We start from the raw sequence: 55,832 nt of genomic DNA, 5'->3' as shown, positions 1-55,832 counted from the left end.
CCCCGCACCAGGCGGGGCTTCGGTTACCACAGAGAGTCTTACTTGATCTCGACCGCCAGACTTTCGGCAATTTTCTTCTGCCAGATCTGCGGGCCGGTGATGTGCGCGGATTCGCCGGTGCTGTCGACCGCAACGGTGACCGGCATATCCTGCACGTCGAACTCGTAGATCGCTTCCATGCCCAGCTCGGGGAAGGCGATAACCTCGGCTTTCTTGATCGCCTGGGCAACCAGATACGCCGCACCGCCCACCGCCATCAGATAGACCGCCTTGTGGTCCTTGATCGCTTCAATGGCAATCGGGCCGCGCTCGGACTTGCCGATCATGCCCAGCAGGCCAGTCGCCTCAAGGATCTGACGAGTGAACTTGTCCATGCGGGTCGCGGTGGTCGGGCCAGCCGGTCCAACAACCTCGTCACGCACCGGGTCAACCGGGCCAACGTAGTAAATGAAGCGGCCTTTGAGATCAACCGGCAGCTCTTCGCCCTTGTTCAGCATGTCGACCATGCGCTTGTGCGCAGCGTCACGGCCAGTCAGCATCTTGCCGGACAGCAGCACGGTCTCGCCGCTCTTCCAGCTCAGCACGTCTTCCGGGGTAACGGTGTCGAGATTAACGCGGCGCACGCCCTCGCCCACTTCCCAGGTGATTTCCGGGTAGGCGTCCATCGGCGGCGCTTTCAGCTCAGCCGGACCACTGCCGTCGAGCACGAAGTGCGCGTGTCGGGTCGCGGCGCAGTTGGGGATCATGCATACCGGCAGACTGGCTGCGTGGGTCGGGTAATCCTTGATCTTGATATCCAGCACGGTGGTCAGACCGCCCAGACCCTGCGCACCGATACCCAGTGCGTTGACCTTGTCCATGATTTCCAGACGCAGCTCTTCAGCGCGGTTCTGCGGGCCACGGGCGCGCAGTTCATGGATGTCGATCGGATCCATCAACGCTTCCTTGGCCATCACCGCAGCCTTCTCTGCGGTACCACCGATACCAATGCCGAGCATGCCCGGCGGGCACCAGCCAGCGCCCATGGTCGGGACGGTCTTGACGACCCAGTCAACGATCGAGTCGGACGGGTTGAGCATGACCATCTTGGACTTGTTCTCGGATCCGCCGCCCTTGGCAGCCACATCGACTTCTACCTTGTCGCCCGGGACGATCTGGTAGTGGATAACCGCCGGCGTGTTGTCCTTGGTGTTGGTGCGCTTGCCGGCCGGGTCGGCCAGGATAGAGGCACGCAGAACGTTGTCCGGGTTGTTGTAGGCGCGGCGCACGCCTTCGTTGATCATGTCGTCCAGGCTCATGGTGGCGCCGTCCCAGCTGACGTTCATGCCGACCTTGACGAACACAGTCACGATACCGGTGTCCTGGCAGATCGGACGGTGGCCGGTAGCACACATGCGGGAGTTGATCAGAATCTGCGCAATGGCATCCTTCGCCGCCTTGGACTCTTCACGCTCGTAGGCTTCGTGCACAGCCTGGATGAAGTCCACGGGGTGGTAGTAGGAAATGTATTGCAGCGCATCGGCTACGCTCTGGATCAGATCGTCTTGCTTGATAACGGCCATGCTCGGACAGGCTCCTCTATTTGACCGCCGGACCTCGACATACGCCGGGTCAGGCTCACGGAATCAGGCAGGCGCCGACAGAACGGCCGGCTGGCCTGAAAAAATGCGCTGGCAAGTATACCTGAGCTTGGGAAGCGCGAAACAACCTCTTACGTTGTCCCCTGTCGGCGGGAACGACAAGTACCGCGCGTCCGGGCGGCGAGCGGGAAAAGCGTCACAGTTACCGCAGGAAAAATGAAAAGGACTTGCAATACAGCCATCAATCGATAAATTGACGTCATAATGCCATCATTGGAAAGAGAGGCACCGGGCGTGACCGATCTGCAGGATGCACAGAACAAAAAATTCCAACACCTGAGGCTGCAGCGTTTCTACCTGGCGCAGCTCAACTATCTGATCACCTATGTGGTGATCAGCGTGGCCTGGTTTGTCGGGCAGTATCAGGGGTCAATCTGGCTGATGCTGAGCCACATCGGCTTGGGTGTAGGCACCCAGGCGGTATTCCTCGCCTTGATTCGCAGCGACTGGAATCTGCGTTTCAAAGACCCGAGCATGACCAACGCCCAGATTGCCGTGGCGATCCTGCTGATCACCTACCTGCTCGCCTTCGCCGGGCCGCTGCGCGGCAGCCTGATCATGATCTACGCCAATATCCTAGTCTTCGGCATCTTCCAGCTATCGCGCCGGGACTTCCTGATTCACGCGGGGCTGGCACTGGCCTGCTTTGGTGCAGTCATCACCATCGAGCACTACTACCAGCCAGACACCCAAAACTTCACACTTAACCTGGTCGAGTGGTTCATCCTCGCCTGCTTTCTGGTCGGACTGAGCATGACCGCCAGCTATATCCGCGAACTGCGGGAACGCCTGCAGCAACGCCACAATACGTTGCAGGCACACCAGGAAACCCTGCGCGGCATGATGGGCCAACTGCAAAACCTCGCCACTACCGATTCGCTGACCGGACTGGCCAACCGCCGACACTTTATTCAGGAAGCCCAACGCAGAATGACGCTGATGCGTCCAACCCAGCAGATGGGCGTTGCGCTGATCGATCTTGATCACTTCAAACGCATCAATGACCTGTACGGCCATGCTGCCGGAGATGACGTTCTCCAAGGCTTTGCCGAGCTGGCCAGGTCCAGTTTGCGCGATGACGACCTGATTGCGCGCTTTGGCGGAGAAGAGTTCGTATTGCTGCTGGGCAATACCAACGCTGACGCCCTGTATCAATGCGTTGAGCGCCTGCGTCTGAGGTTTGCCGAGCAGGTGTTTGACGCCCTGCCCGAAGGCGTACACTGCACCTTCTCCGCTGGCCTGGCCCTGCTGCAGCCGGAGGATGATTTCGAGGTGTGCCTGAACGATGCCGATCAGGCGCTTTATCTGGCCAAGAACAGCGGGCGCAACCGCAGCGAGATGTACCAGCCAAGCTATGCCTGAGATTCAGATCAAGGACCGTCACCTGCAGGTTGCCGTCGGCAGCAACCTGCTCGACGTCCTGCGTCAGGCCGACCTGCCAATCAATTGGTCGTGCCGTGCCGGCCACTGCCACAGCTGTCTGGTACAAAGCCTGAAACCGGCCGACCTCGGCGGCGCCCAGCTAGGGCTGTCTGCTCAGCAGCAGGCCGACGGCTGGCTGCTCGCCTGCCAGTGCCGAGTAGAACAGGACCTGCAGCTACACCTGCACGACCCTGCAAGCGATGGTCTGCCGGCAACCCTTGAGCGGTTTGAACAACTGCCAGGCAATGTTATTCGCCTGCTGCTGCGGCCGGCCCGCGCCATCCGATATCAGGCTGGCCAACACGCGGTCATCTGGCTTACACGCCAGCTGGCACGCACGTTCTCACTGGCTAGCCTGCCCGGCGAACCGCTACTCGAATTTCACCTGCAAGACCGCGAGAACAGCGCCTTTTGCAGCGCCCTGCGCGACCTGCCACTCGGCAGCACCTGCCACCTGGGCGCTCCCAGTGGGCATCTGACCTACGATCCAGCGTGGCACGATCAACCGTTACTGTTGCTGGCATCCGGCACCGGCCTCGCGCCCCTGCAAGCGATCGCCCGCAGCGCCCTCGCCGCTCAGCACAATGCGCCCATTCAACTCTGGCACTGGCAGGCCGACGGCACTCCCTGCTACCTGCAATCCGCGCTGGAGCAGTTGGCGGATCAGCATCCTCAGCTGCGCCTGCAGCTGCGACCGCGCAGCGAGCTGGACGCAGATTTGCGCCGTCTGCGCTCTCCCGGGCGTGGCGCGCAGGCGCTGATCTGCGGCTCTCCCGCGTTCGTCGAGCGGCTGCGCAAGCCGCTATTCATGGCCGGGCTGCCCGGCCGTCAGGTCCTCGACGAAGCCTTCCTCAGCCGCAACACCTGAGTACACCGCATAATCTCGCGTTTATGCAGGTGCATTCGTCAGACGCAGGGTTCTGGGTTGGGCGTAAAAAGCATGCGACCATGCATGCCACCTCAAGAACCGAACAACAACTGGAGTACACCGTGAGCGAACACCTGCTGATCGACCGCAGCGAGGGCGTACTGACCCTGACCCTGAACCGCGCCGACAAGAAAAATGCCCTGACCCGTGAGATGTACGGCACCATGGGCGAGGCCATCAATGCCGCGCAGGACGACGCCAGTATCCGCGCCGTAGTCATCCAGGGCAGCACCGAATGCTTCACCAGCGGAAATGACGTTGCCGATTTCATCAAGAACGAACGCAGCGGCACTGACAGCCCGGTGTACATCTTCCTCAAAGCGATCTGCCACGCCAGCAAGCCGCTGATCGCGGCGGTCAATGGCCCCGCTGTCGGCATCGGTACCACCATGCTGCTGCACTGCGACCTGATCTATGCAGCCGAAAACGCTCGCCTGAAGATGCCATTCGTTAACCTGGGGCTATGCCCGGAAGCAGGCTCCAGCTTCCTGCTGCCGCGCCTGCTGGGTCACCCACGCGCCGCCGAACTGCTGCTGCTGGGCGAGGAGATCAGTGGCACCCGCGCAGCCGAAATTGGCCTGGTCAATCAGGCGCTGCCAGCCGGTGAAGCGGTACTACAGGCTGCCCGCAAGGCTGCGCTGCGTATCGCCGAACAGCCACCGAGCTCGGTTCGCCTGACCAAACAACTGATCCGCGCTGGCATCAGCCAAACCGCGGACGAGGTAATGGAAACCGAAGGCCAGCACTTCGCCCAGCTGCTGGGCGGTGCAGAGGCCAAGGAAGCACTGACCGCCTTTATGGAAAAGCGCAAGCCAGTATTTGCCTGATCGACCCCGCTACCGGCCCCAACCGGGGCCGGTACAGGCTGTTCGCTCAACGCGGAATGCCGAACAGCCACATCACCGATCGATTGATCTGCCCCCAGAAACGAATCTTGAACCGATGCCACAACGCCAGTTGGCGCCAGCCAGCCAGCGTCCACAGGTAGCTTTCGGCAAAGTCCTGCTCGAAGCTGTCAGCGACCGCCTGCGCCAAATCCGGGTCAACCGCTTGCTGGTTGGCCTCCAGATTCCAGTGCAGCGTCCAGTGATCGAAGTTGCAGGAGCCGAGCGACACCCAGTCGTCTACCAACGCCGTTTTCAGGTGAGTAAAACGCGGCTGGTATTCATAGATTTTGACCCCGGCCTTGAGCAGCCGGGTGTAGAAACGCTGGCCCGCATAGCGAACCGGCGGGTGGTCGATGGTCATACCGCATAGCAGCAGGCGCACATCAACTCCGCGTTTGGCTGCCCGCGCCAGTGCCCGACGAATGCGCCATGAGGGAAGAAAGTACGGCGTTGCCAGCCAGACCCGCTGTTCAGACCGGCGCAATGCCGCAAGCAGCGACACCACCACTTCCTTCTGCTCACGCGCACCGATGTAGGAGACGCGACCATGCCCCTGCCCGCCTGCCGGTACCCGCGGTATATGCGCCCGCCGCACCACTGACAGGCCGCGCTTCTCGCGGCGTCCGCCCTGCTGCCACATACGCTCGAATAGATCGACCCAGTCTTCGACCACCGGCCCTTCGACTTCCAGCATCTGCTCGTGCCAGGGCGTCTTGCCGGTTTTCGGGTCAATTTGGCAGAAGGGATCAGTGATACCGGTACCACCGACGTAGGCGTAACGTCGGTCAACGATGAACAGTTTACGGTGGTCGCGATGAAACAGACGGCGGCCGCTGAACAGACTGGTGGGGTTGTAGAACTGCAGCTCGACACCCATCTCCTCCAGCTCGCGCTGCTCGCTGCGACTCAACCCGTCAGTACCAATCGCATCGAGCAGGCAGCGCACCTGCACCCCGCGCTGCCGCGCGCGCTGCAGCACATCCAGCCACTGCCGTGTGCTGCGCCCGGAGTCCACCAGATAGAGTTCAATGTCGATACGCTCAACCGCCTGATCGAGCGCCGCCAGGATACGTGGAAAGAAGTTGTCACCGTCGATCATCAGGTCGAACCGGTTACCGGTTCGCCACTGGTACACCCGCGCAGTCATGTCACTCCCTGTCTTACGAGGGAATGCGGTAGTCCTCCTGCGTTAACAGATCGAGGCCGCATTCCAGGTTACTGATCCAGTCGAGGAACGCCGAGATGGTATCCGGGTCAGCGAACGGCCGTCCATGCTGTGGCACGATCATCTTCGGCTTCAGCTGGCGGACCATGTTGGCCCACAGACGGCAGGCCTTGTTGCCAGCCATGTAGCGTCGATGAAACCCTTCCATCGTGCTCTTGTGGGCAGCAAAGTCGGTGACAGGTTCCGCATCGTCGACCATGGATGCCCCCATATCGCCGGAAAACAGGATGCCACTGATCGGATCATAGAAGTGCAGATTACCTACCGAATGCAAAAAATGCGCTGGCAGCACCTTGAGCACGGTCTGCCCCAGCGGCACATCCATGCCACGATCCGGCACGGCGATCATCCGCTCGGTGGTGGTCATGCCGGTGTGCTTGGTCAGAAAGCCCGCACTCAGGTGCGGCAGAAAACGCGCCCACAACTTGGAGCAGACCACCCGACAATTGGTATGCAGGAACCATTTATCCAGCGACGCGATGATGTCCGGGTCCTGATGCGAGGCGAACACGTAGGTCAGCTCCCGCAGCGGGATGTAGCGACTGACCGCCATGGACAACGGCGTATAGGTGAGATCTCCGCCCGGGTCCAGCAAGGCATGCTGGTCATGATCGATGATCAGAAACTGGTTTGACTGCACGCCGTCGCCGGTGACCAATTGATCGAAACACAATACCTGATGCGAACCATTGTCGAACAACACTCGGGGCGGGCTTGCCATAGTCGATCACCTTAACCTGCATGTAGGGAGAGAGTGCCGCGAGTGTATCTGCGCCAGCCCCGACCACCAGTGACCTGCATCAAGAGAAGCGACCGTCACACGAACGTCACCACTTGTTCACAAGCCTGACACTGCAACGCCATAGCCTCAGCCTGAACATCACTGAAGATGCCCGGACGGAGGTGTCCATGACAAATGCAGCCCTTGCTTTTGAAGAATCCGCCAACCGCTGCCTGACGGTAGAGCTGGCCGCAGACCCATCCAGCCTGCGGGCCGCCCAGGCCCTGCGCTACCGCGTGTTTGGCGAAGAGTGTGGTGCCAACCTGCACGGCGCCGAACAAGGACTCGACCAGGATCACTACGACCTGCACTGTGAACACCTGATCGTCCGCGACCAGCGCACCGGCGAGGTGGTCGCCACCACGCGCATCCTCGACAGCGAGCGTGCCCGCGGTGCCGGCGGTTTCTACAGCGAAAGTGAATTCCAGCTGGTCGGTCTGACCGACCTGCGCGGCGACGTCATGGAAATCGGCCGCACCTGCGTCCACGCCGACTACCGCAACGGAGCAACCATCTCGGTACTCTGGTCTGGTCTCGCGCAACTTATGAACGAGCGCAACTACAGCTACCTGATGGGCTGCGCCAGCATCGAGATGCACGATGGCGGTATCCAGGCCCACGCGATCATGCAGCGCCTGCGCAGTCGCTACCTGTGCCGCGAATTTCTCAACGCCATTCCCCGCCTGCCGCTGCCAGAGCGCAGCCTGCCAGACAACGTCACTGCGCAGCTGCCGCCGCTACTCAAAGCCTACATGCGCCTGGGCGCCAAAATCTGCGGCGAACCCTGCTGGGACCCTGAATTCAACTGTGCAGATGTATTCATCCTGCTGCGCCGCGAACAGCTGTGCCCGCGCTACGCGCGCCACTTCAAGGCGAGCTGAGCATGACTGGCCGCTCGGTAAACACGCCCCGCCGGGGCGTGCGCCTGATCGCTGTGATCGGCTGGATCAGCTGTGGCCTGTTGCTGGTGTGCTGGGCGCAATTGATGCAATGGCTGCGCCCGGCCAGTGTCGACCAGCAGCGGCAGAAGCTGACCCGCTGGTGGATGCGCAATCTGATTCGCATCCTGCCGCTGCAGGTCAAGGTCAGCGGTAAACCCACTGCCGCCACGGCACTCTGGGTCAGCAACCACGTATCCTGGCTGGACATCGTCGTGCTCGGCGCGCAGGCGCCGGTGCACTTTCTGTCCAAGGCCGAAGTCCGTAGCTGGCCGGTGATCGGCTGGCTGGCCAGCGCTGCCGGCACCTGTTTCATCCAGCGCGGTCAAGGCACCTCAGCCAGCGTGCAGGAGCAACTCACCAGCGTACTCAACGCCAATCGCAGTCTGGTGATCTTCGCCGAAGGCACCACCACAGCCGGGGATCGGGTACGAACCTTCCACGGCCGCTTGCTGTCAGCAGCGATTGATGCGCAGGTGCCGACCCAACCGGTCGCCGTTGCCTACCGCTACGCCGACGAGCGCGACGATATCGCCCCGTTCATCGATGACGACGAGTTCTCGCAGCACCTGTGGCGCCTGCTTGGTTCGAAGGATATCGAGGTTGAAGTGCAGTTCCTGCCGCTGCAGGACAGCACCAGCCAGAACCGCAACCAACTGGCGCGCAACGCCCATACGGCAGTCAGTCAGGCGCTGGGGTTGGATGACGGCAAGATCACCAGCGAACCGGCTGAGGTCAAGGCGGCGGCCTGAGCTTCAGCGTAGCGCTGCAGCTCAGGCATAAAGGCAAGAAAGTCGGCCTCAAAGCCGTCGTAGGCGGCCTCCAGTTCGGCGACCCCGCCCGGGAGGGCGTTTTCCCGGCGCAGGCGCCGCGCCATGTTGTCGACGGCCCGATGCAGGTGCGCCAGTTCGGCATAGCTGCTGAGCCAGTCCTGCTCGCTCATGTAATGCACTACCGTCCAGGCACGCTCGGGCATCCATTCACGTTGTGCCCGCAATTGCTGGTACACGTCCCGGGTGAAGTCCTCTAGCTGTCGATCCGCAAAGCGCGACCAGTGCCGCGCCAGCAGGTGGTCATAGAACATGTCGACCAGAATGCCGGCGAAGCGCCTGCGCTCGGCGCTCACCCTGGCCTTGCTCTGCAGCACCAGCGGATGGGCATCGGTATAGCTGTCGATGCGCCGATGCAACACGATCCCTTCTCGCACCGACTCCGGCAGATCCAGTTGGTGCACCGGCCCTTTGACGAAATCACCCAACATGCTGCCCAGCGCCTGTTCCGGGGACTGCGACCCGAGCAGCAAGTGGGCGAGGAAGTTCATCAGTTACCTTCGACCTGCGCGTGCAGCGCGGCTACCTGGCTCTGCAGGGTATTCAGACTGCGGTTGGTCTGCAGGCGGAAGCTGTCAATCGCCTGCAAGGCCTGATCGTTCGCCGCCATACGGCGATCCAGTTCAGCACGCATGGCCTGCAGCGCCTCATCGTTGCCCTTGTTCTGCAACGCGGTCAGCGCCCGCTTCTGCTCGTCCAACTGCTCAGCGTGCTGACCCAGCTGCAACTGGATGACTGCCAGAGCACTCACCTGTTCTTTGATTTGCTGCACAGTCTGCTCAGATTGCGTGAGCTGCTGTTGCAAGGCGGTCACACTCTCGGCGCGCTGCTTGCTCTCGGCCAGCATACTGGCAGTACTCTCCTGCAGCGCCACAATGGCAGTCTGCTGCGCACTGACTCGCTCACTGCTGCGCTGATCAGCCTGCTGCAAGGCGCTCAATTGCTGTTTGTGCTCGCCCTGCTCTTTACGCAGGGTCTGCAGCAACTCCTCGATCCGCACCAACTGGGCCTTGCGATCCTGCTCGGCAGCACCCAAGGAGTCCTCGGTGGCCGAGACCTTGCCGGTGATATCCTGGATTCGCCCGGAGGCTTCTTCACTGATCCGGGCAAAACTGTTCTGAGTTGCCACCAGCTGCTGACGCAACAAGCTTTGCTGCTGATGGGTCCAGTACCCCAGCCCCAGCAATGCCAGGGTCAACGCAGCGCACAGCGCCCACAAAGGCCCGTTTCCAGACGCAGCCGTTTTCGCGACGGGATCGGCTCGCAGCGCTTCGGCGCTCGACGCACCGGCGCCCACCCCATCGGCGCGGGTCGCGTAGGTGCCAGTCGCCGCCTTGGAAAAACGCTCATTGTCATGGCTGTCACGCGTCGCACTGAGGCTTGGCAGCTCACCCAACTCCGGTTCCTTCATCTCACCCTCTCAGCATTAATACCCTGAAACCCTTGCGCCAGAGCGGTGCAGCGATGCACCACCAGGCCGCACAACATGACATAAAAACACCTGCCAACGGCCTTTGACCGCAGCAAAACAGCATTTATCCGCCCCTGCGCAGACATTGGTACACATTCTGCTTGCGGAAAATAGACTTGGCTATAACACCTTTTGCAGCCAACGACCTACGGGGGGTATGAGCATGATTGCAGAAGCACAGTTCAACCGCGCCACACTGGATTGCATGACGGCACTGCGCCGGCAGATCAAGCGCACCTTGGGCGTGACCATTCGCCTGGGTGACCCGGACGCGGTAGAGAGCATGATAGGTCTGAGCCGAGACTGCACTTCAGCAGAAATCCGCGAGCTCGGTTCGCGCCTGGCCGACATGGTGAAACCCGGCACCGAAGATCACGGCCCATCGCCGCTAGCGCAGGGGGCGATTGCCTCCCGCCAATTCCAGCACCGCGAAGAAAATATTGCCCGGCTCGAAGCCGAGGCCGAGCGCGGTGAAGCTCCCAGCGGCAGCGTTCGCATCTATCGCGGCCAGGTCATTCGCGGCTGAGCACACAGACCGGCGGTCAGCCGCTGGCAGAAGTCAGCCCGAGCCATTACTCTGATTGCTCCCGGTGATTCAGGAGCAAGTGCATGCAGCAATGGATGATCTACGGCGCCAACGGCTACACGGGCCGATTGCTGGCCAAGGCGGCCGTCAAGCGAGGCCTGAAACCGGTACTTGCCGGGCGGGATAAACACGCCATCAAAGCGCTCGCAGATGAGCTGCAACTGCCATTTCGCTGCTTTGACCTGCGCCAGCCAGACGAAGTACGCAACGGCCTGAAAGATATCCGGGTCACACTGCACTGCGCCGGCCCCTTTTCCGCCACCAGCCAGCCGATGATCGATGCGTGCTTAGCCAGCGGTTGTCACTACCTGGACATCACCGGCGAGATTGATGTTTTCGTCGCAGCGCAAAGCCGCCAGGCCGAGGCCGAACAGGCTGGCATCGTAATTTGTCCCGGCGTTGGCTTTGATGTCATCCCGACCGACTGTATAGCGGCGCAGCTGAAGCTGGCCCTGCACGACGCCGACCGCCTGGCGCTCGGTTTCGACACGGTCAGCTCCCTGTCTCCGGGCACCGCAAGAACCTCGGTTGAGGGCCTCAAATACGGCGGACGTATTCGCAAGGACGATCGCATTCAGACGGTGCCGCTGGCCTACCAGAGTCGCGAGATCGACTTTGGCAACGGCACCAAGCACGCCGTCACCATTCCTTGGGGCGATATCGCCACTGCCTGGTTTACCACTGGCATCGACGACATCGAAGTGTTTATCCCCATGGCACCGAGTGCGGCCGCGCGCCTGCGCGGGCTTGATCGTTTTCGCCCGCTACTCGGGCTTCCCCCAGTCCAGGCACTGCTCAAATATCTCGTTGCCCGACGCATCCACGGCCCTGATCACCACCAGCGGGAAGCGGCCCGCTGCTACGTCTGGGGAGAGGCGCAGAACCGGGCAGGCAAGAAGGTGGTAGCCCGTATCGAGACCGCGAACGCCTACGACGTTACCGTTGAAGGGGCGCTGCATGCGGTAACTTTTCTGTTGAAAAACCAAGCAGCGCCCGGCTATTACACGCCATCGCGACTGCTGGGCCCGGACTGCATCGAGAAGCTGCCGGGCTCAGGCCCCATGCACATCGAGTAGCATCGGCCGTCTCACGCGCCGGAGGCCAGCAGGGCCGGTGCCCGGCGCGCGAGCTCCGCAGTCAGCCCCTCCAGCAACTGCCCACCCGTGCGCCAGTAGTGCCAATACAGCGGCACGGGCTGCGACCACCCAGGCAGCAACTCCTGCAAACGACCATTACCCAAGGCGTCAGTGATTTGCAGCGCGGGCACCATTCCCCAACCCACTCCGGCCTCCAGCATCCGCACAAACCCCTCAGACGACGGACACAGGTGATATTCAAAATCGCCGTCCACACCCAGTTGCCGGACAAACCGATGCTGCAACTGATCATCCGGGCCATAGACAACAGCGGGGACACTGCGCACATCCGCCTGTGCCAACCCATTGGGGAAGTGACGCTGGATAAACGCCGGACTGGCCACCGCGAGATAATGCATCTCGCCCAGCAACAGGCTCCGAGCCCCTGCAACCGGCTGCTCTACGGCGCACACGCATGCCGCGACCTCACCACTGCGCATGCGCCTGAGGCCCACATCCTGATCCTCCAGCTGCTGGTCCAGCAGTACCCGCTCGCGCTCACACCATGGCGCAACCGCCGCCGCCCACCAGGTCGCCAGACTGTCCGCGTTGAGCGCCACCCTCAGCCGAGTACGGCCTGCGTCGCTGGCGATCTGCGGAAGGTCATGACGCAGGTCTCGCTCCAGCAGTCGTACCTGCTGAACATGGTTAAGCAACCGCTGCCCTGCAGCGGTTGCCTGAGGCGGTGTCGCACGGACCAGCACCGGTGCGCCCAACCGCGCCTCCAGCAGCTTGATGCGCTGCGAAATTGCTGACTGGGAAAGCCCCAGCACGCTGGCCGCCCGTTCGAAGCCACCCTGTTCGACCACCGCAGCCAACGCGGCCAGAAGCTTGTAATCCAGCATGATCATTTTTCCTAATGCGATATCAGCATTATTGTTTTTTCTAATCTCACAATCTACTGCACACTGGCGCCGTTTTCAGTCGGAGCCCACCATGCCCTCGCTTTTCTACAGTTATTTCAGCGGACTAATCGCCGCCGCCGGCCTGATCATGGCCATCGGTGCGCAGAACGCCTTTGTGCTCGCCCAAGGCCTGCGCCGGGAACATCACATCAGCGTCGCACTGATCTGCATGACCTGCGATGCCATCCTGATTCTCGCAGGAACCTTCGGCCTCGCTGCACTGTTGCAGGCCCACCCGCTGGCAATGGAAATCACTCGCTGGGGCGGAGTAGCCTTCCTCACCGTCTACGCACTGCAGGCGTTGATGCGCGCCCTTTCTCCGCGTGGCCTGGAGGCCATGCACGCACCATCGCGTTCACGCCGCACCGTGCTGATGTCGACCCTGGCCGTCACCCTCCTCAACCCCCATGTCTATCTCGACACCATGGTCCTGATCGGCAGCCTCGCCGCGCAACATAGCCTGCCGCTGGTGTTCGCCCTCGGCGCAGCCAGCGCATCGATTCTTTGGTTCACGCTGCTGGCACTCGGCTCGGCGCGCCTTGCTCCGGTACTGCACCGCCCCATTACCTGGCGCTGTATCGACATCGCAGTCGCGGCGATGATGCTGGCGATTGCCTGGTCGCTGGCAAAACCCGCGCTGCAGACCGTCTGGACGTCCTAAAACCACATGGAAGGTGCGTGGATAGCGACACATTCAGGTGCTATGATCGGGGCTTCCCGATCGCAAGACGGGCAGCGCCCGGCGGAGCGAGTACCAGCTGCCGACAAGAAGGCGTAGACGGTTCGCCCAGGGGCCCTTGCGGCCCAGGCCAGCCGTCGAGACGAACGATACGATCGTTTCCGGAACGTGATACCTGACGATGGAGATAAACCATGGCTTTTGAATTACCCGCACTCCCCTACGAAAAGAATGCACTGGAACCGCACATCTCTGCAGAGACCCTGGACTTCCACCACGGCAAGCATCACAACACCTACGTTGTGAACCTGAACAACATGGTTCCGGGCACCGAGTACGAAGGCAAGAGCCTGGAAGAAATCATCAAGACTTCCAGCGGCGGCGTGTTCAACAACGCGGCGCAAATCTGGAACCACACTTTCTACTGGAACTGCCTGAGCCCGAACGGCGGCGGAGAGCCGACTGGCGAACTGGCCGAAGCCATCAACAAGGCGTTCGGTTCCTTCGCAGCATTCAAGGAAGAGTTCAGCAAGGTTTCCATCGGCACCTTCGGTTCCGGCTGGGGCTGGCTGGTCAAGAAAGCTGACGGTTCCCTGGCCCTGGCCAGCACCATCGGCGCAGGCTGCCCGCTGACCAGCGGCGACACCCCGCTGCTGACCTGTGACGTTTGGGAGCACGCTTACTACATCGACTACCGCAATGCGCGTCCGAAGTACGTAGAAGCATTCTGGAACCTGGTCAACTGGGACTTCGTAGCGAAGAATTTCGCTGCCTGATCCTGACTGACTTTGCGTCCCCACAACACCCTGCCTCGGCAGGGTGTTGTGCTTTTGGGGGCCTTAAAATGATTGCACTTTGACCTCACCCGCCAGATTGTCGATACTCGAATGACGCGGCCCTGAATATTGTGGTTTGCGAGTCTTGCGCAGGCGCTGGAATTGCCTGCATGATGGCCTAAACGCGCGATCCATCAGGATAAAGGAATAAGAAGACGTTGAAGCTCGAGCGCCGGCATAGTCTCTCCATCAAGCTACTCCGCCTGGTATTGCTTTGGGCGTTGCTGGTAGGTTTGGTGTTAAGCCTTGGACAGATCGCATTTGACTGGCGTAAAGAACGCCAGCAAATCAACCGCACCGCCGAACAAATCCTGGCGATGTCCCAAGATCCTGCGACGCAAGCGGTCTACAGCCTGGACCGGGAAATGGCGCTGCAGGTTATCGGCGGGCTGTTCGAACATCCCGCTGTTCGGTTTGCCTCCATCGGACACCCTGACGAAACGCAACTTGCCAGCCGCGAACGCCCTCTCGCCGACTCCCCCGTGCGCGGTGTTACCGACTGGTTGTTTGGCGTAGAACAGCACTACAGCGTCGGCCTGTTCGGCCGAGAGCCGTACAACGAGTACTATGGCGACCTGCGCATCGTGCTCGACACCGCGCCCTACGGCGAAGATTTCCTCGAAAGCTCACTGATTATCCTGCTCTCCGGCGTCCTGCGTGCCATCGCCATGGCTCTGGCACTATATCTGCTCTACTACCTGCTGCTGACCAAACCGTTGGCTGGCATCATCAGCCGTATCAGCGACATCAACCCAGATCACCCGGGCAAGATGCACATTCCGATGTTGCCGGGCCAAGAGAAGAACGAGCTGGGTCTGTGGATCAACAAAGCCAACGAACTGCTTGAGTCCATTGAGCGCAACAGCAATCGGCGTCGCGAAGCCGAGGCCAACCTCCTGCACATGGCTCAGCACGACCACCTGACCGGCCTGCCAAACCGCAGCATGCTGCAGGAGCAGCTCAGCCGAATTCTCGGCGATGCCGGTCGGCGCCAGCGTGGCGTCGCCGTACTGTGCTGCGGCCTGGACGATTTCAAGGAAATCAACGAGCAGTTCAGCTATCAGTCCGGCGACAGTCTGCTGGTGACCGTAGCCGATCGCCTGCGCGCCAACAGCGGCCGCCTGGGTAGTCTGGCCCGCCTGGGCGGCGACCAGTTCGCATTGATACAAACCGGCGTCAATGAGCCTTATGAAGCTGCAGAACTGGCCCAGACCATCCTCGACGATCTGGGCCGCCCGTTCGAGATTGGTGGGCACACCGTAAGCCTGCGCGCCACCATCGGCATCACCCTGTTCCCTGACGATGGCGATAACGCCGAGAAGCTGCTGCAGAAGGCAGAGCAGACGATGATGCTGGCCAAGGCCCGCTCACGAAACCGCTATCAGTTCTATATCGCCAGCCTCGACAGCGAAATGCGGGTGCGCCGCGAGCTGGATAAAGAACTGCGCGGCGCGCTTGAGCGCAACGAGTTTCATCTGGTCTATCAGCCGCAAGTCGCATTCGACGACTATCGGGTAGTCGGCGTCGAAGCGTTGCTGCGCTGGCATCACCCTGAGCGCGGACTGGTCCCCCCAGACCTGTTCATTCCGCTGGCCGAACAGAACGGCTGCATTATCGAGATCGGCGAATGGGTGCTCGACCAAGCCTGCCGCCAACTCCGTATCTGGCACGACAGTGGGCTTACGGATCTGCGCATGGCCGTCAACCTGTCGACCGTACAACTGCATCACAGCGAGCTGTCACGGATCGTTACCAACCTGATCCAGCGTTATAAACTGCCGCCCCGCTGCCTGGAAATGGAAGTCACCGAAACCGGCCTGATGGAGGATATTTCCGCCGCTGCAGGGCACCTGAATAGCCTGAAAAAAGCAGGCGTACAGATCGCCATCGATGACTTCGGAACCGGTTACTCGTCGCTCAGCTATCTGCGCGGCCTGCCGCTGGACAAGATCAAGATCGACCGCAGCTTTGTGCAGGACGTTCTGGTCGATGAAGACGATGCCACCATCGTTCGTGCGATCATCCAACTGGGCCGCAGCCTGAACATGGAAGTGATCGCCGAAGGGGTAGAGTCAGCGGAACAGGAAGCCTACATCATCGCGCAGGGCTGCAACGAAGGCCAAGGCTACTATTACAGTCGCCCGCTCTCGGCAACAGCCTTCACTGATTGGGTTCACAGTTACTCGGGCGGCCAGGCTCGGCGGTCAGAGCTGAGTTAAACGCAGCACCTAGGCCACCCAAAACCAGCATGCCAGGGGCGCACTGACGGCCAAACCGACCAGGCTCCACAGTGAACTACGGCGCAGACGACGGCTCAGGTCCGCCTCATGATGGTCAGAAAGAATAAACGGCAACCCTCGCCGTGACGGCTTACCCAGTGCATGGACCAGCGGGCGCTGCCCATCCGCCCGCGCCAGCCGCTCCGACTCAATATCGGCCGCCTGCCGCACACGCTCCCATTCACTCATGTCCAGCGTGCCGTCGCCATTACGGTCAAAGCGAGCAAGCAAGTCGTCGTAGTCCGCTTTCCAGCTACTGATGACCTGTCGCGCAGCGGCCTGGCGATCGAACTGATCACGACCGCCGCCACGGCTCTCAAACCAGCCCAGCGCGTACAGCATCTCACCTTCGGTGAACCACTCTTCTGTATAGCGATAGCGCTTGCCAATGAGGCCCGCCAACAGGCCGGTACGCACCGAGCGGCCACCGGGCCAGCGCTGACTCCCCTCCCAGCGCCGCCGCTGGCGCGGATGCACCTCCGCACCCTTGGGCATGATCCAGCAACTGCCCGTGTCATCACGCAGCAGGAATGGACGCTCGGACACACCCTGCTCTACGGTTTGCCAGTTGTCGTTCTTGCCGCTGCGGCGATACTCCTCCACGCGAAATCGGTACCACAGGCAATCGACCTCACCCAGTGGCGAAATAAGCGGCGTGTGACCGCCGGCATCCAGCGTCCCCTGCAGCTCGACCAGACCCTGAGCGGCTGAGCGCACTTTTGAGGTAGGCGTGTCTTCGAGCCAGCGGGCCCGCCGCAGACGGGTCAGCATGAAGTACAGGCAGACTAGCGCTACAGCGGTAATGATCGAACTTAGAAGGTAATAGTTTGCCGGCGACAGTTGCAGTACGCCGTGCACATTAATCATGAAAACAGGGTCCGAATATCAACGTCGGCCTTTTCTTCCTCGGTGAACTGCAGCAACTCCGCCGGCTTGAAGGTGAACAGACGCGCCAGCAGCACTTCCGGGAATTGCTCAATTCGCACATTATTGATATTCACCGCGGCGTTATAGAGCTCGCGGCGATCGGCGATTCCGCTTTCCAGGCCGCTGATGCGTTCCTGCAGATGCTGGAAGGACTCACTGGCCTTAAGGTCCGGGTAGTTCTCTGCCAGCGCAAACAATTGCCCAAGGCCCGCTCGCAGCGCTGTTTCGGCTCGGCCAACACCTTTCACGTCCGAGTCAGCCCGGGCGGACGCCACTGCGCCTCTGGCCGCAATCACACGCTCCAGCGTCTGGGTTTCATGTTGCATGTATCTGCGGCAGGCCTCGACCAGCTTGGGCAGTTCGTCGTGGCGCTGACGCAGCAACACATCAATATTGGACCAGGCTTGGCTGACCGCGTGCTTCACGCTCACCAACTGGTTGTACAGCATGATCGCGTAAAGCAGCGCAACGCCCAGCACTACCAGCACGATGACCGTTGTCAGTTCCATCTTCCTCTCTCCTGTTCCAATGCGATCCGTGACGCCGCGCAGTCTCCCTGCGCCACGCCAACTATAAAGAGATTACAAAAAAGCCGCCATGCACAAGCATGACGGCTTTCTGGTCGCCTGAAGGCTATCTTGGCTACTTACTGAAAGAGCGATTCACCGGTCAGACCGTGCTGCTCAAGGATGTCGCGCAGACGCTTGAGCGCCTCCACCTGAATCTGTCGAACCCGTTCGCGGGTAAGACCGATCTCCCGGCCGACCTCTTCCAGTGTACTGCTTTCATGACCACGCAGACCGAAGCGCCGCGTAACCACTTCACACTGTTTCTCGGTCAACTCGCCCAGCCACTGGTCGATGCTCGCGTTGAGATCATCATCCTGCAGCAGATCACAAGGATCCGTACCCTGCTCATCGGTCAGCGTATCAAGCAGCGTCTTGTCGGAATCCGGACCAAGCGACATATCAACCGACGCGACCCGTTCATTCAGGCCAAGCATACGTTTGACGTCTTCGACCGGCTTGTCCAGCAGGTTCGCGATCTCTTCCGGCGAAGGTTCATGATCCAGCTTCTGAGTCAGCTCACGGGCCGCACGAAGGTAAATATTCAGTTCTTTGACTACATGAATCGGCAGGCGAATGGTACGCGTCTGGTTCATGATCGCCCGCTCGATGGTCTGGCGAATCCACCAGGTCGCGTAGGTCGAGAACCGGAAGCCGCGCTCGGGGTCGAATTTTTCCACAGCACGGATCAGGCCGAGGTTACCTTCCTCGATCAGATCGAGCAGGGTGAGCCCCCGATTGACATAACGCCGGGCGATCTTGACGACCAGCCGCAGGTTACTTTCGATCATGCGCTTTCGGCCGGCCGGGTCGCCCTTCTGCGCCAGCCGCGCAAAATGCACTTCCTCTTCGGGGGTCAACAGCGGAGAAAAACCGATTTCATTGAGATACAGCTGCGTTGCATCCAGCTGTTTGGTGAACTCGAACGCATTCTCGCGTCGATGGTTGCGCGGCGTTATCCGCTTGGTGTCAACGGAAACTGGCATTTCACTGACCTCCTCATCTTCCATGATGGCACTGTCTTGCAACGTGCTGTTCAGCTCAACGTCCTGGTCTGGCTGCTTCTTATTTTTTACTGCCATATGCGCGCCCCAATTTCGGTATAACGCGGTAACGGCACAGCCCACCAACACCACCACCCCATTTGGGCCGTGCGTCCCTACTGACTGTCGCAATGCAACAGGACCATCACGTTCTGGCAGACTGCCTATCGAATATGACAAACCTGTTTCAGTACCACCTTACCATCAAGATCTGGGCAAATACGCCAACGGGTCTACAGGTTGACCTTTGCGCCTGATCTCAAAATGCAGCTTGACCCGGTCGGTACCGCTACTGCCCATCTCGGCAATTACCTGACCAACCTTGACCTGATCCCCTTCTTTCACCAACAGGCGACTGTTATGTGCATAGGCACTGAGGAAGGTCTCGTCATGCTTGATGATGATCATGTCGCCGTAGCCGATCAAGCCTCGCCCCGCGTACACGACAGCACCATCAGCTGCTGCCTTGACAGGCTCACCCAATTGCCCGGCAATATCAATCCCTTTATTCAAACTGCCGTTTGATTGAAAACGCGCCAGCAATTGACCCCGTGCCGGCCAGCCCCAGCCCGACGCACTGATCGGGCCTGCCGAAGAGGAACTGGCAGATGAACTAGCGGGCGTTGTACTGGTGGGCGCAGGCGAAGCAGAAACACTCGTGCTAGAGCGGATGGGATTCGTTTCAGCAGGGGTACTGCGCACACTTGAGGTTTGACTGCGCGTTGATGCTAAAGCAGTAACGCGAGGTGTAGAAACCACAGGAGACGACGCTATGCGCGTATTTGAGCGACGCGCAAGGCTTATACGCTGGCCGGGGTAAATAGTATAGGGCGCACGCAAATTGTTGTTGCTGGCCAGGGTTTTCCAGTCCCAACCGTAGCGGAATGCAATCTGATACAGCGTCTCGCCGCGCTGTACAGTGTGATACCCGGTGGTAACAGTATGCGCACGCATGCCACCGCGGCCACGATCGTCAATGGGAACGGTACCGGATGGCCCGGCACAGGCGGATAATAGCGCCGCCAATAACACTATACCGGCACGTTTCAACGGCTCAACGGCCCCATGCCCGTAACGCACACACAGCCCCATTCCTGGTTGGCTCCCGTTCAGTCTCGCCTGCGGCACGCATCCAACTCTCAGTCAGGCTGAAGCGCGCCGTCCCCACCACTCCAATAGCAACACTAATACCACGCCGAGCACCATCAACGCCAACCCAGCCTGCCAGAGCGAAGGCTCTCCAGTCAGTTCGGCATATTGATGCGGCAGCAGATTCGTCTCCTGCAGCGGCACCTGCTCGCCGTGGCTATTGACCCGCCAGCTGAGGGTTTGTTTCCACGGCCAGACTTTGTTCAACGAGCCGACCAGCAGGCCTGTCAGGAACGCCAACGTAACGCTGCGGGCATGGCGCAACAGCCATGACAACAGGCGCGCGAAGCTCAGCAACCCGGTGACGCAGCCCAACGCGAACAGCCCAAGCAAGCCAAAGTCCGCGCTTTTCACTGCCTGCAGCACGCCTGAATAAAGCCCCAGCAGCAGCAGGATGAAGCTGCCAGAGATGCCGGGCAGGATCATTGCGCAAATCGCTATGCAGCCGCCAAGAAAAACGTTCAGCGGGGTCATGCTCAAGGCTAGCGGCGAGGCAACGGTAATCAGATATGCGAACGCACCGCCGAGCATCGCTGCCACGATAGCCGCCAGATTCCAGCGCGGGATTTCACGTCCGACCAGGTAGACCGACACCACAATCAGACCGAAAAAGAACGACCATACGAGCAACCCGTGATTCGCCAGCAGGTAAGTAATCAGGCGCGCGAGCGTTGCGATGCTGGAGAGGATGCCCGCCAGCAACGTCACCAGAAACGCGCCGTCGATTGCCCGCCAGGTATCCGCAATGCGCCCCCGTAGCAGCCAGACCAGCTTGTCCGGGGTACAGGCAGCAATGGCGGCCAGCAGGCGATCATAGATCCCCGAGATAAACGCAATGGTGCCGCCCGACACACCGGGCACCACGTCGGCGGCCCCCATGGCCACACCACGGAGAAAAATGAAAAGGTATTCCTTCACGGAAGATTCCTTGCTGAGTCGATCAGGAGTGGATAGCGCCCGCCAGGAGCGGTACAAAGCGCACCGGCTCGACCTGCTGATAGGTGAAGTCGTCGCCGTGACGAATTACCAGCATCAGGTGCTGTTCATGCTCGCCCACCGGAATGACCAGCCGACCGCCATCGGCCAGTTGGCCAAGCAGCTCACGCGGAATTTCAGCCGGCGCGGCGGTGACCAGGATGGCGTCGTACGGCCCGTATTGCGGCCAGCCCCAATTGCCATCGGCGTGGCGGAACACCACATTGCGCACGTCGATTTCCTTGAGTACCCGCTTGGCGCGTTCCTGCAGCGGCAGAATACGCTCAACGCTGAATACACGCTCAACCACCTTGGCCAGAATCGCAGTCTGATAACCAGAGCCGGTGCCGACTTCCATAACCTTGTCGAGCGGCCCACCACCAAGCAGCAGTTCGGTCATGCGAGCGACAATATACGGCTGGGATAGGGTCTGGTTATGGCCAATCGGCAGCGCTGTGTCTTCGTAAGCGCGGTGCGAAAGAGCCTCGTCGACGAACAGATGACGCGGCGTCCGACGAATCGCCTCCAGCACATGCAGGTTACGTATGCCTTCTTCGAACAGACGCTCAAGCAGTCGCTCACGTGTACGCTGAGACGTCATGCCGATCCCGGCGCGATAAAGGTCGTCGTGTCCCATCCTCAAACCAGTCCGTCCAGCCAGTTTTCCAGGTGGTCGAACACCTCGTACATAGTCTTGTCTACTCGTAGCGGCGTGACCGAGACATAGCCCTGCATGATCGCGTGAAAGTCGGTGCCCTCACCGCCGTCTTCCGCGTCGCCCGCAACCGAGATCCAGTAGCCTTCCTTGCCTCGCGGGTCGACCCACTTCACTGGCTTGGCGGCACGGGCGCGATGTCCCAAGCGCGTCAAGCGCACACCTTTGATGTGCTCCAGCGGAAGGTTCGGCACGTTGATATTGAGAACCGTGCGCGGTGGCAGGTCGAGCTGATCGTGGGCTTCCACCATCTGCCGAGCGAAATGGGCCGCGGTCGGCAGGTTGTCGGGTTGCCGGCCGGTCAGTGAGAACGCCATCGCTGGACGCGACAAAAAGCGACCTTCGAGCGCCGCAGCGACAGTGCCGGAATACAGCACATCGTCGCCAAGGTTGGCGCCGAGGTTAATGCCCGCAACCACCATGTCGATGCTGTCTTCAAACAGCGCGTTAAGCCCCAGATGCACGCAATCGGTCGGGGTGCCATTGACACCGATATAGCCGTTTTCCAGCGTGAACGGGCGCAGCGGCCGATCCAGACTCAGGGCGCTGCTCGCACCGCTGCGGTCCTCGGCGGGCGCAACCACCACACAATCGGCATAATCGGCGAGCGCACCGTGCAGGGCTTTGATCCCCGGCGCCAGTACACCATCATCGTTGGCAATCAGAATTCGCATCAGTTTTCCGTTTCCAGCCCGCCACCGGGGGCACTGGAGAGTTCCAGCAGCTCGTGCAGCAACGCCGTAGCGAAGCAGCCGGTAGGCAGGGTAAATTCCAGTTCGAGACAATCGGTGGACGGATAATGCCACGTAAGTCCCTGAATGGGGAGGCGTAAAATCCGTCTCGCTTGCTCTAGGCCAGCCCCTTCCAGCCACGCAGTGAGTTCCGGTTCTGCCGCTGCAACCTGTTGCTCAAGCTGCGCCGTGGCGCCACTACTGGCCAGCTCACCGGTTCCCCAAAGCGATGCAGTTGGGTGCAGATCCAACGCCGCCGGGCGCGGGTCGTCAGGTGCCAGCTCACTGGCCGGAAACTGGCTCCGGCTGTTGGTAAAGGCCAGACAGTCGCCGTCCAGAATGCGGTTCCAGCTGCCATCAGCCACGCGCCTAGCCAGCATCCGGTTAAACAGCAGACTGCGGGCCGTCGACAGCAACCGCGACCGTGTGCCGCGTGCCGGCGGATAGCCGCCCTGCCCGGCCCAACGGCGGGCGTCGTGCAGGTTGCTACCGTCACGACCAAAGCGCTGCGGCCCGAAATAATTGGGCACGCCCTGAGCGGCGATGATCTGCAGCCGCGTATCCAACTCGGCCTGATCGGCCTGCAGGTCGGTCAACCGAATGAAGAAACTGTTGGCACTGTGCGCGCCACGCTGCAGCTTTCGCTGGTGACGGGTCTGCTCAAGGCAACGCAACTGCTCGCTCCACAGCGCACTGAAATCCGGATCGGCGCGCCCCGGCAACTGCAAACTGAACCACTGGCGGGTTACCGCCTGACGGTCCTTCAGCCCGGCGTAGCTGACATTGCGCAGCGAGATACCCGCAGCACGGGCCAGCTGCCTGGCCACCTCTTCAGTGTTCAGGCCGCGCTTTTCAAGCAACAACCAGAGGTGTTCACCAGCGCCACTGAGGGCGATATCCAGCACCTCGGTAACGCGAAAGTCGTCAGGCGTTGCTTTGAGTGTTGCCCTGCCGCAGCTTTTGCCCCAGGCCCGCGGCCCCAGCAGTTGCTCAGTCATCGGCGAGCAACAGGGCCACCGCATGCACGGCAATCCCCTCCTCACGACCGGTGAAACCGAGCTTTTCAGTGGTGGTTGCCTTGACGTTGACCTGATCAAGCGCCACGCCCAGATCGGCAGCGATCTGCTCACGCATCAGCGGGATATGCGGTGCCATCTTCGGACGTTGAGCGACGATAGTGGCGTCAACATTGCCGACCTTCCAGCCGCGCTCGCGCAGCAGGCCCACTACGTGGCGCAGCAGCACCCGACTGTCCGCGCCTTTAAATTCCGGGTCGGTATCGGGGAAGTGCTGGCCGATGTCACCCAATGCTGCCGCACCAAGCAGGGCATCTGCCAATGCGTGCAGCAAAACATCACCGTCGGAGTGGGCAACCAGGCCGCGGCTGTGCGCGATGCGAACACCACCCAAGGTGATGTAGTCGCCTTCGCCGAAGCAATGAACGTCGTAACCGTGCCCTATGCGCATGCCTTGTCTCCCGTCAGTCGATGGCGGCGATTCTACCGCCTCGACATGACAAGGGACAGTTCATGCGCGCGCTGCAGCCGCTCAGAGGCCGAGCGCCGCCGCATGATGACGCAGGTGGTCGTCGATGAAGCTGGCAATGAAGTAGTAGCTGTGGTCGTAGCCGGGCTGACGACGCAGTGTCAGCGGATGACCCGCTGCCGCAGCCGCGGCTTCAAGCGCTTCCGGCTTGAGCTGTTCAGCCAGAAAGTTGTCGGACTCGCCTTGATCCACCAGCAGCGGCAGGCGCTCAGTCGCGTCGGCCAGCAGCTCGCAGGCATCCCACGCCTTCCAGGCAGCTCTGTCGTTGCCCAGATATTGCCCCAGCGCCTTATGACCCCACGGGCAGTCGCTCGGGTTTGAGATCGGTGCAAAGGCCGAAACCGAGCGATAGCGGCCGGGGTTTTTCAGCGCACAGATCAACGCTCCGTGGCCGCCCATCGAGTGGCCACTGATCGAACGCTGGTCCGATACCGGGAAGTGCTCTTCGATCAGCGCCGGCAGCTCCTGCACCACGTAGTCGTACATACGGTAGTGCTGCGCCCAGGGCTGCTCGGTGGCGTTGACATAGAAACCGGCGCCCAGACCGAAGTCATAGGCACCCTCCGCGTCATCCGGCACGCCTTCGCCGCGCGGGCTGGTGTCTGGCGCAACGATGACCATGCCCAACTCGGCAGCCAGACGCTGCGCGCCGGCCTTCTGCATAAAGTTTTCATCGGTGCAGGTCAGACCCGACAGCCAATACAGGACCGGCAGCGGCTTGCCCAGATCTGCCTGCGGTGGCAGGTAGATGCCGAACACCATATCGCAGTGCAGCACCTGAGAGCGGTGGCGATAGCGCTTGAGCCAGCCGCCAAAGCTTTTGTTGGCCGAGATCAGTTCAATATCGTTCATTGCAATCCCCAAAACGGATAACCAAGATCACAGCATGCAAGACGTGCGCTCACGCCCTGCATGCGGGTTCTGCTCAGAAATGAATGACGGTACGAATGCTCTTGCCTTCGTGCATCAGTTCAAACGCTTCGTTGATCTGCTCCAAACCCATGGTGTGGGTGATGAAGCTATCCAGCGGGATTTCACCAGTCTGTGACTTTTCGACATAGCTCGGCAGTTCGGTACGGCCCTTGACGCCACCGAAGGCACTGCCGCGCCAGACGCGACCGGTCACCAGCTGGAACGGACGGGTGCTGATCTCGGCACCCGCCGGCGCCACACCAATGATGGTGGACTCGCCCCAACCCTTGTGGCAGCACTCCAGCGCTGCGCGCATCAGCTGTACGTTGCCGATGCACTCGAAGCTGTAATCCACGCCGCCGTCGGTCATATCGACGATCACTTCCTGAATCGGCTTGTCGTGATCCTTGGGATTGACGAACTCGTTCAGCCCCAGCTCACGGGCGATTGCTTCCTTGGCCGGGTTGATGTCGATACCGATGATGCGGCTGGCACCGGCCATCTTGGCGCCGATGATGGCCGCCAAACCGATCCCGCCCAGGCCGAAGATAGCGACAGTTGAACCGGCTTCCACCTTGGCGGTGTTGAGCACAGCGCCGATACCCGTCGTGACGCCACAGCCCAGCAGACAGACTTTCTCCAGCGGCGCTTCTTTCGGAATCACAGCGACCGAGACTTCCGGCAGCACCGTGTACTCGGAGAAGGTGGAACAACCCATGTAGTGATAGACCGGCTCGCCGTTGTAGCTGAAGCGGCTGGTGCCGTCCGGCATCAGGCCCTTTCCCTGAGTGGTGCGCACCGAGCTGCACAGGTTGGTCTTGCCGGATTTGCAGAATTTGCACTCGCGGCACTCGGCGGTATACAGCGGAATCACGTGATCGCCAACCTTGACGGAGGTCACGCCCTCACCGACCGCTTCAACAACGCCACCACCCTCGTGACCGAGGATGCACGGGAACACGCCTTCGCTGTCCTGACCGGACAGGGTGTAGGCGTCGGTGTGGCAGACACCAGAGGCGACGATGCGAATCAGCACCTCACCGGCCTGCGGCGGAGCAACATCCACTTCAACGATCTGCAGGGGTTCATTCGGCGCGAAGGCCACGGCGGCGCGGGACTTGATCATGGGATCTCTCCATTGGGTGAGGTAAACACAGGTTGGCAAGTGTAGTAGACAGCTTTTTCGCGGATAATCACCCACCAGACAAAACATTATTGCTGCACAGGGATAATCATGAGCAATTGGGAAGGCATCGACGAATTCGTCGCCGTCGCCGAGTCAGGCCACTTCACCGGCGCGGCTAGCCGACTGGGCGTCTCTTCCTCCCACGTCAGCCGCCAGATCGCGCGGCTTGAAGACCGCCTGCAGAGCCGTCTGTTCTATCGCAGTACCCGCCGCGTCAGCCTGACCGAGGCCGGCCAGACGTTTCTGCAGCATTGCCAGCGGCTGATCGACGCCCGTGACGAAGCACTGCAAGCGATCACCGATCTGGGCAGCGAACCCAAGGGGCTGCTACGCATGACCTGCGCGGTAGCCTATGGCGAGAGCTTTATCATGCCGCTGGTCAACGACTTCATGCAGCAGCACCCGCAGCTGCGGGTGGAGATGACCCTGACCAACCAGACCCTTGATCTGCTGCACGGCAGCTATGACCTGGCCATTCGTCTGGGACGGCTGCAGGACTCCAGCCTGATTGCCACGCGCATCGCCCCTCGCCACATGTACCTGTGCGCCGCACCGTCCTATCTGGAGCGCTTTGGCGCGCCGCACAGCCTGTCGGAGCTGCCCCGGCACAACTGCCTGATTGGTAGCAGTGATGTCTGGACCTTCCAGCAACGCGGCCGCGAACTGCCGGTGCGCATCCAGGGTAACTGGCGCTGCAACAGCGGTCAGGCGGTGCTGGACGCGGCGCTGCGTGGCTTCGGTCTGTGTCAGCTACCGGACTATTACGTGCAGGAGCACCTGCGCAGCGGCGCTCTGCGCGCCCTGCTGCCGCAGCACCAGCCGCCGCATACCGCGGTCTGGGCGCTGTACCCGCAGCAGCGGCATCTATCGCCCAAAGTCAGGCAACTGGTCGACTACCTGAAAGTCGGGCTGGCCCAGCGCAGCGAGTATCGAGAACAGCATGCCGCAATCTGAGCACTGCAGCCGCAGGCCGGTCTGAGGTAAAGTAAGCCGCAGCAACACACCAGCACATCAGGAGCAGCATGTGGCAAGCGCCCTGCGATTGAACACCCTGCTGGGTCGCCGTTTTCAGTCAGGCGACCGGCTACTCGAACATTTGCGCAACGAATTGAAGCTGCTTGACGGCCTGTGCCGCACGCTGGGCGTCACCGAACTGAGTCAGTTTGTCGACACCACGGCGCTGGAACTGCAGACCGCCGTAGCCATGTTGAAGGAAGAAGGCGGTACCGAAGCGCTGCCGGAGATTGATCCGGAGACCGGCCACATCTGGGGTATCGAAGACGTCAGCTGGCAGCCCTCAGCCACCGGCATGAGCACCCTGGAAGCACTGGAGCAGCACCTGCGAAAAACCCCGCGCAGCGGCCTGAACAGCAACAAGGTACGCGACCTGCTGGACGAGCTGAGCTACTGCACAACCCTGCTGGCGCCCCTCGAATCCGAGGGCGCCCAGTTTCATCTGGCGCTGGACGAGCACCCCTGATCAGAGGACCCAAGCAACTCGGCGATGCGCCGACGGGTCTCGCCCATCAGCTCATCCAGCTGTTCGCGATCGAACTGGCTGGCATCCAGCGGTTCACCGATATGCACCGATACCTGCTGGCCCAGGTTAAAGCGCCAGCTGCGCGCAGGCAGCACATTGTGAATTCCACGAATCGCCACCGGAACGATGATCGCGTCGGTATCCAGCGCCAGATGAAAGCAGCCCTTCTTGAACGGCAACAACGCTCCGGTTCGTGAACGTGTCCCTTCCGGTGCTGCCCAGAGCACAATGCCCGACTCCATCATCTGCCGCGCCCGCGCCAGATCAGCCATTGCCTGATTGCGTTTGTGACGGTTGATCGAGGGAAACTCGGCCAGCCGCATCGTCACCCCAAGAATCGGAATGCGGTAGAGCTCAGCCTTGGCCAACATACGAATGGAGCCAGGCAGGGCGACGAAGCTGACCGGGATATCGTAATGACTCGCGTGGGTGCAAAGCACCATATAGCGGCGACCGTCATCAAAGTTCGGCGGCTGGCCAAATACCGACACTTGCAGCCGCACCAGGCGCAGCAGCTTGCTCGCCCAACCGCGCGTGTAGCGGTCCACCCGCGCGCGATCCAGCCGACGCAGTGCAGCCCGCCAGAGCACATCCAGACAATATCCCAAGGTAACCAGGACGGAGCCGACCACGACGCCAATACGGCGCAGCAAGGTGGCAGATTCAGCAACGGGCGACAGACTCAGCATGACCACTCTCTTGTTATGGCTCTCGATCCCTGCCGCGCCATCCGCCGCCGGCAGGAGGCACAGATTGCCACAATTTCGTTATCTGCGGTCAAGCCAGCGGCTGGCTATCCTGTTCCGAAATCAGCCCCCATTCGCGCAACTGGGCAAGGCAACCCTCGACGTCCACATCGTCACACTGAAAATCGAACAGGAACAGCTGCCCGTACTGCTCGTGCACACCGGTGCGCAAAAACAGCGCCAGCAGCGTCGGGTCGATATGTCGATCCTTAGCCATGAACAGCATGATCTTGACGGCCTCTGACAACGTCTTGGCCGGCTTGTAGGGCCGATCTGCCGCGGTCAACGCTTCGAAGATGTCAGCAATCGCCAACACCCGGTCTGGTACCGTTAGCTGGTCGTCACCGAGTCGCCGTGGATAACCCGTGCCATCGAGTTTTTCGTGGTGGTTCGCGGCCAGCTCTGGCACCCCGCGCAAGTGACGAGGGAACGGCAGAGTACTGAGCATGATCAGCGTCTGCACGATGTGATCGTTGATCTTGAAGCGCTCCTCGGGGGTCAGCGTGCCGCGCTGGATCGACAGGTTGTGCAGCTCGCCGAGGTTGAAACTGTCCTCCGGCGGATCCATGTCGAAGCCCCATTTGTTGCGCGGATCATCCTTGGCAACCGGCGGCTTGCGATCACCCCACGGAATTCGATGTTCGGGTTTGTCGCTGATCAAGTGCTCAACCACCGGCAACGTCTGTGCCGGTGCACCTTCAAGGTGACGCAACTCCTCCTGCGACAACCCGAGACGATCATCAAAGTGCCGCGTCCAGGTCTGCTCGGCAATCGTGCGCAGGCGCTCGATATCCTCATCCCGCATAAACTCGCCACCGACGTTGGCCTTGGCCACCTCGGCAAATTCAGCCTGCAAGCGTTCATGGGTTTTTGCCAGATCAGCAGCGAGCGCCGACTCGTCCTCGCCGTCCGCCCGCCCCTGCCAATAGCGAATCTCGGCGTCGCGCCAGAGCACCTCGAAGCGGGTGCGCAGTTCGTGGATGCGGTTGTAGATGGTTTCCAGCTTGGTGGCCTTGTCGACCACATACTCCGGACTGGTGATCTTGCCGCAATCGTGCATCCAGGCAGCGATGCGAAACGCGTAGCGCTCGTCCTCATCCATGGCAAAGTCTGCCAGCGGGCCATCATCAGAACTCAAAGCACGATTGAGCAGCATCTCGGCCAGTTGCGGTACGCGGTCACAGTGACCGCCCGTGTAAGGTGACTTGGCGTCAATCGCGGTGGCCAGCAAACGGATGATCGACTCCATCAACACCTGCTGATCATCGAACAACTGACGGGTCTCGATCGCCACTGCCAGCGTCCCAGAGAGACTATCGAGGAACTGTCGCAGACTGCTCACGGTACTGGAAGGCAGCAACGGTGACACCTCCACCGCCAACGCGCCGATCAGGTTCTCCTGACGGTCATGCAGCGCAAGCGTGAGATAACGGTGATCACGGTCAAGCCGGGTTGCCAGTACCCGCGCGGGCTTTCTGCGCAGCTCGTCATCAAGCTTGAGCGTCTGAGGATAGTGCTCAGCGTTAACGCCGCTCGCAAGGCGCAGCTCGCTACTATCTTCGTCGTACAGGAACACGGCACCACCGCGTCCCTTGGCCATCTCGATCAAGTGCCCCAGCACCACGTCCAGCATGCGATCCAGACGAGTTTCCCGGCTAAGGGCGAGAGATATTTGCTGGAAATGGTAAATCGCACCGGCCATGCGACCCAGCACGCCACCAAGCTCATTGACCTCGCGAATCCGGGAGCGCACGCCAACCCACTTGCTGAAGTCCATATTACTCAGCGCACCAACCTGATCAGCCAACGCCTTGAGCGGCCCACCCAGTCGCTGCCCCAGCGCCCAGCCGATCATCACCAGCAGCAGCATCAGCACCAACGCCCAGATCGCCTGCTTTTTGAGAATGCCCACCACGCCCGCAAGCATTTCCTTGCCCGGCATGGCAATCAGAACCCGGCCCAACTCGTCACCGATTCGCGTCAGCGGCAGACTGATCACATACCAGTCGCCGTCCTCACGTTGCATCAGTTTCACTTCGGAAGCGCTAATCCTGAGGTCTGCCAGCTCACTCAGCACAGGCACCTGCAACTCGTCGATCGTTGCCAGGCGCGGAGGCCCCTCTTCACTGAGTACGATGAGCTTATCCATATCCGGATAGGCAATGACCCGCTGGCCGCTGACGATGGCCATCTCAGTACCGGGCGTCAGGTGCATGTCCTGCACTTCAACCGCCAGATCATCAACAGCGGCATCCAGACCAACCACCGTTGCAGTCAATTGGCTGCGCTGGGCCATGGTCAGGCCGACCTGGTTGGTGGTGAAAAACAGATAAGGTTCAGTCAGCACTACACCATCAGACTGCTTGGCGAGCTCAAACCAGGGCCGACTGCGCGGGTCATAGCGATACTCGGGCACCGGCCGACTGCCGATCTGGTGAAGTTCCGCGTCGAAGAACAGCCAGCGACCCAGAATTTCGTCGCCTTCACGCTCGACGGACTGCACCAAGAAGCGGGTATCTTCCGGCAGCAAGTAGTCGTTGATACCGCCTTCCGGCACCCTCCGCACCAGGAAAAACTCGCCGTCCGGGTAGCCAGCGTACACCGCGCTGATTGCTGCTCCTTCGCGCACCAGTTGCGCCAATGCGGGTAGCCGCTTGACCCTGTCAGACAGGGACCGAGCGCCGACCAAAGGGTCGTGTACCAGCAACCGCAAGGCATTTTCGCCGGGCGACAGCAACCGTTCCGCACGCTCGTTAAGCAATGAGCCAATCTGCTTGGCCGAATCGGATGCGGCAGCCACCAGCACCGCACGAGCCCCGCGATAGCCCTGCAGTGCCGTGACCGCCAACATGGCGAGCAAACAAACAACGATAGATACGGCAATAAGTCCCTGCAACGTGATCCACGGACGTGATTTTTTCATTGCGTGGCCCTTACTCCCTGCTTGGACATCGCGGATAAATACTACGCAGTAGCATAGCTCAGCAGCGCACACTCGTAGCCACGTCCAAAGCAGCACAATGCCATTATTCGCGAATCATGGATCGCGCGGATATTTGCCACTTCGGCTGATGAATGCGCATGCGACAATCGCGCCATCTGCACGTCGATTTGTCATAGTGTCGTCTTCTGATTCAGTGGAGAGCGGCATGCAGCAGTCACAACAACAGCTGATCAAAGTCAACGGTATACAGCTGAGCGTCCATATCGCAGGCCCCGAGAACGGCAAGCCCGTCTGGCTGCTGCATGGCTTCCCGGAGTGCTGGTACTCCTGGCGGCATCAGATCGCTGCTCTTGCCGCACAAGGTTACCGGGTATTTGCCCCCGAAATGCGCGGTTATGGCGCTACCGAAGCACCAGAAGCGGTCGAAGCCTACGACCTGCTAACCCTGTGCGCTGATATTCAGGCCGCGATGAACCACTACGGCCAGGAGCAAGTCGCGATGATTGGCCATGACTGGGGGGCACCGGTGGCCTGGCATCTGGCGCTACTCGAACCGGCACGCATCAAGGCGGTCTGTGGCATGTCGGTACCGTTCGGCGGCCGTCCGCGCCAGCCGGCCATCAACATGATGCGCGAAGCCTACAAGGATCGCTTTCACTACATTCTGTACTTCCAGAAGCCGGGCCTGGCCGAGGCCGAGCTGGCGGCAGACATTCCGCGCACCATGCGCCTGATGATGAAGGGGCTGGACAGTCAGGACGGCGGCGCCCTGGTCCAGGACAAGCCAGCCGACGCTGCCTGGCTGGACGACTATACCGATCCCGACAAGCAGCCTGCCTGGTGCTCGGACGAGGCCTTCGAGGTCTACGTAAAAACCTTTGAACAAAGCGGCTTCCGCGGCCCGGTCAACTGGTACCGCAACTTTGAACGCAACTGGGAGCGCACCGAGCCCCTGGCCGGTCGCCAGATCGAGCAGCCCGCCCTGTTCCTGATCGGTGACCGTGACCCGGTTGGTACGCTGGAAGCCTATACCATCAAGAAAATGCCGGGCGTGGTGCCGCAGGTTGAGCAGCATGTGATTTCGGATTGCGGTCACTGGATTCAGGCAGAAAAACCAGTGGAGGTAAATAGCTTCCTGCTGCCGTTCCTGGAGCGCCATTTCCCTGCAAGCTGACAGGAGACGAACGATGAGTCTGTGCGATCTGAGCAACAAACGTATCCTGCTGACCCAAGCGGACGATTTCATGGGCCCGGCACTGCAGCGCTCCCTCGAGGCCTGCGGAGCCGAGGTCATTGCCGATAACCGCGACTTTCTGGACCCCAAAGCGCCGCAGAAGCTGATCGCCGAAGCTGGCCGATTTGACGTACTGCTGCTCAACCTCGGCGTACCCGCACCAAGCACGGTTGCCGATCAGGTAGCAGACGAGGAATGGGGCCTGTTGTTTCGCCACATGGTCGACCCGCTGCCCCGTTTCGCCCGGGCCGCACTACCTGACATGATCAGTCGCGGCAGCGGCAAGATCCTATTGATGGGCAGCGCCTCAGCCCTGCGCGGCATGAAGCGCGCTTCCAGTTACAGCGCCGCCCGTGGCGCCCAGCTGGCGTGGGTGCAGGCCGTGGGAGCAGAAGTGGCTGCCAAGGGCATTCAGGTCAACGCCATCGCCCAGAACTTCGTCGACAACCCAACCTATTTCCCCGCAGACATCCAGGCCAACCCGGCCTTTCAGGCAAGGCTGCAGCGCGAAGTCCCGCTCGGCCGGCTGGTGTCGGCAGAAGAAGACGCCCACTTTGCCGCGTATCTGTGCTCAGACGCCGCCAACTGCTTTGTTGGTCAGGTGTTCCCGGTCTGCGGCGGCTGGAGCCATTAAGGAATACACATATGCCAAGCACCACCCCGACCGTGATCCGCAAGCGCTTCTGCGGCCCACCCAACAGCGGCAACGGCGGCTATGTCTGCGGCCTGCTGGCAAACGCTATGGGCGAGCCGAGCCAAGTCACCCTGCACGCGCCACCGCCGCTGGATACCGAACTCGAGATCGTCCGTGACGCCGAAGGCGCACGCCTGCTGCAAGGCGAAACCCTGCTCGGCAGCGCCAAGGCCTTCCAGATTGAGCTGACGCCACCGCCCGCGGTCAGTCTGGCCGAGGCCGAAGCGGCGCGCCCGCTGTTCAGCGGCTATGCCGACCATGGCCTGCCCGGCTGCTTTGTCTGCGGCACCAACCGCTGCGAGCACGACGGTCTGCTGCTGCACACCGGCCCGGTCAGCGGGCGCGACAGCACTGTCGCCTGCCCCTGGACACCCGACAGCACTCTCGACGCCGGTGACGGCACCGTCGCGCCGGAGTTCATCTGGGCCGCGCTGGACTGCCCCGGTTACTTTGCGGTGCGCGACCAGGCCGGTGTGGCCCTGCTCGGCCGCTTTGCAGCGCACATCGAGCGACCGATCAAGGTTGGCGAGCAGCTGGTGGTGGCCGGTTGGGGGATTGCCCACGACGGCCGCAAGCATCGCGCGGGCACTGCCATCTACGATGCCGCCGGCCAGCCCGCAGGCTGGGCGGAAGCGACCTGGATCAGCCTGAAGTCCTGATTACTCGGCGTTAAGGTAGGAAGAACGTGTCAGCCCGAGCCGCAGCGCATCAACAAAGCGCGTGCGCTCGGCCGGGCTCAGACGCGCACCGGAGACTTTGTCGCGATACAGCGTCACCAGTTCGTCCGGGGCGAAGTGCACGTAACGCAGCATATCCTCGATGGTGTCATGGGTTTCAATGCCCCCATGAACCACCTTGCCGTCAGGGCGCAGATAGACGTTAACCGAATCGGTGTCGCCGAACAGGTTATGCATATCCCCCAGAATCTCCTGATAGGCGCCAACCAGGAAGATCCCCAACAGATAATCCTCACCCTCGCGCAGCTCGTGTACCGGCAGGCTGTTCTCGATACTCTGCTCATCGACGTAGTGGCGAATCTTACCGTCGGAGTCACAGGTCAGATCCTGCAGCACTGCACGGCGCAAGGGCTCCTCCTCCAACCGATCCAGCGGCACAATCGGCAGCACCTGATCGATCGCCCAGGTATCGGGCAGGCTCTGGAACACCGAGAAGTTGCAGATGTACTTGTCAGCCATCTTGTCGTTCAGCTCATCCAGCACCTGGCGGTGTGAGCGCTGACGGGCCTTGAGCAGCGCGTGCAGGCGGTTGCAGAGGGCGTAATAGCATTGTTCGGCGAGCGCCTTCTCAGACAGCGTCACCTTGCCCTCAGCATACTGCGCAGCGACGTCAGCCATATAGTGGGTCGCGCGCCAGTAGGTTTCGGTGACCATCTCGACGTCGTGCTGGTCCTGCAACTTGACCAAGTTGCGCACCACCAGAGGCAAGGCGTCCAGATCCTCGATCTCCGGCATCACATCGTTGTAGCGCTCGACGTCGGTTACCTGCACGATCAGCACCGCATGATGGGCAGTCATCGCCCGGCCGCTCTCGGAGAAGATGTGCGGATGCGGCAGCCCCTGCTCGTCGCAGAAGTCGCGCAACATACCAACTACGGTCTGGGCATACTCGTTAACGTCGTAGTTGATCGAGCTGGCATTGCGCGAATGGGTGCCGTCGTAATCGACACCAAGACCACCGCCGACATCAATGTGGTCAACCGGCAGGCCCAGCGCGCGCAGTTCGCCAAAGTAGCGAATTGCCTCGCGGAAGCCGTGCTGGTAATCGGCCAGATTGGCAATCTGCGAGCCCATGTGGAAGTGCAGCAGACGCACGCCATCCTGCAGGTTGGCAGCGCGGAAGGTCTCGACTACGCGCAGCAACTGCGCCGCCGACAACCCGAACTTGGATTTTTCGCCACCGGTGTCAGCCCACTTGCTCGACGCCAAAGAAGACAGCCGCACCCGCAGACCGACCTGCGGCGTCACGCCCAGCTTCTCCGCCTCCTCGATGACCAGCCGGACCTCCGACTCCTTCTCGATGACGATGAAAACCTTGTGCCCCAGCTTCTGGCCGATCAGTGCCAGATGAATGAACTCGCGATCCTTGTAGCCATTACAGACGATAGTGCCGCCTTTGGGCGCCAGCGCCAGCACCGCCATCAACTCCGGCTTGGAACCCGCTTCCAGACCGATGGAGACGTTCTCGGTGGCAATGACGTTCTCGACCACTGCCTCCTGCTGGTTAACCTTGATCGGGTACAGCGCGGTGTAGCCGCTGCCGTAGCCCAGCGCCTCGATACTGCGATCAAAGGCGCCGGTCAATTGACGTACGCGCGCCTGCAGAATGTCTGGAAAGCGCACCAGCAACGGCAAATCCAGGCCGCTCTCACGCAGTTGGCCCACCAGTTCATGCAGATCAATGCTGCCGCCCTCAGAACCGCGCGGCCTGACTTCCACATGCCCCTGTTCATTGACGTTGAAATAGCCGGCACCCCAGTGCCGAATGCCGTAGACACTGCGGCTGTCGGCCACGGTCCAGGCAGATGCGTCTTCTTTACGCGAACGTCGAACAGGTCCCATTGCTTCCTCACTTTGCTGAAATTCAGGCTCGCCATTGTGAACGTCGTACGTGACAACAGTTCCGCGGGCTTATGTGCCAAAGGATAAGCCAAAAGCCAAATAATCGCAGCGACGGTCATCACCTGCCCATGGGCCAGTATTTGCGCTCTGGATAAACCTAGGGGGTGAGGTGGGCACTGGTTTACCGTAAGGATTGAACGAAATCGTCATCTGCACACGTCAAGGAGATATCCATGCAGCATTACTTCAGCCTCGCCGGCCGCACCGCGCTGGTTACCGGCGGCAGCCGCGGCATTGGCCGCATGATCGCCCAGGGTTACCTGGAAGCCGGGGCTCGCGTCATCATTTGCTGCCGCAAGATCGCCGAGGGCCAGCAAACCGCCCAGGAACTGAGCCAGTATGGCGAGTGTATCGCCCTGGCCGCCGACCTCTCTACCGAACAAGGCGCCCGCCAGCTGGCAGAGGATGTGCGCGGAATCACCGACCGCCTGGATATTCTGGTCAATAACGCTGGCACCAGCTGGGGCGCACCGCTGGAAGAATTCCCGGTGTCCGGCTGGGAGAAGGTCATGCAGCTCAACGTGATTTCGGTCTTCAGCTGCATCCAGCAACTGCTGCCGCTGCTGCGCGGCTCGGCCAGCGCGGAAAACCCGGCCCGCATCATCAATATCGGTTCAGTTGCAGGCATCAGCTCGTTCGGCGAGCAGGCTTACTCCTACGGTCCGAGCAAGGCGGCGGTACACCAGCTGTCACGCAACCTGGCCCGCGAACTGGTCAGCGAGCACATCAACGTCAACGTCATCGCCCCCGGCCGCTTCCCGAGCAAGATGACCAGCCACATCCATAGCGACCCGCAAGCCATGGCTGAGGACTGCAAGCACATCCCAATGAAACGCTGGGGCCGCGAAGAAGAAATGTCGGCGCTGGCAATAATGCTGGCGGGCACCGGCGGCGCCTACATGACCGGCAACATCATCCCGATCGACGGCGGCTTCACCCTGTAACAGATTTTTTTATCCTCTCCCCCTGCTCACTCGAGCAGGGGGAACCCTCCTTCCCGCCCCCTCAAATCCCACCTTAAACGCCCTGCGCCGTGACCACAGCGCAGCCCTTGCTATAGCTGCATTTCAGGCAAAATCCTTATACTAAAAAACACTTTCATGACACATCTATTTAACAGCTATAAATATCTGACAAGCGGGTAAACCCTAGAAAAATGGGCAATTACAGGCGGTTGAGATAATTTTTTGGATATGTTTATTATGAAAAAAGCATTTATGCATAAGCATTAGGAACCCGTTTTGCCCCTTACACCAGTAACACTACGAAAACCAAATAGCACGGACGGCTTTGCCCTTAACAGCCTGGTCGAACGCTGCAAGCCGCTGGACACCAACTCGGTGTACTGCAACCTGCTGCAATGTTCCGACTTCGCCGACACCGCTATCGCGGCCGAGACCTCCGACGGCGATCTGGTTGGCTTCATCTCTGGCTACCGTCCACCGGCACGCCCGGACACGCTGTTCGTCTGGCAAGTCGCAGTGGACAGCCGCATGCGCGGCCAAGGCCTGGCCTTGAAGATGCTGCTCGGACTAGTCGAGCGCCTGCGTCCTGAAGGTGTGACTCGCCTGGAGACAACCATTTCCCCCGGCAACGACGCATCCGAGGCGCTGTTCAAAAAAGCCTTCCGCCTGCTTGGCGCCGACTACAGCACCGAGGTGCTGTTTTCACGCCAGACCCATTTCAACGGCGAGCACGATGACGAAGTGATCTATCGCGCCGGCCCCTTTACCCAGTCTGCACCCAACGACGCTCAGCACTGAGATCAGGAGATTTCATGAATACCTTTGAACAGTTCGAGAAAAACGAATCGGATATTCGCAGCTACTGCCGCTCGTTCCCGGTGATCTTCAAACAGGCCCGCGGCGCGGAGCTGATCACCCGAGAAGGTAAGCACTACATCGATTTCCTCGCCGGTGCTGGCACCCTGAATTACGGGCACAACAACCCGGTCCTGAAAAAGGCGCTGATCCAGTACCTGGAAGACGACGGCCTGACCCACGGCCTGGACATGTACTCCGATGCCAAAGAGCGCTTCCTGGAGACCTTCAACCGGGTCATCCTTGAGCCCCGCGGCCTTGGCAAGTACAAGGTGCAGTTCAGCGGCCCGACCGGCGCCAACGCGGTAGAAGCTGCCCTGAAGCTCGCCCGCAAGGTTACCGGCCGCAGCAACGTGATCAGCTTCACCAACGGCTTCCACGGCTGCACCATCGGCGCCCTGTCCGTCACCGGTAACGGCCACCATCGTGGCGCCGCCGGCGTACCGCTGAGCGAAGTCAGCCGCATGCCCTACGCCAACTACTTCGGCGACAAGGTCAACACCATCTCCATGATGGACAAGATGCTGAGCGACCCGAGCAGCGGTATCGACAAGCCGGCGGCAGTGATCGTTGAGGTCGTCCAGGGTGAAGGTGGCCTGAACACCGCCTCAGCCGAGTGGATGCGCAAGCTGGAAAAGCTGTGCCGTAAGCACGAGATGCTGCTGATTGTCGATGACATTCAGGCTGGCTGCGGCCGTACCGGCACCTTCTTCAGCTTTGAAGAGATGGGCATCAAGCCCGACATCATCACCCTGTCCAAGTCACTGAGTGGCTTTGGTCTGCCGTTCGCCATCGTCGTGATGCGCAACGAACTCGACCAATGGGAACCGGGCGAACACAACGGCACCTTCCGCGGCAACAACCATGCGTTTGTCACCGCCGCCACTGCCATCGAGCATTTCTGGGCAGACGACAGCTTCGCCAAGAGCGTTCAGGCCAAAGGCCAGCGCATTCGCGAAGGCATGCAGAAGATTGTTCGCAAGCACGGCCCCGACTCTCTTTACGTCAAGGGTCGCGGCATGATGATCGGCATCAACTGCCCGGACGGCGAAGTCGCTGCCGCCATCTGCCAGGAAGCCTTCGCCAACGGTCTGGTAATCGAAACCAGCGGCAACCATAGCCAGGTCGTTAAGTGCCTGTGCCCGCTGACTATCACCGAAGAACAGATCGACAAGGCTCTGGCCATTCTCGACGCTGCGTTTGCCAAAGTCATGGCAGAACAGGTCGCTAACCAAGCTTCGTAAGGAAAGAACATCCATGATCGTACGTACTCTGGAAGACTGCGAAAACTCCGAACGCCGTGTCGCCACCGAGACCTGGGAAAGCACCCGGATGCTGCTCAAGGACGACAACATGGGGTTTTCCTTCCATATCACGACCATCTACGCCAACAAAGAGACCCACATCCATTACAAGAACCACTTGGAGTCGGTCTATTGCATGAGCGGTAACGGCGAAATCGAAACCCTGTCCGATGGCAAGGTCTATCAGATTCGTCCCGGCACCCTCTACATTCTGGACAAGCATGACGAGCACATGCTGCGCGGCGGCACCGAAGACATGAAAATGGCCTGTGTCTTCAACCCGCCCCTGAGCGGCAAGGAAGTGCACGACAAGGACGGCGTTTACCCGGTCGATATGGACTGAACCGCCCGCCCTAGCGTGATCAGAGCGCAGACTCCATATAAGGAAAGCGCACTTCAGTTCACGCCACTCAGAGCCGCCCGGAATCCGGTGGTGGGCGGCTCTGATTGCGGTTCACGATAACCGTGACCGCCACCCGCACACCGCACGTCAGATGCAACAATTAGATTCACTCAGCCATCTATTCCGACGATGCCTTGATGTGGATAATCTGCCGGCTGCGCCCCACGAGGGCCGGCGGCGTTCGCGGCGGAGCATGAGGCTCCGACCTGCCAGTGGCAGGCCAGCATTCACCAACGACAGAAACCAGGACCATGCATACAGTAGAGAAAATCGGCGGCACCTCCATGAGCCGCTTCGAGGAAGTACTGCAAAACATTTTCATTGGCCAACGTCAGGGTGCTGAGCTGTACCAGCGCATTTTTGTGGTCTCTGCCTACTCCGGCATGACCAACATGCTGCTGGAGCACAAGAAAACCGGTGAGCCGGGAGTCTACGAGCGCTTCGCCGACGCCCATAACGAGGATGCCTGGCTGGAAGCGCTGGACAACGTTCAGCAAGCCATGACCGCCAAGAACGCTGAACTGTTCAAGGGCGAGTACGAACTGCAAGCCGCCAACCGTTTCATTGAAGGCCGTATCAGCGACGTCCGCGATTGCATGGTCAGCCTGCAACAGCTTTGCTCCTACGGCCATTTCCAGCTGACCGAACACCTGATGAAAGTTCGCGAAATGCTCGCCTCACTGGGCGAAGCCCACAGCGCCTTCAACACCGTTCTGGCCCTGAAGAAAGCGGGCATAAACGCCCGCCTGGCCGACCTGACCGGCTGGAACCAGCGCGAACCCAAAGCCTTTCAGGAAATGGTGCGCGACAGCTTTGACGGCATCGACTTCAACAAAGAGCTGGTGGTTGCGACCGGTTATACCCATTGCAGCGAAGGCCTGATGAATACCTTCGACCGCGGCTACAGCGAGATCACCTTCGCCCAGATCGCCGCGGCTACCGGTGCAAGTGAAGCCATCATCCACAAGGAATACCACCTTTCCAGCGCCGACCCGGCATTGGTCGGCGTAGACAAAGTGGTCACGATCGGTCGCACCAACTACGACGTCGCAGACCAACTGTCCAACCTGGGCATGGAAGCGATCCACCCGAAGGCAGCGCGTACCCTGCGCCGCGCCGGCATTCACCTGCGCATCAAGAACGCCTTCGAGCCGGAACACCAAGGCACCCTGATCAGCCAGGATTACTGCAGCGAGAAGCCTTGTGTAGAGATCATCGCCGGCCGCAAGGACGTGTTCGGCATTGAAGTGTTTGATCAGGAAATGCTCGGCGACGTCGAGTACGACCTGGAGATCACTCGCCTGCTGAAGCAGCTGAAGCTCTACGTCGTGAACAAGGACTCTGACGCCAACAGCATCACCTACTACGTTTCGGCATCACGCAAAATGATCAATCGCGCCTCGCGCCTGATCGAGGAGCGTTATCCGATGGCCGAAGTCAACGTGCACAACATTGCCATCGTCTCGGCGATCGGCTCCGACCTCAAGGTCAAGGGCATCCTGGCCAAGACGGTCGCAGCCCTGGCCGAAGCGGGCATCAGCATCCAGGCGGTACACCAGTCGATCCGCCAGGTCGAAATGCAGTGCGTGGTTCAGGAAGAGGACTACGACGCTGCCATCGCCGCGCTTCACCGGGCGCTGATCGAGCCCGAGAATCACGGCGACGTCATCGTCGCCGCCTAATACTCGGCAGCTCACGCATCATGCACAAACCCGGCAATTGCCGGGTTTGTGCATTTTGGCCCCGCGAACTCGGCAAAACGGCACCGAGTCCGATATAGTCTGGGCAGACGAAACAGCCCCAAGCGGCTGTAACCGGGGCCTCCCCACATGGATAACGGAATGCGGTTGTGATTGAAGCGGTCTGGATTGCCTTTGCTTTTGGTTTGGGTCTGCTGTTCAAGCAGGTTGGTCTGCCTCCACTGATCGGTTACCTGGGTGCTGGCTTTGCACTGTCTGCGCTCGGTGAGCGCGTTGGCGTGGGCCCTGAAGACAGCTACGTGCTAAGCCACATCGCCCATCTAGGCGTTCTGCTTCTGCTGTTTACCGTCGGCCTCAAACTCAAGATCAAGAATCTGGTTCGCCCGGAAGTCATCGGCGGCAGTCTGCTGCACTTTGGCCTCTCCAGCGCCTTGTTCCTCCCCGCTTTTATGTTCCTCCTCGATATGCCGCTTGGCCAGGCCGCCTTGCTGGCGATGGCACTGTCGTTTTCCAGTACGGTGCTGGCAGCCAAGGTACTGGAAAGTAAGCGCGAGCTGCGGGCCTTCCACGGCCGGGTAGCGATTGGTGTACTAATCATGCAGGACCTAATCGCCCTGGTGGCGATTAGCGTCGCCAGCGGCCAGACACCCTCCGGCTGGGCGCTGATGGTGCTGATCCTGCCGCTCTGCCGCCCACTGCTGTTCAAGTTGCTGGATCTGAGTGGCCGCGAAGAGCTAATGGTGCTGCTTGGCCTGCTGCTGGCGCTGGTCGTCGGCGGCGCTGGCTTTGAAGCCCTGGGCCTGAGCTCCGAGCTGGGCGCGCTGGCCTTCGGCGCCATGCTGGCCAGCCACAAACGCGCCGGAGAGCTGTCGCAGTCACTCTGGAGTCTCAAGGAAGTCTTTCTGGTCGGCTTCTTTTTGCAGATCGGCCTGGGCGGCCTGCCTGATCAGCACGCAGTTCTGTTTGCACTAACCATGACCCTGCTGCTGCCACTAAAGACTGCGCTGTTCTTCTTCCTGTTCACCGGTTTCAAACTGCGCGCACGCAGCGCCTTTCTGAGCAGCCTGACACTGACCAACTACAGCGAATTTGGCTTAATCATGGCCAGCCTGGTATTACCCGAATGGCTGATACCACTGGCGTTAACGGTCGCCTTCTCCTTTGTCGTTTCTGCGCCACTCAACCGCATCGTGCATAGCATCTACGAACACGTGGCACCGCTGCTGACGCGCTTTGAGCGCGACATTCGCCACCCCGACGAGCAGCCAATCACCTTGGGCGATGCCCAGATTCTGGTGATGGGCCTAGGGCGGACCGGCCGCGCGGCCTATGACAACCTGTTTGAGAAAGGCTACCGCGTCATCGGTCTGGATTCTGACCCGGTTGCTGTTGAGGCTAGCCTGAATTCAGGGCGCAAGGCCCTGTTTGCTGACGCCGAAGACCCGGTATTCTGGCAGAACCTGAACATGCCTAATATTCACTCGGTCATCCTGGCGATGAACGACGCCGAGGCCAAGACCATCACCGTGCACAATCTGCGTAGCCGCGGCTTCGACGGCCTGATCGTCTCGCACGCCATGTATGAAGATATCGCCCGCCGTATCATCCAGGCCGGAGCTGATCACACCTATCTGACCATGAGTGAAGCCGGCACCGGTCTGGCCGAGCACGTGGCCCGCAGTATCCAAGAGCGCAGTGCGCTGCTGGCCGAGCCGGCCGAGCGCGCCTGAAGACTATTCGCCAAGCAACTGCAACCGCACCGCTGCCGCCGCAGCAGCCGGATGCTCAAGCATGAAGCAGTGGCCGCCAGCCGTTTTATGCGCAGTTACATGGCGATTGCTCGCCGCCAGGCGGCGGGCAGAGTGCCCCACAAAGGGATAAGTACGGTCACCGTAAACAATCTGCGTTGGTGTCGAAAGCCGACGCAGGGATGACCACAGCGCCGACGGCATGGTACGAAACACCTCCGCCTCACGGCTTGGGTGGCAACACAACTCCACACCGCCTGACTCACGCTCGCGCAACGCATGGGCAATGTGCGCCTCAAAGGCAGTCTCATCCCAGCCCTTGAACATGCCCCGGTTATGCAGGCCAGCGTGCGCAGCGGTACGATCCGGCCAGTAATCGCGGCGCGCAGCCGCACGCTTTGCCACCGGGTGGTCGTGCAAACCGAACAAGCCCAGACCGCGCCGCAAGGCTATCAGCCCCGGCGGAAAGAACACCGGATCAAGCAACACCGCACGCTGAAACAGACTCGGCTCACGCGCCATCATCAGGGCGCTCAACACACCACCAAAGCTGTGCCCGCAGACCATGCGCGGTGCGTCACCAAAGACCTTTCCCTGCTCAAGAAAGGCTTCCGCTGCCAGCTCCGCGTTGCGGTTCCAGCCAACGAAACGGCCGCCATGGTCACTCTGACCATGGCCCTGCAAATCACACAGCCAAAGGTCGAAATCCTTGGCAAGCAAACTCAGCATTGGCTCGTAGGTGCGAGTGCAGAAACCATTGCCATGCAAAAAATGCAGCACCGGCTTGCCACTGGGCTGGCTATGCCAGCCGCGCAGGGTAAAACCGGCACTACTCTCATGTGCCCAGGCCAACAGATCCATTCAGCAAACTCCCATTTAAACAAGTGGGCCAGTCTAATTCGGCGCTCTCCGGCTGTCAGCGGCATACCCGTCTGTTAGGCTGGCGATTCTGCCTTGATAACGACGCTGAATATGCTGAACGTAACCACAAGCGGTCGAGGGCCGAGCCTGGTCTGGGCCCATGGCTTGATGCACTCGATGGCGCAGGAGTCCGCAACCGGCTGGTTTCATCCGGCGCAACACGGCCAAGTCCGCCGTGTAAGATACGACGCGCGCGGCCACGGCCGGTCGCCGGGCAGCGCAACGCCGGAAGACTATGCATGGGCCGCGCAGGCAAATGATCTGCTCGGGGTGGCCGCAGCCCACACCACCGGGCCGTGCGCACTGGGCGGCCACTCGATGGGCTCGGCCAGCGCGCTCCTGGCTGCACTACACGCGCCAGAGAGAGTGTCCTGCCTGGTGCTGGCGACACCACCAACAGCCTGGCAGACTCGCCCTGCACAGATTCGCCGTTATCGCCAGATGCAACGCATCATCAGCCAACGGGGCTTTGACAGCCTGTTACTGCTGGCAGAGCAGAATCCCGCCCTGCCGGCGTGGCTGCTGGAAGTGCACCCGGAGCATGCTCAAGCATCACTGCAAGCGCTAGCCCAGATGAATCCTGATTATCTGATGGCGATACTGGAAGCAGCCTGCGACTCGGACCTGCCGCCACCAGCGGCACTGAAAACCCTAGTTGTGCCAACCTTGATTCTGGCGTGGGAAAACGATCCGATACACCCGCTGCAAACGGCCGAGACGCTGGCACAAACCCTGCCGAACGCCGAGCTGCGCATTATCAACAGCGCTCGACAGCTGACCGACTGGCCTGCACAAATTGATGCCTTTGTGACCGAGCACAGCTCAGCGTGATGGATTACTCCAGGCTGTAGTCGATATTGGTGACCACCCGAATGCGCTTGATCTCGGGGGTAAAGGGATCGACATCGTCGATCGAGAAATAGCCCTGAGATGCTCGGCGAATACTGCCGACCGACGCGCCGGAGTCGCGGGCAAACTGGTCCGCTGCGGCGCGAGCATCTCGAGTTGCATCGGCGATCATGTCCGGCTTGATCGAATCGAGCTGGGTGAACAGAAAGGTAGGTTGAAACTCGTAGCTTTGGGTCAGGGCTACGCCGGATTTAACCAGTTCGCCCACCGTCTGCATGCCGGCCTTGACGCCGTCAACATCGCCAGTGCGAACCAGCACCGTCACCTCCGCACGATACCGCTGCGGCGGCAGGTTAGCACCGTAGCTGTTGGCATGCTGGTCGACGATCTTCGGCATCGACAGCTGGATGTCCTTTTCCTCGAAGCCCTTCAGCAGCAAAAAGGAACGTACCAGCCCCTGCTGATGTTCGACGTCATCCTGCAATTTATCGAGGCTGTCACCCGTAACGCTGAAGTTGATCGGCCAGAGCGCCAGATCCGCGGGCATCTCTCGCTCTGCCAAGCCTTTGACGCTGACTACGCGGTCAGCACCGCGAAACTCGAGCAGCCCGGTCTTGAGACTGATGCCGATAAACGCCAAAGCCGCCGCAACCAGCGCGGCAGCCAACACGGACCAACCGGAAATGTGATTACCTTGCGTCATACCACCCTCTCGAATGCTGCCTCGGGACTGACCAGAACCTGTCGACCGTTAAGCGACGGACGTTTGCAATCTGTGCCAGCGCACTTAGAATAGCTCCTATCGCTCGACTATGAGCTGCATTTGCACTCTCCCCGTCGCTACAGTCTCAGGAGTCCCCGTTGGATCTCGCAACCCTCATTGGCCTGATTGGTGCGCTAGCAATTATTGGCGCGTCCATTCTGCTGGGCACCGGCGCCCAGGTTTTCTTCAACGTCCCCTCCATGCTGATCGTGTTTGGCGGCAGCCTGTTTGTCGTACTGGCGAAATTCAATATTGGTCAATTTATTGGCGCCATTAAGGTCGCCGGCCGCGCTTTCCGTTTCAAGCTGCCCGACACTGAAGCCAGCATCAACGAGCTGGTCGAGTTGGCAACCATCGCCCGCAAGTCCGGCCTGCTGGCACTGGAAGAAAAAGAAATTTCCTCACCTTTTCTGGCCAGCGGCATTCAACTGCTGATCGACGGGCATCCTCAGGAAACAGTAAAAGCGATTCTCGAAAAGGAACGCGTGCTGACGATGGAGCGCAATCGTTGGGGCGCCAAGATTTTCTCTGCCCTCGGCGACGTGGGTCCTGCCATGGGCATGATCGGAACGCTGATCGGTCTGGTACAGATGCTTTCCAATATGGAAGACCCCAAGTCGATCGGCCCAGCCATGGCCGTCGCGCTGTTGACTACGCTGTATGGTGCCATGTTGGCCACCATGGTCTGTCTGCCCATCGCCGACAAACTCGCACTGCGCATGACCGAAGAAGCACGTATGCAGTCACTCTGGATTGACGCCATTCTGGCAATCCAGGAAGGCACCAACCCCCGCGTCATCGAACAGCTGCTGAGCAGCTACCTGCCTGCCGACAAGCGTGGCAAGACTGGCGATGAGGCGAAAGAAGGCTGATGGAAGAGCAGGAAGACGACAGCCCTGGCATCCCCGCGTGGGTGATGACCTTCGCCGATCTGATGTCGCTGCTGATGTGCTTTTTCGTTCTGCTGCTGTCGTTCTCGGAAATTGACGCCCAGAAGTTCAAGCAGATCGCTGGCGAGCTGTCAGCTGCGTTCGGGGTACAGCGCGACGTTCCTGCGCTGGAAATCCCGATGGGCACCAGCCCCATTTTCGACAAGTTCTCACCGGGCAAGCCCGAGCCCACCCCCGTCGACAGCGTGCGCCAGCAGACCACAGAGCAAGACCCAAAGCTGGATACCCTGCGCGAAGAAATGGAAGCGGACGTTCAGAAGCAGGTGCAGGAAACAACCAAGGAACAGATCGATACCAGCATGGACGCTCTGCGTGAGGTCCTGGAAAACGAGTTGGCGCAAGGTCGCCTGCAGCTGGAGCACGACCGCAAGCGCATCATCATCCGGGTGGAGGAAAAAGGCTCCTTCCCGTCTGGCTCGGCGGACATGACCGATGAGTTCCACGACATGCTGGACCGTATTGCCGAGGTGCTTGCCAAGCTGCCGGGGGAGCTAACTATCGAGGGCCACACGGACAACATTCCGATCCATACCAACCGCTTTCAGTCCAACTGGGATCTGTCTGCGGCGCGCGCCTCATCCGTCGCTAACGCCCTGCTGCTGAATGACACCATCAAGCCCGAGCGCATGCGCGTGCAGGGCTACGCCGAAACCCGTCCACGCGCCAGCAATGAGTGGCCGGAAACCCGTGCGCTCAATCGACGCGTAGAAATCATTCTGGACCTGTCCGGCTCGATTGAAGAGTACGAAGCGGAACTACGGCGGCTGATGGAAGAGGACTTGGGCGACCTGATTCAGGATCTTGAGTTACAGAGCAACCCGCCAAGAGACCCGTGATCCGCTATCAGCGCTTGAGATCATCCGGAATATTTGGATCTGGCATGGGTCCGGGCCGCTTGCCCTGCCCTGCCCGATACTGACGCAGCTGAAATACATACGCCAGTACTTGGGCAACAGCCAGATAAAGCCCTGACGGAATTTCGTGATCGATCTCGGTGCTGTAGTACACCGCCCGAGCCAATGGCGGCGATTCCAGAATGATGATCTCGTTCTCGTTGGCCACTTCACGGATACGCTGCGCGACGAAGTCCGCGCCCTTGGCCAGCACCACCGGCGCACCGGAGGCCAACGGGTCATACTTCAGAGCCACGGCAAAATGCGTCGGGTTGGTAATCACCACGTCAGCCTGCGGCACCTTGCTCATCATCCGACGCTCCGCCATCTCCCGCTGCAACTGACGAATCCGCGATTTGACCTCTGGCTTACCTTCGGAGTCCTTGTACTCGTCCTTGATCTCCTGCTTGGTCATGCGCAGTTTCTGCTTGTGATCCCAGAGTTGAAACGGCGCATCCACCGCGGCGATCAGAATCAGCGAGCAAGACAGAATCAGAAGTGACGAGCCCAGCACCCAGGCACAATGAATGATCGCCGCTGGCAGCGGCTCCTTGGCCATACTGAGCAAATCTTCGGTGCGCAATTGCAGCACCACCAGTGCAACACCGAGCACCACAAGAAACTTGGCCAACGCCTTGAGCAGCTCAACCAGTGCCTTGATCGAAAACATCCGCTTGAGACCTGCCAGCGGATTCATTCGCTCGAATTTCGGCGCGAGTGAGCTGGCACTGAACAACCAGCCGCCCAGCATGATCGGACCGACGATCGATGCCACCAGCAGTATTCCGAATAGCGGGCCAAGCACCTCAAGACCTTCCCGCAACGATGCAAACAGGTGCAGCCCCATCGCGTCAGTGCCGTAGAGCGACTCGCGCTCCAACGCAAAATTGAAGGTCATGATGTCCATCAGCTTTTGAGCCATGCCGGGCCCCAGCATCAGCAAGCCTATCGCTGCAGACATCACCACTGCCAAGGTGTTCAGTTCGCGCGAACGCGCCACCTGGCCTTTATCACGCGACTCTTTAAGTCGCTTGCTCGTGGGCTCTTCTGTCCGTTCCTGACCGCTGTCTGATTCAGCCATCAGTTGGCCCTCACCAGAGCGCGGAGCCAGATCAGCGCGCCAGACGCCAGCTCCTGATATTGCCCGGCAACGTTGCCCATCAGCACCCACATGATGAACAGGCCGAACACCAGAGTCAGCGGGAAGCCGATTGAGAAGATGTTCAGCTGCGGTGCAGCGCGCATCATCACGCCAAAGGCAATGTTGACGATCAGCAAAGCGGTGATCGCCGGCAAGCCAATCAGAATGGCAGTCGCCAGCACCCACGAGAAACGTAACACCAGCGCCTGAAAATCCAGCCGCCCGAGGCTATCCCCGATTGGCAATGTGGTGAAGCTCTCGGTCAGCACCTCAAGCACCACAAGATGTCCGTTCATGGCCAGAAACAGCAACGTGACCAGCATGGTGAACACCTGCGCTACCACGGCAACCGAAATGCCTGTGGTCGGGTCATTCATCGAAGCGAAACCGAGACCCATCTGCATCGCAATGATCTGACCGGCCAGCACGTGTATCTGAAACAGCAACTGCAGCGAAAAACCCATCGCAGCGCCGATCAGGATCTGCTCGCCGATCACGACCCAGGTCCGCAAAGACAGCGCATCCAGCATGGGCACCTCGCCGACCTGCGGCGCAATAAGCACCGTCAGCGCCAGGGCAAAATACAGGCGTACGCGCACCGGCAACAGTTGCGTACCCAGCACGGGCATGGTCATGAGCAGGGAGGCAATACGGAACAGTACCCACAGGTAGCTCGCTACCCAGCGACTGATCTCGGCGCTGGACAGTTCGATCATCAGCCGATCAATCCGGGAATCTGGCGGTAGAGGTTATCGGTGAACTCGACCATCTGCGCCGCCAGCCACGGCCCCAGCCAGATCAGCGTCAAAAACGTAATCAGCAGACGCGGCAGAAAGCTTAAGGTCTGCTCGTTGATCTGCGTGGCTGCCTGAAACATCGCCACGATCAGACCCACGACCAGACTGGGCAGGACGACAATGGCAACCACGACCGAGGTCAACCAAAGCGCCTGGCTGAATAGCCCAACTGCCACTTCCGGACTCATCTGCAGGCCTCCTAGGGAACCGCAAAACTGGCTGCAAGGGTGCCAATGATCAGCGCCCAGCCATCCACCAGCACGAACAACATGATTTTGAACGGCAGCGAGATGATCAACGGCGACAACATCATCATACCCATCGCCATCAGGACGCTGGCCACCACCAGATCAATAACCAGGAAGGGGATAAAGATCATGAAGCCAATCTGGAAGGCCGTCTTCAGTTCGGAAGTCACGAAGGCTGGCACCAGAATATGGAAAGGTACTTCATCCGGGCCGGTCAGATCGGTGCGCTTTGCCAACCGCACAAACAGCTCCAGATCGGTTTCGCGGGTCTGCGCAAGCATGAACTCGCGCAGCGGCAAACTGGCGGTCTGCAGGGCTTCCTGCGGCTGCATCTGTTCGTTCAGGTAGGGCTGCAGAGCGGTCTCGTTAATCTTGTTGAATACCGGCGCCATGATGAACAGGGTCAGAAACAGCGCCAACCCGATCAGCACCTGGCTCGACGGCGTCTGCTGCAAACCCAACGCCTGACGCAGGATGGCGAACACAATGATGATCCGAGTAAAGCTGGTCATCATCATCACAAACGCCGGAATGAAGGTCAGCGCCGACATCAGCAGCAAGACCTGCAGGCTGACCGAGTAGGTCTGCTGCCCTTCGGTATCGGTGCTCAGGGTAATCGCCGGCAAGCTCAGCGGGTCAGCCGCCGTCTGTGCCAGCACAGAGGGTGCCAGCAGCACCAGCAACAGGCCTAACCAGCGCATCATGATTGATTTTCCCTTTTCAACAATGCCTGCAGCTTGCGCGCAAAGTCGCCATTGGCCGCAGCGGCGGCGTCCAGATCGGCTACAGGTTGATCAAACACGTGCAGCGTATTGATTCGTCCCGGGGAGGCGCCAAGCAACATCTGGGTTCCACCAACATCGACCAGCAACAGGCGGTCACGAGGGCCCAAGGGCAGGCTGCTGACCAGACGAATGTGCTGCCCGCCTTGCGCAGCCAGCGGGCCGACTCTGCGCAACAGCCAACCCAGCAACACGATAAGCCCCACGACAAAGCCCAGCCCCAGTGCCAGCTGGCTCAGTTGCATCGCCAGCGACCCGCCGCCGACATTGCTCACAGCAGCAGCTGCCGGCTCGCCAGTCTGCGCCATCGCGCCAACCGACAGGGCCATCAACGGCGCCAGCATCAGCGCCCGCATCAACGCAGCTTCTTGATACGTTCGGAGGGACTGATGACGTCGGTCAGACGAATACCGAACTTTTCGTTCACCACCACCACTTCACCATGCGCAATCAACGTGCCGTTGACCTTCACATCCAGCGGCTCCCCGGCCAGACGATCCAGTTCAACCACCGACCCCTGATTGAGCTGCAACAAATTGCGGATGGTAATCTCGGTGTTGCCCACTTCCATCGAAATGGTCACTGGGATATCCAGAATCACATCCAGGTTCGGGCTGTCGCCTGGATCCATATCCTCGCCGGACATGCGCGCAGGCGCATCAAACTCTTCCATCTGCATGCGCGGCTGGGCGGTGCTCTGCGCCAGCATGGCGTCAATGTCATCCTGATCGGCGTTGCCCGCCTCATCCAGCGCAGCCGCCCACTCGTCAGCCAGCGCCTGCTCTTCCGGGCTGATTTCGTCGGGTTTATTGTCGTCAGCCATCTCGCTGTCCCCTGTTATTGATTGTTGTGGTCGATCAGCGCGGTCGCGCGAGCGGCCCGAGAATCTGCAGTGCCAGGTTGCCTTTCACCGAACCCAGTTTGCTTTTGAACGTCGGCACACCATTGGCGCAGAGCACCATATGCTCTGGCATCTCAACCGGAATCACATCTCCCGGCTGCATGCTCAGCAGGTCACGCAGCTTGAGCTGGGTTCTCACCACCGTCGCGTTCAGCGGCACCTTGACTCCGGTAACCTCCTCACGCAAAGCACGCACCCAGCGCTCATCATGCTCATCCACATCCGACTGCAACCCCGAGTCCAGCACCTCACGCAGCGGTTCAATCATCGAGTACGGCATGGTGACGTGCAGGTCACCACCGCCGCCATCGAGCTCGACGTGAAAAGTCGAGACCACGACCACTTCACTCGGGCTGACGATGTTCGCCAAGGCCGGATTGACCTCGGAATTGACGTACTCAAACTGCACGTCATGCACTGCCTGCCAGGCTTCCTTGAGATCGACGAAGGCCTGATCCAGCACCATGCGCACCACGCGCAGCTCGGTAGGAGTGAACTCACGACCTTCGATCTTGGCGTGGCGGCCATCGCCACCGAAGAAGTTGTCTACCAGCTTGAACACCAGCTTGGCGTCCAGAATGAACAGCGCCGTGCCGCGCAGCGGCTTCATCTTGACCAGGTTGAGGCTGGTCGGCACGTAAAGGGTATGAACGTACTCACCGAACTTCATCACCTGCACGCCGCCGACAGCGACGTCAGCCGAGCGGCGCATCAGGTTGAACATACTGATGCGGGTATAACGGGCGAAGCGTTCGTTGATCATTTCCAGCGTCGGCATGCGCCCACGCACGATCCGATCCTGACTCGTCAGGTCGTAACTTTTGATCGAACCGGGGTCACTGTCGAGATCGGTATCAATGGCGCCATCATCTACACCATGCAGAAGGGCGTCGATCTCATCCTGGGACAGCAGATCCTGTACGGCCATAGGTGTGTCCTATTGAAGAACCATATTGGTAAACAGCACTGACTCGATGACCGGATTACCCACTTCTTTCTCCAGCAACGCCTTGACCGCGAGGGTCGCCTTGTCACGCAGCGCCTGCTTGCCTTCGGGGGTAGACAACGTCTCGAATTCCTCACTGCCAAACAACATGACCAACTGGTTACGAATCAGCGGCAGGTGCTGATTCAGTTTAGCCATGCCTTCGGGATCACGACTCATCAGTACCACGCTGACCTGCATGTAGCGCTGACGACCTGACACCGCGTAATTGACGACAAAGGCCGGATCCAGCGCCTGATAGATCGCCTCCTGCTTGACCGGTTCTGCAGGCACGGCTTCTTCGGGCGTTTCATCGCCGCTGAGCAGGAAGTAGGCGACACCACCGGCAGAGATCAGCAACGCCAGCAGACCAATACCGATCAGAATAAAGAGTTTCTTGCGGCTCTTTGCCGGCTTTTCCTGCCCGTCTTCTTCGACAGTATCCGTTTGATTTGCCATGCCAATATTCCGTCAATTAGGCCTTTCAGCCGCTGTTCATGTGAGTTCATGCATTCAGCGTGCCAGCATTCGCGCGATCAAGCCCCAAGCCAAACACGCCGCTGATGCACCAGCAGAAGCCATAGGATACTGACTTGCAGGAAAAATGTCTTTGCCGCCCGGGACAGGCGAAGAGGTAACGCCGGAGTGGCGGAACCCACCCCGGCATCGGAGAGCAGAGCGCCCGGATCGTCAGGCGTAGAAGTCAACCAGCCGCGCGGTTGCCAACCGCGTCTGCAACACGGCAACAGGATCGTTTGCAGGCGCATCATCGCCGCCATCAGACAGTCCAGATCCATGACCATTGCCGCCACGACTGCTGCCTTGATCTGCCAGACCGGCAAAGCTGCTTTGGGACTGACGCCCATCAGCAGAGCCATCCGACACGTTGACATCAACCAGCGCCGCGCCCTGCTGGGTAAACATTTCTCGCAGTCTGAACATCTGACCTTCCAGCGCATCGCGGACACCCGCATGCTGACTGACAAACTGCACCTGATGCTCCTGGCCACGCGTCTGAATGCGAATTTCCAGCGGTCCAAGCTCAGCAGGATCCAGCTGGATTTCAACCGACTTGACGTTCTGGCTGGACATCCACATGACTTTGTTGACGACAGCCTCACTCCATCCGGCCTGCCCCATCGGCACCCCCAGCGTCTGGGCAACGCCAGTGACCGGACGCGCCGTCAAAGCGGTCTGGCCGTTGTTCTGCAGTTGCGCTGCCGCTGCACTCTTGCCTGCATCAACCGGCTCAGCATCAAGGTCCTTTGCGCGCGCCGCCAAACGCGACTCCAACTGCTCAATCAGCTTGCCAACCGGAACTGGCTGGTCACCCGAGGCTGCCTGCAAAGTGCGTTGCTGCTGGGTTTCTGTCTGAACCTGTCGATTGCCTGCATCCACTTGCGCGGCAGAGCCATCCGCGGCCTTGGCCACCGCATCACGCGCGGTAGCCTGCCCCTCGGCATTAGCCTGCGACTCGCCTCGCACCAGCGCCCGCAACTGCGCAGCCAGATCGGCAACAGTAAGACCACGGCCATTGCCTCCCGCCAGCGCATCACCGGCGTCGACGTCCGCGGCGACAGACTGCCGCGCAGCATCACCTGCAACCAGCGCAGCAACAGCCGGGTTGCTGCCAGCCGTCAAAGAGTCGTCAACCTCACCGTCGCCCTGACCCTGCCCATCACGCGGCAGCTGAGACAACCATTGCTGCCATTGCTGGCTGATGCTCGCAAGAATATTGTCCGGATCATCCGCTACGGGACCGAGGTCACCCTGCTCCCCTTCCAGCGCTGCGCCGTCAGCAACAGCGCCGTCGGCAGCACCGACCAACTGTGCTAATTGCTGAAACCAGCTCTGCATGCTGCCCGGCAATTCCTTGCCGTCAGCGGCAATCAGCTCAGACAGCGGTAACTCTGCGCTCGGCTGGCCGGCGACCTCACTGAGGCGCTGCATGAGGGCGTCCAGATCCTCTGGCGACTGCTCGGCGAGAATTGCAGAAAACGCCGCTACCGCCCCGGAGTCAGCATTCTTGCTGCTTCCAGAGCCGACACCAGTAAAACTGTCGCGGGGAAAGTCGGCACTGAAAAGCGCCATCAGATTCTGCCCAACTGGCATGATGTGATCTCCACCTGAAAAGGCTAGGCCAATGATTCAGGGAAGTATCTGCAAGCAGCGGGCCAAAACAAAAAAGGGGAGGAAAATCGTCAGCCAAGCAGCGGCTTCAACCGCTCGAATGCCTGCTCAATCGTGACCAAATGCGCTGCCGCCGCCTGGCTGTCGCCCGCGACACCCGCGCCCTCGGCCTCGAGACAGGCCTGTTCCAGCGCCAAGGCTCCCATGTTGCCGCAGCTGCCCTTGAAACTGTGCGCAGCCTGTCGAAACGCATCCATATCATCCAGACCTACCGCGTCGCGCATTTGACGCAAACGGTTTTGCGCGTCGACCAGAAAGGTCTCAAGCAGCAACGCGTAATCGTCCTGCATTAACTCGCGCAACCCTTGCTGTACGCTCACATCCATGTCCGGTTTGCGATCTGCCATCGCGCTGTATTCCTTCTCCGCGGAAGTTAGGGCTAACCAATCAATTGTCCGCAGTATGCCCAAGGGACCAGTCGAAGACCACCCTGACACGGCTGCCCTGCGAACTGAAACTCACCTCATCGGCGAGCGCTCTAATCAAAGCCAACCCTCGCCCGGCGTAGTCCGCAGACACGCCCGCAGGCGAAAATCCATCACCACTGTCCTCACATTCAATCACCAGCCGGCCACCATCGCCGTTTGGTCGATGGTCCAGCGAGAAACGAATCCAGCCATCATCCAACTGCTTGAGGCGCGCACTGCGCTCCTGGTAGTAAAGTGCAAAGCCATCCGAATCCTGCTTCCAGGCCGACTGAAGATTCAGCAGCCCGTGCTCGAGTGCGTTGCTATACAACTCACTCATCACCGTGAAGAGCGTGCCCGCGCGGTCTCGCAAGCCCGGCACTGACAGCAGTTTCTGCAGCAGGAAAGGCAACGGATTCTGCTCTCGAATCGCCGCGGCACGGTAGGTGTAACTGAGCTGCCAATCCTGTGCACTTGGCTCCTGCGAGCCAATCGCCACCGGTGCAGGGAGGCACTGCTCATCACGCTTGGGCATCACCACCTGTAACAGGCTGATGTCGTCTTCCGGACTGCCATGAAAATGCTCCAGCGCCGCCAGAAGCCCGTCAAACAAGGCATCAGGACGGCCCGCATGCGCGGTTATCGCCTGCAGCACCCCCTGCTCGCCAAACTGCTCCCCGGCCGCGTTGCGGCACTCGATCACACCGTCAGTCCAGCACAGCAAGCGCTCACCCGGATGCATTACCATCACCACCGGCTCCGGGTTGAAACGGGCTCGACTGGCAACGCCCAACGGCAGATTGACTGACGGGACGCGCTGCAACAATTGACCCTCGCGGCCGAGAATAACCACCTCCGGCAGGCCGCCGTTCCAAACCTCTACCAGCCCCTTGGCCGGATTCAGCTCAATCAGCACCGCACAGCAAAAGATACCGACCGGC

At 60.3% G+C, this 55,832-nt stretch carries 57 protein-coding genes (1 of these 57 running past the window's edge); 24 read left to right on the top strand and 33 right to left on the bottom strand.

The window, feature by feature from the left end:
* Window positions 1-38 precede the first annotated feature (38 nt).
* Complete coding sequence (locus AAFM31_RS06965; protein WP_341707176.1) at window positions 39-1,562, bottom strand: fumarate hydratase; 1,524 nt, start codon at window positions 1,560-1,562, stop codon at window positions 39-41.
* Between the two features lie 312 nt (window positions 1,563-1,874).
* Here AAFM31_RS06965 and AAFM31_RS06960 point away from each other — a divergent pair, with 312 nt between their 5' ends.
* From AAFM31_RS06960 to AAFM31_RS06950, 3 genes are all read left to right on the top strand, one after another.
* Entirely contained in the window at window positions 1,875-3,002 is a 1,128-nt protein-coding gene (locus AAFM31_RS06960) for a GGDEF domain-containing protein (protein WP_341707175.1), read from the top strand.
* Window positions 2,995-3,930, top strand: coding sequence for a 2Fe-2S iron-sulfur cluster-binding protein (locus tag AAFM31_RS06955; RefSeq protein ID WP_341707174.1), 936 nt, complete (start codon window positions 2,995-2,997; stop codon window positions 3,928-3,930). Before AAFM31_RS06960 ends, AAFM31_RS06955 begins: the two co-directional genes overlap by 8 nt.
* Before the next feature lie 122 nt (window positions 3,931-4,052).
* Window positions 4,053-4,817, top strand: a complete 765-nt coding sequence (locus tag AAFM31_RS06950) for an enoyl-CoA hydratase (RefSeq protein WP_341707173.1) — start codon at window positions 4,053-4,055, stop codon at window positions 4,815-4,817.
* Window positions 4,818-4,863: 46 nt separating this feature from the next.
* Here AAFM31_RS06950 and AAFM31_RS06945 read toward each other — a convergent pair whose 3' ends face one another.
* A complete protein-coding gene (locus AAFM31_RS06945; protein WP_341707172.1) occupies window positions 4,864-6,024 on the bottom strand; it encodes a phosphatidylserine/phosphatidylglycerophosphate/cardiolipin synthase family protein in 1,161 nt (386 codons plus the stop codon).
* A 13-nt stretch (window positions 6,025-6,037) separates the two neighbouring features.
* Window positions 6,038-6,823, bottom strand: coding sequence for an MBL fold metallo-hydrolase (locus tag AAFM31_RS06940; RefSeq protein WP_341707170.1), 786 nt, complete (start codon window positions 6,821-6,823; stop codon window positions 6,038-6,040).
* A 188-nt stretch (window positions 6,824-7,011) separates the two neighbouring features.
* Between AAFM31_RS06940 and AAFM31_RS06935 the strand changes: the two genes are divergently transcribed.
* Both AAFM31_RS06935 and AAFM31_RS06930 read left to right on the top strand, forming a co-directional pair.
* The gene (locus AAFM31_RS06935) at window positions 7,012-7,764 is read left to right on the top strand and encodes a GNAT family N-acetyltransferase (RefSeq protein ID WP_371833020.1); all 753 of its coding nucleotides are present in this window, start codon (window positions 7,012-7,014) and stop codon (window positions 7,762-7,764) included.
* A 2-nt stretch (window positions 7,765-7,766) separates the two neighbouring features.
* Window positions 7,767-8,573: a lysophospholipid acyltransferase family protein gene (locus AAFM31_RS06930; protein WP_341707168.1), complete on the top strand. Its 807-nt coding sequence runs from the start codon at window positions 7,767-7,769 to the stop codon at window positions 8,571-8,573.
* On the opposite strand, the gene AAFM31_RS06925 is transcribed toward AAFM31_RS06930, so the two are convergent.
* Together AAFM31_RS06925 and AAFM31_RS06920 are read right to left on the bottom strand one after the other, a co-directional pair.
* Window positions 8,507-9,142, bottom strand: a complete 636-nt coding sequence (locus tag AAFM31_RS06925; RefSeq protein ID WP_341707167.1) for an ACP phosphodiesterase — start codon at window positions 9,140-9,142, stop codon at window positions 8,507-8,509. The two genes, AAFM31_RS06930 and AAFM31_RS06925, sit on opposite strands and share 67 nt — an antisense overlap.
* A complete protein-coding gene (locus tag AAFM31_RS06920; RefSeq protein WP_341707166.1) occupies window positions 9,142-10,062 on the bottom strand; it encodes a hypothetical protein in 921 nt (306 codons plus the stop codon). The genes AAFM31_RS06925 and AAFM31_RS06920 overlap by 1 nt, the downstream gene beginning before the upstream one ends.
* 223 nt (window positions 10,063-10,285) lie before the next feature.
* Here AAFM31_RS06920 and AAFM31_RS06915 point away from each other — a divergent pair, with 223 nt between their 5' ends.
* Window positions 10,286-10,648 (top strand): hypothetical protein, encoded by a 363-nt coding sequence (locus AAFM31_RS06915; RefSeq protein ID WP_341707165.1) that lies wholly within the window; start codon window positions 10,286-10,288, stop codon window positions 10,646-10,648.
* Window positions 10,649-10,731: 83 nt separating this feature from the next.
* Window positions 10,732-11,784, top strand: coding sequence for a saccharopine dehydrogenase NADP-binding domain-containing protein (locus AAFM31_RS06910; protein WP_341707164.1), 1,053 nt, complete (start codon window positions 10,732-10,734; stop codon window positions 11,782-11,784).
* An 11-nt stretch (window positions 11,785-11,795) separates the two neighbouring features.
* Here AAFM31_RS06910 and AAFM31_RS06905 read toward each other — a convergent pair whose 3' ends face one another.
* A complete protein-coding gene (locus AAFM31_RS06905; protein WP_341707162.1) occupies window positions 11,796-12,689 on the bottom strand; it encodes a LysR family transcriptional regulator ArgP in 894 nt (297 codons plus the stop codon).
* A 91-nt stretch (window positions 12,690-12,780) separates the two neighbouring features.
* Between AAFM31_RS06905 and AAFM31_RS06900 the strand changes: the two genes are divergently transcribed.
* From AAFM31_RS06900 to AAFM31_RS06890, 3 genes are all read left to right on the top strand, one after another.
* Window positions 12,781-13,410, top strand: coding sequence for a LysE/ArgO family amino acid transporter (locus AAFM31_RS06900; protein WP_341707161.1), 630 nt, complete (start codon window positions 12,781-12,783; stop codon window positions 13,408-13,410).
* Window positions 13,411-13,622: 212 nt separating this feature from the next.
* On the top strand, window positions 13,623-14,204 hold the full coding sequence (sodB, locus tag AAFM31_RS06895) for a superoxide dismutase [Fe] (RefSeq protein WP_341707160.1): 582 nt from the start codon (window positions 13,623-13,625) through the stop codon (window positions 14,202-14,204).
* 218 nt (window positions 14,205-14,422) lie between these two features.
* Window positions 14,423-16,483, top strand: coding sequence for an EAL domain-containing protein (locus AAFM31_RS06890; protein ID WP_341707159.1), 2,061 nt, complete (start codon window positions 14,423-14,425; stop codon window positions 16,481-16,483).
* Window positions 16,484-16,492: 9 nt separating this feature from the next.
* On the opposite strand, the gene AAFM31_RS06885 is transcribed toward AAFM31_RS06890, so the two are convergent.
* The 11 genes from AAFM31_RS06885 to AAFM31_RS06835 all read right to left on the bottom strand — a co-directional run bounded on the left by AAFM31_RS06885 (window position 16,493) and on the right by AAFM31_RS06835 (window position 26,232).
* Entirely contained in the window at window positions 16,493-17,410 is a 918-nt protein-coding gene (locus AAFM31_RS06885) for a GIDE domain-containing protein (RefSeq protein ID WP_341707158.1), read from the bottom strand.
* Complete coding sequence (locus tag AAFM31_RS06880; RefSeq protein ID WP_341707157.1) at window positions 17,407-17,979, bottom strand: LemA family protein; 573 nt, start codon at window positions 17,977-17,979, stop codon at window positions 17,407-17,409. Before AAFM31_RS06880 ends, AAFM31_RS06885 begins: the two co-directional genes overlap by 4 nt.
* 137 nt (window positions 17,980-18,116) lie before the next feature.
* Window positions 18,117-19,118: an RNA polymerase sigma factor RpoS gene (gene rpoS / locus AAFM31_RS06875; RefSeq protein WP_341707156.1), complete on the bottom strand. Its 1,002-nt coding sequence runs from the start codon at window positions 19,116-19,118 to the stop codon at window positions 18,117-18,119.
* A gap of 165 nt (window positions 19,119-19,283) precedes the next feature.
* Window positions 19,284-20,171, bottom strand: coding sequence for a peptidoglycan DD-metalloendopeptidase family protein (locus tag AAFM31_RS06870; protein ID WP_341707155.1), 888 nt, complete (start codon window positions 20,169-20,171; stop codon window positions 19,284-19,286).
* A gap of 51 nt (window positions 20,172-20,222) precedes the next feature.
* Window positions 20,223-21,146 carry a DUF368 domain-containing protein gene (locus AAFM31_RS06865; protein WP_341707154.1) on the bottom strand — a complete coding sequence of 308 codons (924 nt, stop codon included), beginning with the start codon at window positions 21,144-21,146 and terminating at the stop codon, window positions 20,223-20,225.
* Between the two features lie 22 nt (window positions 21,147-21,168).
* Window positions 21,169-21,840 carry a protein-L-isoaspartate(D-aspartate) O-methyltransferase gene (locus tag AAFM31_RS06860; protein WP_341707153.1) on the bottom strand — a complete coding sequence of 224 codons (672 nt, stop codon included), beginning with the start codon at window positions 21,838-21,840 and terminating at the stop codon, window positions 21,169-21,171.
* Between the two features lie 2 nt (window positions 21,841-21,842).
* The gene (gene surE / locus AAFM31_RS06855) at window positions 21,843-22,592 is read right to left on the bottom strand and encodes a 5'/3'-nucleotidase SurE (protein WP_341707152.1); all 750 of its coding nucleotides are present in this window, start codon (window positions 22,590-22,592) and stop codon (window positions 21,843-21,845) included.
* Complete coding sequence (gene truD / locus AAFM31_RS06850; protein ID WP_341707203.1) at window positions 22,592-23,647, bottom strand: tRNA pseudouridine(13) synthase TruD; 1,056 nt, start codon at window positions 23,645-23,647, stop codon at window positions 22,592-22,594. The genes surE and truD overlap by 1 nt, the downstream gene beginning before the upstream one ends.
* On the bottom strand, window positions 23,640-24,116 hold the full coding sequence (gene ispF, locus AAFM31_RS06845; RefSeq protein WP_341707151.1) for a 2-C-methyl-D-erythritol 2,4-cyclodiphosphate synthase: 477 nt from the start codon (window positions 24,114-24,116) through the stop codon (window positions 23,640-23,642). The genes truD and ispF overlap by 8 nt, the downstream gene beginning before the upstream one ends.
* An 81-nt stretch (window positions 24,117-24,197) precedes the next feature.
* Window positions 24,198-25,046, bottom strand: coding sequence for an S-formylglutathione hydrolase (gene fghA, locus AAFM31_RS06840; RefSeq protein ID WP_341707150.1), 849 nt, complete (start codon window positions 25,044-25,046; stop codon window positions 24,198-24,200).
* A gap of 73 nt (window positions 25,047-25,119) precedes the next feature.
* Window positions 25,120-26,232, bottom strand: coding sequence for an S-(hydroxymethyl)glutathione dehydrogenase/class III alcohol dehydrogenase (locus AAFM31_RS06835; RefSeq protein ID WP_341707149.1), 1,113 nt, complete (start codon window positions 26,230-26,232; stop codon window positions 25,120-25,122).
* Between the two features lie 108 nt (window positions 26,233-26,340).
* On the opposite strand from AAFM31_RS06835, the gene AAFM31_RS06830 reads away from it, so the two are divergent.
* Window positions 26,341-27,246 (top strand): LysR substrate-binding domain-containing protein, encoded by a 906-nt coding sequence (locus AAFM31_RS06830; RefSeq protein WP_341707148.1) that lies wholly within the window; start codon window positions 26,341-26,343, stop codon window positions 27,244-27,246.
* A gap of 70 nt (window positions 27,247-27,316) precedes the next feature.
* Window positions 27,317-27,772 carry a hypothetical protein gene (locus tag AAFM31_RS06825; protein ID WP_341707147.1) on the top strand — a complete coding sequence of 152 codons (456 nt, stop codon included), beginning with the start codon at window positions 27,317-27,319 and terminating at the stop codon, window positions 27,770-27,772.
* Here the strand turns inward: AAFM31_RS06825 and AAFM31_RS06820 are convergent.
* Together AAFM31_RS06820 and AAFM31_RS06815 are read right to left on the bottom strand one after the other, a co-directional pair.
* Window positions 27,745-28,521 (bottom strand): lysophospholipid acyltransferase family protein, encoded by a 777-nt coding sequence (locus AAFM31_RS06820; RefSeq protein WP_341707146.1) that lies wholly within the window; start codon window positions 28,519-28,521, stop codon window positions 27,745-27,747. The genes AAFM31_RS06825 and AAFM31_RS06820 overlap by 28 nt on opposite strands.
* 88 nt (window positions 28,522-28,609) lie before the next feature.
* Window positions 28,610-31,501 carry an HD domain-containing phosphohydrolase gene (locus tag AAFM31_RS06815; protein ID WP_341707145.1) on the bottom strand — a complete coding sequence of 964 codons (2,892 nt, stop codon included), beginning with the start codon at window positions 31,499-31,501 and terminating at the stop codon, window positions 28,610-28,612.
* Window positions 31,502-31,727: 226 nt separating this feature from the next.
* Here AAFM31_RS06815 and AAFM31_RS06810 point away from each other — a divergent pair, with 226 nt between their 5' ends.
* The 3 genes from AAFM31_RS06810 to AAFM31_RS06800 are packed head-to-tail and all read left to right on the top strand — an operon-like array spanning window position 31,728 to window position 34,109.
* Window positions 31,728-32,696 carry an alpha/beta hydrolase gene (locus AAFM31_RS06810; protein ID WP_341707144.1) on the top strand — a complete coding sequence of 323 codons (969 nt, stop codon included), beginning with the start codon at window positions 31,728-31,730 and terminating at the stop codon, window positions 32,694-32,696.
* Window positions 32,697-32,709: 13 nt separating this feature from the next.
* Complete coding sequence (locus AAFM31_RS06805) at window positions 32,710-33,390, top strand: SDR family oxidoreductase (RefSeq protein WP_341707143.1); 681 nt, start codon at window positions 32,710-32,712, stop codon at window positions 33,388-33,390.
* Window positions 33,391-33,401: 11 nt separating this feature from the next.
* Entirely contained in the window at window positions 33,402-34,109 is a 708-nt protein-coding gene (locus AAFM31_RS06800) for a hypothetical protein (RefSeq protein WP_341707142.1), read from the top strand.
* On the opposite strand, the gene speA is transcribed toward AAFM31_RS06800, so the two are convergent.
* Complete coding sequence (speA, locus tag AAFM31_RS06795; RefSeq protein WP_341707141.1) at window positions 34,110-36,029, bottom strand: arginine decarboxylase; 1,920 nt, start codon at window positions 36,027-36,029, stop codon at window positions 34,110-34,112.
* Between the two features lie 233 nt (window positions 36,030-36,262).
* Between speA and AAFM31_RS06790 the strand changes: the two genes are divergently transcribed.
* The 6 genes from AAFM31_RS06790 (at window position 36,263) to AAFM31_RS06765 (ending at window position 43,046) form a co-directional block, all read left to right on the top strand.
* Window positions 36,263-37,033, top strand: coding sequence for an SDR family oxidoreductase (locus AAFM31_RS06790; RefSeq protein ID WP_341707140.1), 771 nt, complete (start codon window positions 36,263-36,265; stop codon window positions 37,031-37,033).
* 297 nt (window positions 37,034-37,330) lie between these two features.
* Window positions 37,331-37,852, top strand: coding sequence for a diaminobutyrate acetyltransferase (ectA, locus tag AAFM31_RS06785; RefSeq protein ID WP_341707139.1), 522 nt, complete (start codon window positions 37,331-37,333; stop codon window positions 37,850-37,852).
* Between the two features lie 14 nt (window positions 37,853-37,866).
* Window positions 37,867-39,153, top strand: a complete 1,287-nt coding sequence (gene ectB / locus AAFM31_RS06780; protein ID WP_341707138.1) for a diaminobutyrate--2-oxoglutarate transaminase — start codon at window positions 37,867-37,869, stop codon at window positions 39,151-39,153.
* 13 nt (window positions 39,154-39,166) lie between these two features.
* A complete protein-coding gene (locus AAFM31_RS06775) occupies window positions 39,167-39,556 on the top strand; it encodes an ectoine synthase (RefSeq protein WP_341707137.1) in 390 nt (129 codons plus the stop codon).
* Window positions 39,557-39,867: 311 nt separating this feature from the next.
* Complete coding sequence (locus AAFM31_RS06770; protein ID WP_341707136.1) at window positions 39,868-41,298, top strand: aspartate kinase; 1,431 nt, start codon at window positions 39,868-39,870, stop codon at window positions 41,296-41,298.
* A 167-nt stretch (window positions 41,299-41,465) separates the two neighbouring features.
* Window positions 41,466-43,046: a cation:proton antiporter family protein gene (locus tag AAFM31_RS06765; protein WP_341707135.1), complete on the top strand. Its 1,581-nt coding sequence runs from the start codon at window positions 41,466-41,468 to the stop codon at window positions 43,044-43,046.
* A gap of 3 nt (window positions 43,047-43,049) precedes the next feature.
* Here the strand turns inward: AAFM31_RS06765 and AAFM31_RS06760 are convergent, their stop codons facing one another.
* A complete protein-coding gene (locus AAFM31_RS06760) occupies window positions 43,050-43,925 on the bottom strand; it encodes an alpha/beta hydrolase (protein ID WP_341707134.1) in 876 nt (291 codons plus the stop codon).
* A gap of 111 nt (window positions 43,926-44,036) precedes the next feature.
* Here AAFM31_RS06760 and AAFM31_RS06755 point away from each other — a divergent pair, with 111 nt between their 5' ends.
* Window positions 44,037-44,816, top strand: coding sequence for an alpha/beta hydrolase (locus AAFM31_RS06755; protein ID WP_341707133.1), 780 nt, complete (start codon window positions 44,037-44,039; stop codon window positions 44,814-44,816).
* 4 nt (window positions 44,817-44,820) lie between these two features.
* On the opposite strand, the gene AAFM31_RS06750 is transcribed toward AAFM31_RS06755, so the two are convergent.
* The gene (locus AAFM31_RS06750; protein ID WP_341707132.1) at window positions 44,821-45,537 is read right to left on the bottom strand and encodes an SIMPL domain-containing protein; all 717 of its coding nucleotides are present in this window, start codon (window positions 45,535-45,537) and stop codon (window positions 44,821-44,823) included.
* A 158-nt stretch (window positions 45,538-45,695) separates the two neighbouring features.
* Here AAFM31_RS06750 and pomA point away from each other — a divergent pair, with 158 nt between their 5' ends.
* Window positions 45,696-46,469, top strand: coding sequence for a flagellar motor protein PomA (gene pomA, locus AAFM31_RS06745; RefSeq protein WP_341707131.1), 774 nt, complete (start codon window positions 45,696-45,698; stop codon window positions 46,467-46,469).
* A complete protein-coding gene (locus tag AAFM31_RS06740) occupies window positions 46,469-47,383 on the top strand; it encodes a flagellar motor protein MotB (RefSeq protein WP_371833019.1) in 915 nt (304 codons plus the stop codon). The genes pomA and AAFM31_RS06740 overlap by 1 nt, the downstream gene beginning before the upstream one ends.
* A gap of 7 nt (window positions 47,384-47,390) precedes the next feature.
* On the opposite strand, the gene flhB is transcribed toward AAFM31_RS06740, so the two are convergent.
* From flhB to AAFM31_RS06685, 11 genes are all read right to left on the bottom strand, one after another.
* Window positions 47,391-48,521, bottom strand: coding sequence for a flagellar biosynthesis protein FlhB (gene flhB, locus AAFM31_RS06735; RefSeq protein ID WP_341707130.1), 1,131 nt, complete (start codon window positions 48,519-48,521; stop codon window positions 47,391-47,393).
* Window positions 48,521-49,297 (bottom strand): flagellar biosynthetic protein FliR, encoded by a 777-nt coding sequence (gene fliR / locus AAFM31_RS06730; RefSeq protein WP_341707129.1) that lies wholly within the window; start codon window positions 49,295-49,297, stop codon window positions 48,521-48,523. Before fliR ends, flhB begins: the two co-directional genes overlap by 1 nt.
* On the bottom strand, window positions 49,297-49,566 hold the full coding sequence (gene fliQ, locus AAFM31_RS06725) for a flagellar biosynthesis protein FliQ (RefSeq protein ID WP_341707128.1): 270 nt from the start codon (window positions 49,564-49,566) through the stop codon (window positions 49,297-49,299). Before fliQ ends, fliR begins: the two co-directional genes overlap by 1 nt.
* A gap of 11 nt (window positions 49,567-49,577) precedes the next feature.
* A complete protein-coding gene (gene fliP, locus AAFM31_RS06720) occupies window positions 49,578-50,330 on the bottom strand; it encodes a flagellar type III secretion system pore protein FliP (RefSeq protein WP_341707127.1) in 753 nt (250 codons plus the stop codon).
* Window positions 50,327-50,764 carry a flagellar biosynthetic protein FliO gene (fliO, locus tag AAFM31_RS06715; protein ID WP_341707126.1) on the bottom strand — a complete coding sequence of 146 codons (438 nt, stop codon included), beginning with the start codon at window positions 50,762-50,764 and terminating at the stop codon, window positions 50,327-50,329. The genes fliP and fliO overlap by 4 nt, the downstream gene beginning before the upstream one ends.
* A complete protein-coding gene (gene fliN / locus AAFM31_RS06710; RefSeq protein WP_341707125.1) occupies window positions 50,764-51,231 on the bottom strand; it encodes a flagellar motor switch protein FliN in 468 nt (155 codons plus the stop codon). Before fliN ends, fliO begins: the two co-directional genes overlap by 1 nt.
* 34 nt (window positions 51,232-51,265) lie before the next feature.
* Entirely contained in the window at window positions 51,266-52,237 is a 972-nt protein-coding gene (fliM, locus tag AAFM31_RS06705) for a flagellar motor switch protein FliM (protein ID WP_341707124.1), read from the bottom strand.
* A 9-nt stretch (window positions 52,238-52,246) separates the two neighbouring features.
* Window positions 52,247-52,753 carry a flagellar basal body-associated FliL family protein gene (locus AAFM31_RS06700; RefSeq protein WP_341707123.1) on the bottom strand — a complete coding sequence of 169 codons (507 nt, stop codon included), beginning with the start codon at window positions 52,751-52,753 and terminating at the stop codon, window positions 52,247-52,249.
* A gap of 231 nt (window positions 52,754-52,984) precedes the next feature.
* Window positions 52,985-54,406: a flagellar hook-length control protein FliK gene (locus AAFM31_RS06695; RefSeq protein ID WP_341707122.1), complete on the bottom strand. Its 1,422-nt coding sequence runs from the start codon at window positions 54,404-54,406 to the stop codon at window positions 52,985-52,987.
* Between the two features lie 89 nt (window positions 54,407-54,495).
* Window positions 54,496-54,831, bottom strand: coding sequence for an Hpt domain-containing protein (locus AAFM31_RS06690; protein ID WP_341707121.1), 336 nt, complete (start codon window positions 54,829-54,831; stop codon window positions 54,496-54,498).
* A gap of 40 nt (window positions 54,832-54,871) precedes the next feature.
* Window positions 54,872-55,832, bottom strand: the 3' portion of a protein-coding gene (locus AAFM31_RS06685) for a fused response regulator/phosphatase (protein WP_341707120.1). The gene runs 773 nt beyond the window's last position; only the last 961 of its 1,734 coding nucleotides appear in the window; its start codon lies off the right edge, out of view; its stop codon occupies window positions 54,872-54,874.

This window comes from Halopseudomonas sp., from assembly GCF_038130085.1.
Classification (GTDB): Bacteria; Pseudomonadota; Gammaproteobacteria; order Pseudomonadales; family Pseudomonadaceae; genus Halopseudomonas.
This window is presented reverse-complemented; position numbering and strand designations above follow the sequence as displayed.

Bases quoted from the DNA above. Each gene is read 5' to 3' on its own strand.
- AAFM31_RS06965 (WP_341707176.1), bottom strand. From the start codon at position 1,562: ATGGCCGTTATCAAGCAAGACGATCTGATCCAGAGCGTAGCCGATGCG.
- AAFM31_RS06955 (WP_341707174.1), top strand. From the start codon at position 2,995: ATGCCTGAGATTCAGATCAAGGACCGTCACCTGCAGGTTGCCGTCGGC.
- AAFM31_RS06945 (WP_341707172.1), bottom strand. From the start codon at position 6,024: ATGACTGCGCGGGTGTACCAGTGGCGAACCGGTAACCGGTTCGACCTG.
- AAFM31_RS06940 (WP_341707170.1), bottom strand. From the start codon at position 6,823: ATGGCAAGCCCGCCCCGAGTGTTGTTCGACAATGGTTCGCATCAGGTA.
- AAFM31_RS06935 (WP_371833020.1), top strand. From the start codon at position 7,012: ATGACAAATGCAGCCCTTGCTTTTGAAGAATCCGCCAACCGCTGCCTG.
- AAFM31_RS06930 (WP_341707168.1), top strand. From the start codon at position 7,767: ATGACTGGCCGCTCGGTAAACACGCCCCGCCGGGGCGTGCGCCTGATC.
- AAFM31_RS06925 (WP_341707167.1), bottom strand. From the start codon at position 9,142: ATGAACTTCCTCGCCCACTTGCTGCTCGGGTCGCAGTCCCCGGAACAG.
- AAFM31_RS06920 (WP_341707166.1), bottom strand. From the start codon at position 10,062: ATGAAGGAACCGGAGTTGGGTGAGCTGCCAAGCCTCAGTGCGACGCGT.
- AAFM31_RS06915 (WP_341707165.1), top strand. From the start codon at position 10,286: ATGATTGCAGAAGCACAGTTCAACCGCGCCACACTGGATTGCATGACG.
- AAFM31_RS06910 (WP_341707164.1), top strand. From the start codon at position 10,732: ATGCAGCAATGGATGATCTACGGCGCCAACGGCTACACGGGCCGATTG.
- AAFM31_RS06905 (WP_341707162.1), bottom strand. From the start codon at position 12,689: ATGCTGGATTACAAGCTTCTGGCCGCGTTGGCTGCGGTGGTCGAACAG.
- AAFM31_RS06900 (WP_341707161.1), top strand. From the start codon at position 12,781: ATGCCCTCGCTTTTCTACAGTTATTTCAGCGGACTAATCGCCGCCGCC.
- sodB (WP_341707160.1), top strand. From the start codon at position 13,623: ATGGCTTTTGAATTACCCGCACTCCCCTACGAAAAGAATGCACTGGAA.
- AAFM31_RS06885 (WP_341707158.1), bottom strand. From the start codon at position 17,410: ATGATTAATGTGCACGGCGTACTGCAACTGTCGCCGGCAAACTATTAC.
- AAFM31_RS06880 (WP_341707157.1), bottom strand. From the start codon at position 17,979: ATGGAACTGACAACGGTCATCGTGCTGGTAGTGCTGGGCGTTGCGCTG.
- rpoS (WP_341707156.1), bottom strand. From the start codon at position 19,118: ATGGCAGTAAAAAATAAGAAGCAGCCAGACCAGGACGTTGAGCTGAAC.
- AAFM31_RS06870 (WP_341707155.1), bottom strand. From the start codon at position 20,171: ATGGGGCTGTGTGTGCGTTACGGGCATGGGGCCGTTGAGCCGTTGAAA.
- AAFM31_RS06860 (WP_341707153.1), bottom strand. From the start codon at position 21,840: ATGGGACACGACGACCTTTATCGCGCCGGGATCGGCATGACGTCTCAG.
- surE (WP_341707152.1), bottom strand. From the start codon at position 22,592: ATGCGAATTCTGATTGCCAACGATGATGGTGTACTGGCGCCGGGGATC.
- truD (WP_341707203.1), bottom strand. From the start codon at position 23,647: ATGACTGAGCAACTGCTGGGGCCGCGGGCCTGGGGCAAAAGCTGCGGC.
- ispF (WP_341707151.1), bottom strand. From the start codon at position 24,116: ATGCGCATAGGGCACGGTTACGACGTTCATTGCTTCGGCGAAGGCGAC.
- fghA (WP_341707150.1), bottom strand. From the start codon at position 25,046: ATGAACGATATTGAACTGATCTCGGCCAACAAAAGCTTTGGCGGCTGG.
- AAFM31_RS06835 (WP_341707149.1), bottom strand. From the start codon at position 26,232: ATGATCAAGTCCCGCGCCGCCGTGGCCTTCGCGCCGAATGAACCCCTG.
- AAFM31_RS06830 (WP_341707148.1), top strand. From the start codon at position 26,341: ATGAGCAATTGGGAAGGCATCGACGAATTCGTCGCCGTCGCCGAGTCA.
- AAFM31_RS06820 (WP_341707146.1), bottom strand. From the start codon at position 28,521: ATGCTGAGTCTGTCGCCCGTTGCTGAATCTGCCACCTTGCTGCGCCGT.
- AAFM31_RS06815 (WP_341707145.1), bottom strand. From the start codon at position 31,501: ATGAAAAAATCACGTCCGTGGATCACGTTGCAGGGACTTATTGCCGTA.
- AAFM31_RS06810 (WP_341707144.1), top strand. From the start codon at position 31,728: ATGCAGCAGTCACAACAACAGCTGATCAAAGTCAACGGTATACAGCTG.
- AAFM31_RS06805 (WP_341707143.1), top strand. From the start codon at position 32,710: ATGAGTCTGTGCGATCTGAGCAACAAACGTATCCTGCTGACCCAAGCG.
- AAFM31_RS06800 (WP_341707142.1), top strand. From the start codon at position 33,402: ATGCCAAGCACCACCCCGACCGTGATCCGCAAGCGCTTCTGCGGCCCA.
- speA (WP_341707141.1), bottom strand. From the start codon at position 36,029: ATGGGACCTGTTCGACGTTCGCGTAAAGAAGACGCATCTGCCTGGACC.
- AAFM31_RS06790 (WP_341707140.1), top strand. From the start codon at position 36,263: ATGCAGCATTACTTCAGCCTCGCCGGCCGCACCGCGCTGGTTACCGGC.
- ectB (WP_341707138.1), top strand. From the start codon at position 37,867: ATGAATACCTTTGAACAGTTCGAGAAAAACGAATCGGATATTCGCAGC.
- AAFM31_RS06775 (WP_341707137.1), top strand. From the start codon at position 39,167: ATGATCGTACGTACTCTGGAAGACTGCGAAAACTCCGAACGCCGTGTC.
- AAFM31_RS06770 (WP_341707136.1), top strand. From the start codon at position 39,868: ATGCATACAGTAGAGAAAATCGGCGGCACCTCCATGAGCCGCTTCGAG.
- AAFM31_RS06760 (WP_341707134.1), bottom strand. From the start codon at position 43,925: ATGGATCTGTTGGCCTGGGCACATGAGAGTAGTGCCGGTTTTACCCTG.
- AAFM31_RS06755 (WP_341707133.1), top strand. From the start codon at position 44,037: ATGCTGAACGTAACCACAAGCGGTCGAGGGCCGAGCCTGGTCTGGGCC.
- AAFM31_RS06750 (WP_341707132.1), bottom strand. From the start codon at position 45,537: ATGACGCAAGGTAATCACATTTCCGGTTGGTCCGTGTTGGCTGCCGCG.
- AAFM31_RS06740 (WP_371833019.1), top strand. From the start codon at position 46,469: ATGGAAGAGCAGGAAGACGACAGCCCTGGCATCCCCGCGTGGGTGATG.
- flhB (WP_341707130.1), bottom strand. From the start codon at position 48,521: ATGGCTGAATCAGACAGCGGTCAGGAACGGACAGAAGAGCCCACGAGC.
- fliR (WP_341707129.1), bottom strand. From the start codon at position 49,297: ATGATCGAACTGTCCAGCGCCGAGATCAGTCGCTGGGTAGCGAGCTAC.
- fliQ (WP_341707128.1), bottom strand. From the start codon at position 49,566: ATGAGTCCGGAAGTGGCAGTTGGGCTATTCAGCCAGGCGCTTTGGTTG.
- fliP (WP_341707127.1), bottom strand. From the start codon at position 50,330: ATGATGCGCTGGTTAGGCCTGTTGCTGGTGCTGCTGGCACCCTCTGTG.
- fliO (WP_341707126.1), bottom strand. From the start codon at position 50,764: ATGCGGGCGCTGATGCTGGCGCCGTTGATGGCCCTGTCGGTTGGCGCG.
- fliN (WP_341707125.1), bottom strand. From the start codon at position 51,231: ATGGCTGACGACAATAAACCCGACGAAATCAGCCCGGAAGAGCAGGCG.
- fliM (WP_341707124.1), bottom strand. From the start codon at position 52,237: ATGGCCGTACAGGATCTGCTGTCCCAGGATGAGATCGACGCCCTTCTG.
- AAFM31_RS06700 (WP_341707123.1), bottom strand. From the start codon at position 52,753: ATGGCAAATCAAACGGATACTGTCGAAGAAGACGGGCAGGAAAAGCCG.
- AAFM31_RS06695 (WP_341707122.1), bottom strand. From the start codon at position 54,406: ATGCCAGTTGGGCAGAATCTGATGGCGCTTTTCAGTGCCGACTTTCCC.
- AAFM31_RS06690 (WP_341707121.1), bottom strand. From the start codon at position 54,831: ATGGCAGATCGCAAACCGGACATGGATGTGAGCGTACAGCAAGGGTTG.